The organism is Oleiagrimonas sp. MCCC 1A03011 (assembly GCF_003267965.1).
Lineage (GTDB): Bacteria > Pseudomonadota > Gammaproteobacteria > Xanthomonadales > Rhodanobacteraceae > Oleiagrimonas > Oleiagrimonas citrea.
Map to the genome: position 1 here is coordinate 1 of NZ_MSPY01000003.1, position 55,252 is coordinate 55,252.

52 protein-coding genes and 9 tRNA genes (1 of these 61 cut by a window edge) are annotated in these 55,252 nt (G+C 65.3%); 41 read left to right on the top strand and 20 right to left on the bottom strand.

What is annotated here, in order from left to right; translation table 11 throughout:
• Window positions 1–206: 206 nt before the first annotated feature.
• Genes BTJ49_RS06475 through BTJ49_RS06485 form a run of 3 tightly spaced genes read left to right on the top strand, consistent with a single transcriptional unit; the run spans window position 207 to window position 2,150 of the window.
• Complete coding sequence (locus BTJ49_RS06475) at window positions 207–569, top strand: PadR family transcriptional regulator (protein WP_113064600.1); 363 nt, start codon at window positions 207–209, stop codon at window positions 567–569.
• On the top strand, window positions 569–1,492 hold the full coding sequence (locus BTJ49_RS06480; protein ID WP_113064601.1) for a sensor domain-containing protein: 924 nt from the start codon (window positions 569–571) through the stop codon (window positions 1,490–1,492). Before BTJ49_RS06475 ends, BTJ49_RS06480 begins: the two co-directional genes overlap by 1 nt.
• Before the next feature lie 58 nt (window positions 1,493–1,550).
• Complete coding sequence (locus tag BTJ49_RS06485) at window positions 1,551–2,150, top strand: class I SAM-dependent methyltransferase (RefSeq protein WP_113064602.1); 600 nt, start codon at window positions 1,551–1,553, stop codon at window positions 2,148–2,150.
• Between the two features lie 4 nt (window positions 2,151–2,154).
• Here the strand turns inward: BTJ49_RS06485 and BTJ49_RS06490 are convergent, their stop codons facing one another.
• From BTJ49_RS06490 to BTJ49_RS06505, 4 genes are all read right to left on the bottom strand, one after another.
• On the bottom strand, window positions 2,155–2,601 hold the full coding sequence (locus BTJ49_RS06490) for a hypothetical protein (protein WP_113064603.1): 447 nt from the start codon (window positions 2,599–2,601) through the stop codon (window positions 2,155–2,157).
• Window positions 2,602–2,673: 72 nt separating this feature from the next.
• Window positions 2,674–3,468: a CPBP family intramembrane glutamic endopeptidase gene (locus BTJ49_RS06495; RefSeq protein ID WP_113064604.1), complete on the bottom strand. Its 795-nt coding sequence runs from the start codon at window positions 3,466–3,468 to the stop codon at window positions 2,674–2,676.
• A 43-nt stretch (window positions 3,469–3,511) separates the two neighbouring features.
• On the bottom strand, window positions 3,512–3,910 hold the full coding sequence (locus BTJ49_RS06500) for an MAPEG family protein (RefSeq protein WP_113064605.1): 399 nt from the start codon (window positions 3,908–3,910) through the stop codon (window positions 3,512–3,514).
• A 61-nt stretch (window positions 3,911–3,971) separates the two neighbouring features.
• Window positions 3,972–5,687 carry an APC family permease gene (locus tag BTJ49_RS06505; protein WP_113064606.1) on the bottom strand — a complete coding sequence of 572 codons (1,716 nt, stop codon included), beginning with the start codon at window positions 5,685–5,687 and terminating at the stop codon, window positions 3,972–3,974.
• 198 nt (window positions 5,688–5,885) lie between these two features.
• On the opposite strand from BTJ49_RS06505, the gene BTJ49_RS06510 reads away from it, so the two are divergent.
• The gene (locus tag BTJ49_RS06510) at window positions 5,886–6,743 is read left to right on the top strand and encodes a neutral zinc metallopeptidase (protein WP_113064607.1); all 858 of its coding nucleotides are present in this window, start codon (window positions 5,886–5,888) and stop codon (window positions 6,741–6,743) included.
• Window positions 6,744–6,749: 6 nt separating this feature from the next.
• Here BTJ49_RS06510 and BTJ49_RS06515 read toward each other — a convergent pair whose 3' ends face one another.
• From BTJ49_RS06515 to BTJ49_RS06525, 3 genes are all read right to left on the bottom strand, one after another.
• A complete protein-coding gene (locus BTJ49_RS06515; protein ID WP_168184689.1) occupies window positions 6,750–7,412 on the bottom strand; it encodes a PepSY domain-containing protein in 663 nt (220 codons plus the stop codon).
• 109 nt (window positions 7,413–7,521) lie between these two features.
• A complete protein-coding gene (locus BTJ49_RS06520; RefSeq protein WP_240601758.1) occupies window positions 7,522–8,097 on the bottom strand; it encodes a C40 family peptidase in 576 nt (191 codons plus the stop codon).
• 88 nt (window positions 8,098–8,185) lie between these two features.
• Window positions 8,186–8,494 carry a hypothetical protein gene (locus tag BTJ49_RS06525; RefSeq protein ID WP_113064609.1) on the bottom strand — a complete coding sequence of 103 codons (309 nt, stop codon included), beginning with the start codon at window positions 8,492–8,494 and terminating at the stop codon, window positions 8,186–8,188.
• A 171-nt stretch (window positions 8,495–8,665) separates the two neighbouring features.
• On the opposite strand from BTJ49_RS06525, the gene BTJ49_RS06530 reads away from it, so the two are divergent.
• The 4 genes from BTJ49_RS06530 to gorA are packed head-to-tail and all read left to right on the top strand — an operon-like array spanning window position 8,666 to window position 13,565.
• On the top strand, window positions 8,666–9,406 hold the full coding sequence (locus BTJ49_RS06530) for an ATP-binding cassette domain-containing protein (RefSeq protein WP_113065068.1): 741 nt from the start codon (window positions 8,666–8,668) through the stop codon (window positions 9,404–9,406).
• On the top strand, window positions 9,403–10,896 hold the full coding sequence (locus BTJ49_RS06535; protein WP_113064610.1) for a glycine betaine ABC transporter substrate-binding protein: 1,494 nt from the start codon (window positions 9,403–9,405) through the stop codon (window positions 10,894–10,896). The genes BTJ49_RS06530 and BTJ49_RS06535 overlap by 4 nt, the downstream gene beginning before the upstream one ends.
• A 48-nt stretch (window positions 10,897–10,944) precedes the next feature.
• Entirely contained in the window at window positions 10,945–12,201 is a 1,257-nt protein-coding gene (locus tag BTJ49_RS06540; RefSeq protein WP_113064611.1) for an FAD-dependent oxidoreductase, read from the top strand.
• 23 nt (window positions 12,202–12,224) lie between these two features.
• Window positions 12,225–13,565: a glutathione-disulfide reductase gene (gene gorA, locus BTJ49_RS06545; protein ID WP_113064612.1), complete on the top strand. Its 1,341-nt coding sequence runs from the start codon at window positions 12,225–12,227 to the stop codon at window positions 13,563–13,565.
• Window positions 13,566–13,662: 97 nt separating this feature from the next.
• Here gorA and BTJ49_RS06550 read toward each other — a convergent pair whose 3' ends face one another.
• Window positions 13,663–13,965 carry a hypothetical protein gene (locus tag BTJ49_RS06550; protein WP_146742291.1) on the bottom strand — a complete coding sequence of 101 codons (303 nt, stop codon included), beginning with the start codon at window positions 13,963–13,965 and terminating at the stop codon, window positions 13,663–13,665.
• Between the two features lie 618 nt (window positions 13,966–14,583).
• The gene (locus BTJ49_RS06555) at window positions 14,584–14,886 is read right to left on the bottom strand and encodes a hypothetical protein (RefSeq protein WP_113064614.1); all 303 of its coding nucleotides are present in this window, start codon (window positions 14,884–14,886) and stop codon (window positions 14,584–14,586) included.
• Between the two features lie 176 nt (window positions 14,887–15,062).
• Between BTJ49_RS06555 and hutG the strand changes: the two genes are divergently transcribed.
• The gene (gene hutG / locus BTJ49_RS06560) at window positions 15,063–15,851 is read left to right on the top strand and encodes an N-formylglutamate deformylase (protein ID WP_113064615.1); all 789 of its coding nucleotides are present in this window, start codon (window positions 15,063–15,065) and stop codon (window positions 15,849–15,851) included.
• A gap of 15 nt (window positions 15,852–15,866) precedes the next feature.
• Here hutG and BTJ49_RS06565 read toward each other — a convergent pair whose 3' ends face one another.
• The 7 genes from BTJ49_RS06565 to asnS form a co-directional block, all read right to left on the bottom strand.
• A complete protein-coding gene (locus BTJ49_RS06565) occupies window positions 15,867–16,295 on the bottom strand; it encodes a RidA family protein (RefSeq protein ID WP_113064616.1) in 429 nt (142 codons plus the stop codon).
• Window positions 16,292–16,960, bottom strand: coding sequence for a carbonate dehydratase (can, locus tag BTJ49_RS06570; protein WP_113064617.1), 669 nt, complete (start codon window positions 16,958–16,960; stop codon window positions 16,292–16,294). The genes BTJ49_RS06565 and can overlap by 4 nt, the downstream gene beginning before the upstream one ends.
• 56 nt (window positions 16,961–17,016) lie before the next feature.
• Window positions 17,017–18,480, bottom strand: a complete 1,464-nt coding sequence (locus BTJ49_RS06575; RefSeq protein WP_113064618.1) for an aldehyde dehydrogenase — start codon at window positions 18,478–18,480, stop codon at window positions 17,017–17,019.
• A 135-nt stretch (window positions 18,481–18,615) separates the two neighbouring features.
• Window positions 18,616–19,407: an SDR family oxidoreductase gene (locus tag BTJ49_RS06580; protein ID WP_113064619.1), complete on the bottom strand. Its 792-nt coding sequence runs from the start codon at window positions 19,405–19,407 to the stop codon at window positions 18,616–18,618.
• Window positions 19,408–19,448: 41 nt separating this feature from the next.
• On the bottom strand, window positions 19,449–19,781 hold the full coding sequence (locus BTJ49_RS06585; protein WP_113064620.1) for a hypothetical protein: 333 nt from the start codon (window positions 19,779–19,781) through the stop codon (window positions 19,449–19,451).
• Window positions 19,778–20,560 carry a MalM family protein gene (locus BTJ49_RS06590; protein WP_113064621.1) on the bottom strand — a complete coding sequence of 261 codons (783 nt, stop codon included), beginning with the start codon at window positions 20,558–20,560 and terminating at the stop codon, window positions 19,778–19,780. The genes BTJ49_RS06585 and BTJ49_RS06590 overlap by 4 nt, the downstream gene beginning before the upstream one ends.
• A gap of 9 nt (window positions 20,561–20,569) precedes the next feature.
• Window positions 20,570–21,970 (bottom strand): asparagine--tRNA ligase, encoded by a 1,401-nt coding sequence (gene asnS, locus BTJ49_RS06595; RefSeq protein WP_113064622.1) that lies wholly within the window; start codon window positions 21,968–21,970, stop codon window positions 20,570–20,572.
• Between the two features lie 196 nt (window positions 21,971–22,166).
• On the opposite strand from asnS, the gene BTJ49_RS06600 reads away from it, so the two are divergent.
• The 7 genes from BTJ49_RS06600 (at window position 22,167) to radA (ending at window position 28,102) form a co-directional block, all read left to right on the top strand.
• Entirely contained in the window at window positions 22,167–22,505 is a 339-nt protein-coding gene (locus BTJ49_RS06600; RefSeq protein WP_113064623.1) for an iron-sulfur cluster assembly accessory protein, read from the top strand.
• A gap of 178 nt (window positions 22,506–22,683) precedes the next feature.
• A complete protein-coding gene (gene rpsF, locus BTJ49_RS06605; RefSeq protein WP_113064624.1) occupies window positions 22,684–23,115 on the top strand; it encodes a 30S ribosomal protein S6 in 432 nt (143 codons plus the stop codon).
• 14 nt (window positions 23,116–23,129) lie between these two features.
• A complete protein-coding gene (gene rpsR, locus BTJ49_RS06610) occupies window positions 23,130–23,360 on the top strand; it encodes a 30S ribosomal protein S18 (protein ID WP_043101463.1) in 231 nt (76 codons plus the stop codon).
• Window positions 23,361–23,468: 108 nt separating this feature from the next.
• A complete protein-coding gene (rplI, locus tag BTJ49_RS06615; protein WP_113064625.1) occupies window positions 23,469–23,915 on the top strand; it encodes a 50S ribosomal protein L9 in 447 nt (148 codons plus the stop codon).
• A 176-nt stretch (window positions 23,916–24,091) separates the two neighbouring features.
• Entirely contained in the window at window positions 24,092–25,483 is a 1,392-nt protein-coding gene (locus BTJ49_RS06620) for a replicative DNA helicase (protein ID WP_113064626.1), read from the top strand.
• Window positions 25,484–25,520: 37 nt separating this feature from the next.
• A complete protein-coding gene (alr, locus tag BTJ49_RS06625) occupies window positions 25,521–26,603 on the top strand; it encodes an alanine racemase (RefSeq protein ID WP_113064627.1) in 1,083 nt (360 codons plus the stop codon).
• A gap of 110 nt (window positions 26,604–26,713) precedes the next feature.
• The gene (gene radA, locus BTJ49_RS06630; RefSeq protein ID WP_113064628.1) at window positions 26,714–28,102 is read left to right on the top strand and encodes a DNA repair protein RadA; all 1,389 of its coding nucleotides are present in this window, start codon (window positions 26,714–26,716) and stop codon (window positions 28,100–28,102) included.
• 54 nt (window positions 28,103–28,156) lie between these two features.
• On the opposite strand, the gene ccsA is transcribed toward radA, so the two are convergent.
• Entirely contained in the window at window positions 28,157–28,957 is an 801-nt protein-coding gene (gene ccsA, locus BTJ49_RS06635) for a cytochrome c biogenesis protein CcsA (RefSeq protein ID WP_113064629.1), read from the bottom strand.
• Between the two features lie 183 nt (window positions 28,958–29,140).
• Here ccsA and BTJ49_RS06640 point away from each other — a divergent pair, with 183 nt between their 5' ends.
• Genes BTJ49_RS06640 through BTJ49_RS06650 form a run of 3 tightly spaced genes read left to right on the top strand, consistent with a single transcriptional unit; the run spans window position 29,141 to window position 31,472 of the window.
• Window positions 29,141–29,428 (top strand): autorepressor SdpR family transcription factor, encoded by a 288-nt coding sequence (locus tag BTJ49_RS06640; protein ID WP_113064630.1) that lies wholly within the window; start codon window positions 29,141–29,143, stop codon window positions 29,426–29,428.
• Entirely contained in the window at window positions 29,425–30,075 is a 651-nt protein-coding gene (locus BTJ49_RS06645; RefSeq protein WP_113064631.1) for an SdpI family protein, read from the top strand. The genes BTJ49_RS06640 and BTJ49_RS06645 overlap by 4 nt, the downstream gene beginning before the upstream one ends.
• Before the next feature lie 47 nt (window positions 30,076–30,122).
• Window positions 30,123–31,472: an alpha/beta fold hydrolase gene (locus BTJ49_RS06650; protein ID WP_113064632.1), complete on the top strand. Its 1,350-nt coding sequence runs from the start codon at window positions 30,123–30,125 to the stop codon at window positions 31,470–31,472.
• A gap of 6 nt (window positions 31,473–31,478) precedes the next feature.
• Here the strand turns inward: BTJ49_RS06650 and BTJ49_RS06655 are convergent, their stop codons facing one another.
• A complete protein-coding gene (locus BTJ49_RS06655; RefSeq protein ID WP_113064633.1) occupies window positions 31,479–31,946 on the bottom strand; it encodes an Lrp/AsnC family transcriptional regulator in 468 nt (155 codons plus the stop codon).
• Between the two features lie 97 nt (window positions 31,947–32,043).
• Here BTJ49_RS06655 and BTJ49_RS06660 point away from each other — a divergent pair, with 97 nt between their 5' ends.
• Window positions 32,044–33,228, top strand: coding sequence for a PLP-dependent transferase (locus BTJ49_RS06660; RefSeq protein WP_113064634.1), 1,185 nt, complete (start codon window positions 32,044–32,046; stop codon window positions 33,226–33,228).
• 278 nt (window positions 33,229–33,506) lie between these two features.
• Entirely contained in the window at window positions 33,507–34,886 is a 1,380-nt protein-coding gene (locus tag BTJ49_RS06665) for a cytochrome C (RefSeq protein WP_240601759.1), read from the top strand.
• 79 nt (window positions 34,887–34,965) lie between these two features.
• Here BTJ49_RS06665 and katG read toward each other — a convergent pair whose 3' ends face one another.
• Window positions 34,966–37,125, bottom strand: coding sequence for a catalase/peroxidase HPI (gene katG / locus BTJ49_RS06670; RefSeq protein WP_113064635.1), 2,160 nt, complete (start codon window positions 37,123–37,125; stop codon window positions 34,966–34,968).
• A gap of 298 nt (window positions 37,126–37,423) precedes the next feature.
• Window positions 37,424–40,003: a DNA mismatch repair protein MutS gene (mutS, locus tag BTJ49_RS06675; RefSeq protein ID WP_113064636.1), complete on the bottom strand. Its 2,580-nt coding sequence runs from the start codon at window positions 40,001–40,003 to the stop codon at window positions 37,424–37,426.
• A 160-nt stretch (window positions 40,004–40,163) separates the two neighbouring features.
• Between mutS and BTJ49_RS06680 the strand changes: the two genes are divergently transcribed.
• The 20 genes from BTJ49_RS06680 to BTJ49_RS06775 all read left to right on the top strand — a co-directional run.
• Window positions 40,164–40,664 (top strand): CinA family protein, encoded by a 501-nt coding sequence (locus BTJ49_RS06680; RefSeq protein ID WP_240601760.1) that lies wholly within the window; start codon window positions 40,164–40,166, stop codon window positions 40,662–40,664.
• Between the two features lie 132 nt (window positions 40,665–40,796).
• Window positions 40,797–41,843 (top strand): recombinase RecA, encoded by a 1,047-nt coding sequence (gene recA, locus BTJ49_RS06685; RefSeq protein ID WP_113064637.1) that lies wholly within the window; start codon window positions 40,797–40,799, stop codon window positions 41,841–41,843.
• A 100-nt stretch (window positions 41,844–41,943) separates the two neighbouring features.
• On the top strand, window positions 41,944–42,441 hold the full coding sequence (locus tag BTJ49_RS06690) for a regulatory protein RecX (RefSeq protein ID WP_113064638.1): 498 nt from the start codon (window positions 41,944–41,946) through the stop codon (window positions 42,439–42,441).
• Window positions 42,442–42,504: 63 nt separating this feature from the next.
• Complete coding sequence (gene alaS, locus BTJ49_RS06695) at window positions 42,505–45,141, top strand: alanine--tRNA ligase (RefSeq protein WP_113064639.1); 2,637 nt, start codon at window positions 42,505–42,507, stop codon at window positions 45,139–45,141.
• A 256-nt stretch (window positions 45,142–45,397) separates the two neighbouring features.
• On the top strand, window positions 45,398–45,610 hold the full coding sequence (gene csrA, locus BTJ49_RS06700; RefSeq protein WP_113064640.1) for a carbon storage regulator CsrA: 213 nt from the start codon (window positions 45,398–45,400) through the stop codon (window positions 45,608–45,610).
• A 66-nt stretch (window positions 45,611–45,676) separates the two neighbouring features.
• A tRNA-Ser gene (locus BTJ49_RS06705) sits at window positions 45,677–45,769 on the top strand.
• Window positions 45,770–46,000: 231 nt separating this feature from the next.
• Window positions 46,001–46,077, top strand: a tRNA-Arg gene (locus tag BTJ49_RS06710).
• A gap of 186 nt (window positions 46,078–46,263) precedes the next feature.
• Window positions 46,264–46,340 (top strand) — tRNA-Pro (locus BTJ49_RS06715).
• Window positions 46,341–46,359: 19 nt separating this feature from the next.
• Window positions 46,360–46,436: transfer RNA gene (locus tag BTJ49_RS06720), tRNA-Arg, on the top strand.
• Window positions 46,437–46,458: 22 nt separating this feature from the next.
• A tRNA-His gene (locus tag BTJ49_RS06725) sits at window positions 46,459–46,535 on the top strand.
• A gap of 11 nt (window positions 46,536–46,546) precedes the next feature.
• Window positions 46,547–46,622 (top strand) — tRNA-Lys (locus BTJ49_RS06730).
• Between the two features lie 215 nt (window positions 46,623–46,837).
• Window positions 46,838–46,922, top strand: a tRNA-Leu gene (locus BTJ49_RS06735).
• Between the two features lie 72 nt (window positions 46,923–46,994).
• Entirely contained in the window at window positions 46,995–48,287 is a 1,293-nt protein-coding gene (gene tig / locus BTJ49_RS06740; RefSeq protein WP_113064641.1) for a trigger factor, read from the top strand.
• Between the two features lie 35 nt (window positions 48,288–48,322).
• Window positions 48,323–48,949 (top strand): ATP-dependent Clp endopeptidase proteolytic subunit ClpP, encoded by a 627-nt coding sequence (gene clpP, locus BTJ49_RS06745; protein WP_113064642.1) that lies wholly within the window; start codon window positions 48,323–48,325, stop codon window positions 48,947–48,949.
• A gap of 96 nt (window positions 48,950–49,045) precedes the next feature.
• Window positions 49,046–50,335, top strand: a complete 1,290-nt coding sequence (gene clpX / locus BTJ49_RS06750) for an ATP-dependent Clp protease ATP-binding subunit ClpX (RefSeq protein WP_113064643.1) — start codon at window positions 49,046–49,048, stop codon at window positions 50,333–50,335.
• Window positions 50,336–50,450: 115 nt separating this feature from the next.
• Entirely contained in the window at window positions 50,451–52,964 is a 2,514-nt protein-coding gene (gene lon, locus BTJ49_RS06755) for an endopeptidase La (protein ID WP_113064644.1), read from the top strand.
• Window positions 52,965–53,282: 318 nt separating this feature from the next.
• Entirely contained in the window at window positions 53,283–53,555 is a 273-nt protein-coding gene (locus tag BTJ49_RS06760) for an HU family DNA-binding protein (protein WP_113064645.1), read from the top strand.
• A gap of 10 nt (window positions 53,556–53,565) precedes the next feature.
• Window positions 53,566–53,640: transfer RNA gene (locus tag BTJ49_RS06765), tRNA-Val, on the top strand.
• A 54-nt stretch (window positions 53,641–53,694) separates the two neighbouring features.
• Window positions 53,695–53,771 (top strand) — tRNA-Asp (locus tag BTJ49_RS06770).
• Between the two features lie 80 nt (window positions 53,772–53,851).
• Window positions 53,852–55,252: the 5' portion of a SurA N-terminal domain-containing protein gene (locus tag BTJ49_RS06775; RefSeq protein WP_113064646.1), read on the top strand. The gene runs 510 nt beyond the window's last position; the window shows 1,401 of its 1,911 coding nt (coding positions 1–1,401); it begins with the start codon at window positions 53,852–53,854; its stop codon lies beyond the right edge, outside the window.

The window sequence follows — 55,252 nt, forward strand, 5'->3', positions numbered from 1 at the left end:
GCACCGATCTCCCCGGCAGCGGGGCGACGGGCGCTTATGGTTCTATTGACAGGCGGCGGCGAAATGGTGACACCATTGTTTGTACAACGCGCACAAACATTGGTGTCATGCCCACACGACAGGGTGAGAAACCCATGACTTCCGGCCGATAGACTATTCACAACTTCAACCTATACTGAAATTGTGTTTATAGAGAAATCCGCACCATGACCGACGCCAGCGCGCACGTGCAGAAGAAGTTCGAGAAGGAGCTGGCTTCCGGCACCGTCTCGCTGGTGCTGCTGGCCGTGCTGGCGCAGGCGGGGGAGCCGATGTACGGCTATCAGATCGCCAAGCGCCTGGAGGACAGCGGTGGCGTGCTGGGCGGCAAGCAGAGCACGCTGTATCCAGTGTTGCGGAATCTGGATGCCGCGGGGCTGCTGCAGAGCCGCATCGAGCCCTCGGTCAGCGGACCGCCGCGTCGTTACTACCGCATCACGGAGACCGGGCGAGCGGTGCTCGCCGCGTGGACCGCCACCTGGCGCGACACTCGCGATTCGGTCGATGCCGTTCTTGGAGGAACTTCCTGATGAATGCCCCTGTGCCACGCACCATCGCCGAATATCTGAAGCAGTTGCGCGCCGCACTGCGCGGCGCCGATCCCGCGATGATCCAGGACGCGCTGTACGACGCCGAGGAGCATCTGCGCGCCGAACTGGCCGAACGCGGCGACGGCGACGAAGTGGCGATGCTGGCCGAAGTGGTCGGCAGCTACGGCGCACCCGAAGAGGTGGCGGAGATCTACCGCGATCAGGAGGTCACTGTGCAGCGCGCCCTGCGCACGCCCCGGACGCCGCCGCGTCGCAGCCTGATCGGCCGCTTCTTCGGTGTCGCCGCCGATCCGCATACCTACGGCGCGCTGTTCTACATGGTGCTGGCGATGGCGACCGGCATCTTCTACTTCACCTGGGTCATGGCCGGCGCAGGCATGTCCATCGGCTTCTCCATCCTGATCATCGGCATTCCGTTCCTGGTGCTGTTCATCGGCACGGTGCGCGCGCTGTCGCTGGTGGAGGGACGCATCGTCGAGACCATGCTCGGCGTACGCATGCCGAGGCGTCCGGCCTATGCGGATCGCAGTCTGCCGTGGCTCAAGCGCATCGGCGCGATGTTCACCGATCCGCGGACTTGGTCCGCGTTGCTGTACATGCTGCTGATGCTGCCGCTGGGTGTGGCCTACTTCGTCATCGTGGTGACCGGCATCTGCCTGTCGGTGTCGCTGGCAGTGGCGCCGTGGATCGCCTTGTTCGTGCCGCATGCGGAGATCGGCAGCATCTACGTCGACGGTCATGCGTGGCCGCCGCACGCATGGCACGTGTGGATGGTCCCGGTGATCAGCGTGATCGGCATCCTGCTGCTGTTTACGGTGATGCACCTGGCGCGCGGCATCGGCCATCTGCATGGCCACCTGGCCAAGCATCTGCTGGTGCGCTGCCGCGAATCGGACGCCTGAGCGCGCGGATTGGCGCTTGCCGGTACACTGGCGCGTTTCCGAACCCACGGGACGCGCCATGACCGGCAAGCAGTACGACCGCGCCTATTTCGACAAGTGGTACCGCGATCCGCGACACGCAGGCGTGCCGCCCGCGGTGCTCAAGCGCAAGGTCGCGCTGGCGCTGGCGCAGGCGGAGTTCTATCTCGGTCGTCCCGTGCGCAACGTGCTCGATGTCGGCTGCGGCGAGGGTCCGTGGCGCGCCGTGCTGCGTCGCATGCGCCCCGGCATCGATTATCGCGGTCTCGACCCCAGTCCCTACGCGGTGCAGCGCTACGGGCGCAGCCGCCGCATAGGTCTGGCGAGTTTCGGTCAGTTGGCCGAGCTGCGCTTCGAGGAACCGTTCGACCTGATCGTCTGTGCCGATGTGCTGCATTACATGCCGGCGGCCGAAGTGCGTCGCGGCCTGTCCGGTTTCGCCGAGTTGCTGCGCGGCATGGCGTTCATCGAGGTGTACGCCAAGGGCGACGCCATCGAAGGTGACCAGGAGAACTTCGTCGCCCGCAGCGCGGCCTGGTATCGCCGCGCCTTTGCCGAGGCCGGACTGACGCCATGCGGTTCGCATGGCTATCTGGGGCCGGAGTTGGCCGGCACCGCCACGGCGCTGGAACGACTGTAGACGCCTACAGTTTGGACTGTGCCGGGTAGCGGATATTTTCGATGCCGGCGTAGTGATAGCGCCGCGCGTAGATCGGATGCAGCCGTTCGATCAGCGCATGTGCACGGTCGATGCGGTCCTGGTCCGGCGTGTAGACGAACAGGAAAGCGCCGCCGCGCTGTGCCAGTTTGCGGTCGTCCTGCAGGTAGCCGGTCTCGGTGCCGACGAGGTCGGCCAGTTGCGCGCGGAGGCGGTCGAACCAATTGGCGTCGTCCATGGATTCGAGTCGGTCCGCGACGAAGGGGCCGGAGGCCGTGGCGACGTCGTCTTCGGCGAAGCCGTCCTCGAGAAAACGCTGTCGCGCCCGCTCGGCGTGCGTGTCGACCTCGAATGCGGCCATGGTGTAGTGAAGCGGGTAGAACAGGCCGAACGACGAGTCGCTGTCCTTGAAGAAATCCCAGTGCTGTTTCATGGCGCGTACCCCACCAGTGGTTTCGCACCGTTCCAGTCTAGGCGCTCATGCTGAACCCACGCTGGCGTCGTCTCAGTGGTGGCCGGCGGCGATCAGCATGACCATGGCCAGCAGATTGTTGCCCGCGTGCACGGCCACGGCGCTGTAGACCGATCCGGTCTTCAGCCGGCGCCAGCAGCACACCAGGCCGACCAGACCCAGCGCCAGCAGCCCTTGTGGCTTCCAGCCGAGGTCGGGCAGGTGGATGGCGGCGAACAGGCTGGCGTCGATGCCCACCGCCAGCGCGACCGGCATGTGCCGCATCAGGGCCGGCAGCAGGATGCCGCGGAACAGGATTTCCTCCGCCAGCGGCACCACGCTGACCACGATCAGCCCCAGGCCGACCTTCATGGGCAGCGAGGTCTGCTGCATCAGTTGGCTGATGTCCTGGCCGACCGGGTGACCGCGCGACAGCAGGTAGGTCAGCATGCCACCGACGATGGCCGTGCCGAGTCCGAGCAGCACCTGCATGCTGAATTGCGCCGCCGGGATCGGCCGCACGGCGAGACCGCCGGCACCGGGTATGCGCCAGGAGCTGCGGTAGCCCTTGCGGAACACGAACACCGAGAGCAGACACGACAGCGGCAGAATGATCAGCAGCAGCATCGTGCGCACGTTCGGGTCGTGCAGGGCGATTTTCGGATCGTGCACGCCGGTCGTGGCGATCTGCACGATCATGAAGACCATGCCGACCACGAAGCCGACGCCGGCCTGGATCAGGAAGTAGAGCGCGATGGCGCCCAGCGCCATGCGCAGGCGGGGCGCTCGCGGTGCGGGTGGGGTCGGCGGTGACTCCACCGCGGGCAGTTCGATCGAGTGATCTTCCATGTCGGGTGCTCCGTGACGGGGTGTGTCGTGCCCGGAAACGGGGTCAGGACAGCACCCACATGGCGCGCAGCACCGCGATCAATCCCCAGGCCGCCAGCACGACCGTCACCAGCAATCCGATGGTGAAGGGCGCGTGGCGTCGCACGGCGTCACGAAGATAGGCCGCGGCATACCAGCTTCGCGCCACCCACCAGATCAGGCCGAGGATGCCGGCGATGCCCGGATTGCCGTAGTGAGCGGCCAGCCACAGCGAAGGCAGGAACATCACGCTGGCCTCCAGCGTGTTCATCTGCACGCGCCAGGCCCGCTCGAAGTCGGGATGGCCGCTGATGGCCGGCGCCTTGACCCCGTGCTTGCCGCGCGCCTGACCGACCTTGAATGCAGTGAACAGCAGCAGGAATACGGTGAGCGCGGTGACCAGTTCGGGAAGCAGCGTGAGCATGGCAGTCCTTGTTCGATGACGTGAGCAGGATGACCCCGCATCCTACACGGTGAATGGGAGCTCAGGGACTCGGCTCGCCGAGTTGTTCGGTTTTCTCGGGCACCGGTTCGCGCAGGTGTTCCTCGACGCGTTCGGTGGGCAGACGCATCGACGTCGCGATCCCCATGATGAGCAGCGAGAACACCGCCACCACCAGGATGGCCCAGCCGAAGCCGATGAGTCCGAGATTGCCCGCATGCTTGTTCAGCGCCGGGTATTCCCCGAGCCAGCTGATCAGTGCCAGTCCGGCCAGCCACACCGGCACCCAGGCGCCGGACGCCAGTTCCAGGCGCGGCGTGTTGCCGCGACTGCGCCATTCGTGCAGCAGCAGCACGACGTAGCCGATCAGCACCGCGATCATCAATTTCCACACGATGTCCCAGCCCGACCAGTAGACGATCAGGTTGGACGACAGGAAGCCGAGAAAGGCCAGGATGTGCACGGCGGGGAGGCGGAACGGCCGTCGCTGTGCCGGCAGCTGGCGACGCATGGCGACCAGTGCCAACGGGCCGGAGCCGAACGACAGCACCGTGGCCGAGGTGACGAAGCCGACCAGTTTCTGCCAGCCGGGGAAGGGCAGCAGGAAGATCATGCCGGCGACGAAGGTGACGATCACGCTCACCCACGGCACACCGCGCTGGCTGACCTTGGCCAGTGCCGCCGGCGCGTTGCCGTTGCGGCCCATGGCGTAGGAGATGCGCGCGGTCACGGTGGTGTAGATCAGTCCGGTGTCGGCGGGGGAGATGAAGGCGTCGATGTACAGCAGCACGGCCAGCCAGGTCAGGCCCATGACCGTGGCCATCGCCGCCAGCGGACCGTAGGTCGCGGCGATGTGGTCCAGGCCGCCGCTGAAGCTGGTACCGATGTGCGCCCAGCCGTTGGCCAGCGCGCCCGGCGGCAGCGCGCCGATGAAGGCGATCTGCAGCGCGACGTAGATGACGCCGGTGATCAGCACCGAGCCGATGATGGCGATGGGCACATTGCGCTGCGGATTGTGCGTTTCGCCAGCCAGTTCCACGCCCTGGCGGAAGCCGAGGTACGAGAACACGATGCCGGCGGTGGCGATGGAGGCGAACACGCCGCTCCAGCCGAACGGCATGAAGCCGCCGGCGTCGCTGTGGTCCTGCGCGCCGCCGGCGAAGTTGGCGCCGTCGAACGAGGTCATTAGGAAGGCGACGATCACCACTACGATGATGACGAGCTTCCACCACACCATGGCGTTGTTGAGACGCGCGAACCAGCGGATGCCGACCACGTTGATCAGACTGAACAGCGCCAGCATCGCGACCGCGACTGCGAAGCCCGCGCCGGTCAGCACCGGCACGCCGTCCTGCAGGTGCTGCAGCCAGGGCAGGTAGTTGGTCGAGTACTGCAGCGCGGCCAGGACTTCGATGGACGTGGTCGAGGCGACCGCCAGCCAGGTGATCCAGCCCAGCGTATAGCTGGCGAAGGAGCCGAAGGCGAAGTGCGGAAAGCGCACCACGCCGCCGGAGACCGGAAACATCGTGCCCAGTTCGGCGTAGCACAGGCCGATCAGGATGATCATCACGCCGCCGATGCCCCAGGCCAGGATCGAGGCTGGGCCGGCGATCTGCGCTGCGCTCAGCGCACCGAACAGCCAGCCGGAACCGATGATCGAACCCACGGCGGTGAACAGCAGGCCGATGATACCGATGTCGCGCCGCAGGCGGTGGTCGTCGGTCGCGTTGGGGTCCACCGTGGTGGTCGCGTCGTTCATGCGTCTCCTCCCGTCGAGATCAGGCAAGGAGTGTCCGCGGCCTTCGCAGCCGTGTCGTGCGCGACCGTCGGGCGCGGGACACAACAGCCTCCGACTATGGACCGGATGTCCGGCGCGTACAAGCGAAGCCCGCACGCTGGCATGCCACAGGCAATCGAGCTACGGTGCGCAGACAATCCGGCGTAGTGGGGTGGCGGCATGCTCTGGCGCAAGGGTCGACGCAGCGACAACGTGGTGCGCTCCACTGGGGGCGGACGCGGGCTTCGAGGGCGGCCGATGAGCATCGGCGGACTGATCGTCATGCTGATTCTGGGCTGGATCTTCTTCAAGGATCCGACCGCCCTGCTCGGCGATGGCGGCACGTCGCAGAGCGGCGCCGATGCGCCGCAGACGAGCGCGCCGGCCGACGACACGCAGACCGAATTCGTGCAGCGCGTGCTGGGCAGCACCGAGGATGTCTGGAGCGGCGTCTTCCAGGGCCTGGGCGGGCGTTATCAACCGCCGCGTCTGGTGCTGTTCCGTGGCAGCGTGCGGACGGCGTGCGGTGCCGCATCGTCCGCGGTCGGGCCGTTCTACTGTCCCGGGGATCGTCAGGTGTACCTGGACGTGGGCTTCTTCGATCAGATGGGTTCGCAACTCAACGCTTCCACCGCGGACTTCGCCCGCGCCTACGTCATCGCGCACGAGGTCGGGCATCACGTGCAGAACCTGCTCGGCGTCATGCGCAAGGTAGACCAGGCGCGGGCGCGCGGTGCGGCGATGCAGGGCGCGGAAGGGTTGTCGGTGCGGCAGGAGTTGCAGGCCGATTGCTTCGCTGGCGTCTGGGCGAATCGTGCACAGCGGCAGCTGCAGTGGCTGCAGCCGGGCGACATTGAAGCCGCGCTGGACGCGGCCAGCCATATCGGCGACGACACGTTGCAGCGGCGCGCGCGCGGACGCGTGGTGCCCGACTCCTTCACTCATGGAACCTCCGCGCAGCGCGTGCGCTGGTTCCGGACCGGCTTTGCTGCGGGCGACATCGCGCGCTGCAACACCTTCGCCGCAACGATGCTGTAGACGGAATCAGTTCACGCCATCGCTGGATGACGGGCGCGGACCGACGAAGCCGCCGCTGCGTCGCGAACCTTCCGCGCTGTCTCCGGTGGTCAGACCGTCCCAGGCCTGCAGCACCTCGCCGCTGCTTGCGTCGACGGTTCCCGTGGGGCGCTGCGGATGATCGTCCGTGGTGACGAAGAAAGACACCTCGTACACCAGTCTGGGCGTTTCGCCGCGCGGATCGATGATCAGCTGCTGCCGAACGTTCTGCAGCTCCGCACCGGCGTCGAGGTCCTGGTGCCGACGCAGCGATTCGATGGCCTGCTGCGGAGTGATCTTCGCCTCGGGATTCGCGAGGCGTTCGGACAGGTGTCGCTCCAGGTCCCCGCGCACGCTGACGATGCGGCCCTCGGCGTCGCGTTCGACCACTACGCCGCGGTCGCGCACGGGAATGCCGTAGTAGGTCTGTTGCATGCGCTGCATCGTGGTGCCCTGCGCGGATGCGAGCGGTGCGCTCTGGGCGACCAGACCGCCATCCGCGCCGAGTCCGAGATGCTGGGCCAGTTGGTGATCGTCGAGCGGGCCCAGCGCCGTCAGCGCGACGTGTTCGGACGGCGCCGCGCAGCCGGGCGTGACCATGGCGGTGCCGAGCAGGACGGACCAGATGGCGGAGCGGGACATGCGTGTCATGCGTGGATCCTCCATGGCGTGCGGCAATCATGCGTGCATGATCGGGACGTGTCCCATGGTGGGCGCGCGGTCGTCGCGGCGCAAGCGTGATGTGCCGCAGGATCGTGAATCAGTCGAGCACGCGGCGCGCGAAGGCGAAGTGGCGGCTCCAGTACGGGTTGTCCAGGTTGTCCAGACGCACCGTGCCGCCGCTGTTCGGCGCGTGCACGAAGCGACCCTTGCCGACATAGATCGCCACATGGCTGATGCGATGCATGCTGGTGCGGAAAAACAGCAGGTCGCCCGTGGCCAGTCGGTTCGTGCGCTTGATCTTGGGCGCAGACATCCGCGACATCTCGCGCGAGGTGCGCGGCAGTTTCAGTCCGGCCGATGTGCGGAACACGTAATCGACCAGCCCGCTGCAGTCGAATCCGCTGTCCGGCGTGTTGCCGCCCCAACGGTAGGGTGTGCCGACCAGACCGATGGCATGGAACAGCACGTCCTCGGCCTGCCGTTCGGGTGGTTGCTCCGGAATGCCGGTCGCGACCGGCGCAGTTGCGTGGACGGCAGGCGTGCGATGCGGCGCGCTGGCGCAGGCGGCGAGCAGCATCAGCGCACCGACGCCCGCTGCGCGCGCGACGTACATGGAAAGGCGGTTGCGCGGCGATGCGGGCACGATCAGGACCGGGGCGGAACGTGTGGGCATGAAAAACCCCCGAAGCGGTGTGCTTCGAGGGTATCAAATCAAGGGCTTGCGTCAAAGACTTAAAGTCTTGCGCAAGAGTGGGGCCGTTTCAGCTCGCCATCTTGCCAACCAGCGTCAGTTTGGGACGCTCCGGGGCACTCGTGCGCGCGGCGGATTCCTTGGCGGCCTGGCAGTCGCGGATGATTTCGGTCTCGAACACGGCGGCGCGATGGCGCGCGGCGTCGCCGATCTCGCGCGGCATGCGCGCCTGGTCCAGCAACTGGCACAGGATCTCGCGCTGGCTAGCGTCGAAACGGGGGTCCTGGTTGGCTTCGTCGAGCACCGTGGCCAGAACGCCCAGCCAGCCGCTGTCGGGAGCGCGCAGAGCAAGCAGGATTTCCGGGGTGGACATGTGCATGGCGAAAACTCCGAGGGGAACGCGTGGAGTCATGCAGGAACAATGCCAAGTGGTGGCGCAATATCGGCAAAAAGCCGGCATGCACGGTGATGATGGCCGGGTATCATGCCGGACATGGAGGCGACACCGACCGAACAGGGGCAAGCCGGCACGCAGGCGTCTTCGACGCCGATGTTCGAGCTGGATCGGGTCCAGAAGAGCTATCCCGGCGTCGTGGCGCTGGAGGATCTGTCGCTGCGTTTCGCTCGCGGTCGGGTCTGTGCCTTGATCGGCAGCAGCGGTAGCGGCAAGTCCACCGTACTGCGTCTTCTGACCGGTTTGGTGCGACCCGATCGTGGCGAGGTGAGGGTCGATGGCAAGCCCCTGACTTCGGCGTCGTTGCAGTCGGCTCGACTGCGTCTGGGCTACGTCATTCAGGAAGGCGGCCTGTTCCCGCATCTCACCGCGCAAGGCAATCTGGCGCTGCAGCCGCGTTACCTGGGCTGGACGCAGACGCGCATCGCGGGGCGGTGCGCCGAGCTGGCGGAGTTGGTGCGTCTGCCAGTGTCCGCGATGCAGCGCTATCCCGCTGAGCTTTCCGGCGGACAGCGCCAGCGCGTGGCGTTGATGCGTGCGTTGATGACAGACCCGCCGGCGCTGCTTCTGGACGAACCGCTGGGTGCGCTCGACCCCATCGTGCGGCACGAGCTGCAGTCGCAGTTGCGGACGATTTTCGAGACGCTCGACAAGACCGTGATTCTGGTCACGCATGATGTGGCCGAGGCGGCGTGGCTGGCCTCGCGTCTGGTGCTGATGCATGACGGACGCATCGTGCAGGACGGAACGTTGGCCGACCTGCAGCGCGATCCGGCGAGCGCGTACGTGCGGCGCTTTCTCGACAGTGCCCGGCGTCTTCCCGAGGCTTCGGCATGATGCGCCGGTTCATCGCGGCGATGGGGCTGGCGCTGCTGGCCGTCGGTCTGGCACGGGCGGCGAATCCACAGCCGGTTCGCATCGGCTCCAAGGCATTCACCGAATCAGTGGTGCTGGGCGAGGTGGCGCGTCTGTCGCTGCGCGAGCACGGTCTATCGGCACGGCATCGCCGCGGCCTGGGCGGTACGCGCATCCTCTGGCGTGCGCTGCGCGAAGGCGACATCGACGCCTATCCCGAATACACCGGCACGCTGGTGCAGGAGTTGCTGCCGGGGATGCCCGCCAACGCCGGCATCCCTGCGCTGCGCAAGCGTCTGCGCGGACTGGGCATCGGCATCACCGATTCGCTGGGGTTCCAGGATCGCTACGCGCTCGGCATGTCGTCCGCTCGGGCTTCCGCGCTGGGCATCGCCACGATTTCCGATCTGCGCGCGCATCCGCGGCTGCAGTTCGGATTCTCCAACGAATTCATGGATCGCGACGACGGCTGGAAAGGGTTGCGTCGTGCCTACGGTCTGCCGCAGACGCAGGTGCGCGGCATGGACCATGATCTTGCCTATCGTGCATTGACCCGCGGCGCGATCGATCTCACGGACGTCTATACGACGGACGCCGAGATTCCTTATTACCACCTGCGCGTGCTACGCGATGATCGTCACTACTTTCCGCCCTATCAGGCGGTGTTTCTGTACCGCCTCGATCTGGCCCGGCGAGCGCCCGGTGCGATCGAGGTGCTGCGGCAACTGGCAGGCTGCATTGACGTGCAGGCGATGCAGCGCATGAATGCCGCCGTGAAACTGCATGGGCGCAGCGAGACGCAGACGGCTGCCGCGTTTCTCGATCTCGAAGCACCGGTGGTTTCGCAGGGTGTCGCGGCGCGGATCTTCCAGCGGACCCGCGAGCATCTGGTTCTGGTCGGCATCTCGCTGGGACTGGCCCTGCTTCTGGCGGTGCCGCTGGGTGTGCTGGCCGCGCGCTGGCGCCGGCTGGGACACGCGGTGATGGCCTTGACTGGCGTGCTGCAGACAGTTCCATCGCTGGCCATGTTCGTCTTCATGATCCCGCTGTTCGGCATCGGTGCCGGGCCGGCGATCGCGGCGCTGTTCCTGTACAGCCTGCTGCCGATCGTCCGCAATACGCATGCCGGCCTGGTCGGTATCGAACCGTCGCTGCTGGAATCGGCAGCGGTGATGGGGTTGCCCGCGCGGGTGCGTCTGCTGCGGATCGAGCTGCCGCTGGCGCTGCGTTCGATCCTGGCCGGCGTCAAGATCGCCGCGGTCATCAATGTCGGCACCGCGACGCTGGGTGCGCTGATCGGCGCGGGCGGCTACGGGCAGCCGATCCTCACTGGCATCCGTCTCGACGATCTTGGTCTGATTCTGCAGGGCGCGGTGCCGGCGGCGGTGCTGGCCTTGCTGGTGCAGGGACTGTTCGAAGGCCTGGAACGCGGGCTGACGCCGCGCGGTCTTCGCCGGGTCGTGCCGGGCTAGCCATTCGGCCAGCGCGTACCGGTCGTCAAGCATGGTTAGAATGAAGCCATGGCAGCGCAGCGTAGTGATGTCCTGGTCCTCGGGGGTGGCGTGATCGGCCTGGCCTGTGCGCTGCGCCTGTTGCAGGCCGGTGCGACAGTGCGCATCGTCGAGCAGGGCACGGTCGGCGGCGGTGCTTCGCACGGCAACTGCGGCACGCTCACGCCCAGCCATGCAATCCCGCTTCTAACCCCAGGGGCTTTGCGCCGCGCTTTCGCGCAGATGGCGCAGCGTGATGCGCCGTTGCATATCCATCCGCGTCCGGAACTGGCGCGCTTCCTGTGGCTGGCGCGTCTGGCGCGGCAGGGGCGCCGTGCACGCGCAGAGGAGGCGGCCGCGGCTCGCGCCACGTTGCTGCGCAGCTCGATGGAGCTGACGCAGTCGTGGATCGATGAGATGTCGCTGGCCTGCGAATTCAGCGCACGCGGGACGCTGTACGTCTATCGCGATGCGCAGGCGTTTCGCGCAGCAAGCGGTCACGCGCAATGGCTGGAGCGTCTCGGTATCGAGGCGAGAGCCTGCGACGACGACGAACTCCAGGCCATGGAGCCTGCTCTGAAGCCCGGCATGGCCGGTGCGTACTTCCATCCCGACGATGCACATCTGCGCCCGGAGGCGTTCGTTGCCGAACTGGCGCGGCGGGTGCGCGAGCTGGGCGGCGTGATTGAGGAAAGCGCACGCATCGAGCGCGTGCACGCGAACGGTCGCCAGGTCGAGGCCGTTCGCACGCATCGAGGGGTATATGCCGGTGAGCGCATGGTCATGGCGCTCGGCGCATGGTCGCCGCAGGTCGGCCGCATGTTCGGCATGCGCCTGCCGATGCAGCCGGGGAAGGGCTATTCGCTGACCTGGAGTCGCCCGTCGCGCGCGCCCTCGCGGCCGTTGATGCTGAGCGAGAAGGGGGTGTGCGCAGTTGCATGGTCGTCCGGATTCCGGCTTGGCGGAACCATGGAATTCAGTGGCTACGATACCCAGCTGAACGAGTCGCGGATCAAGGCGATCCGCCGCGCGGCCGACGCGTATCTGCACGAGACCTCCGGTCCGGTGCTGCAGGAAATGTGGTGGGGGTGGCGGCCGATGAGTGTCGATCAGCTGCCGATCATCGGCGAGAGCCGGCGCTGGTCGAATCTGATCTTCGCCACTGCGCACGGCATGCTCGGCATGAGCATGGCGGCGGGGACGGCGGAGATCGTCACGGCGCTGTGCCGCGGCGTCGCGCCGGACATCGACATCCGCGCCTTCCGACCGGCGCGGTTCCGGCTTTGAGCGGGGGCGACGCAGGAACGAGCATGCGCACCTTCGACTACATCGTGCTCGGCGCCGGTTCGGGCGGACTGGCATCCGCCTTTCGCGCCGCTCGACACGGCGCGCGGGTCGCGCTGCTGGAGCCGGGCTCGCTCGGCGGCACATGCGTGAACCTCGGCTGCGTGCCGAAGAAAGCCATGTGGTACGCCGCTCAGGCGGCCGAGGATGTGCAGCGTGCTCGCGAGTTCGGTTTCGACATCGCGCCCGGCGCACTCGACTGGGGTCACTTCGTCGCGCGTCGACAGGCTTACATCGAACGGATCCACGCCGTGTACCGGGATCGTATCCGCGAGGCCGGCATCGAACTCATCGCGACCCGGGGGCATCTGCGTGCCGCGGACCGGGTGGATGCGCAGGGCGAAACGCTGTGCGCGCCCCATGTGCTGATCGCCACCGGTGGTCGGCCGCGCCGGCTGGCCACGCCGGGTTTCGCATCGGGCATGGTGTCCGACGATTTCTTCGCGCTGCGTGAATGCCCGCACAGCGTGGCGGTGATTGGCGGGGGATACGTCGGTTGTGAACTGGCCGGTGTGCTGCATGCGCTGGGAGCCCACGTGGATCTGTATGCGCGATCGGTTCTGCTCAGCCATTTCGATCACGAATTGAGCGATGCCCTGGCCGACTCCATGCGCGCGCAGGGTATCGGGGTGCATCTGCATGCAGGTATCCCCGATGTGCGTCGCGAAGGTGGCGCGTTGCATCTCGACCAGATCGAATCGGGTGAGGCGGCGCCGTACGAACAGGTGCTGTGGGCGCTGGGCCGCGTCCCCAACAGTGACGACATCGGCCTGGGTACCGTGCCGCTGGCGCTGGACGCGGAAGGACACATCCGCACCGACGAGCAGCAGAACACGAGTGTCCCGGGAGTGTATGCGGTCGGCGATGTCACCGGCCGCATGGCGTTGACGCCGGTTGCTGTCGCCGCGGGTCGTCGGCTTTCGGATCGCCTGTTCGGCGCGGACCCGGAGGCGCATCTCGATTACCGCAACATTCCCAGCGTGGTGTTCGCGCATCCCCCGCTGGGGGCAGTCGGCGACACCGAGCAGCAGGCTCGGTCACGGTACGGCGATGCGGTGCGCGTGTATCGGTCGCGTTTCACGCCGATGGTGTCCGCGTTGTCCGATCACCCGCAGCGAAGCCTGATGAAGCTGGTGTGCGTCGGCGAAGAGGAACGCGTGGTCGGCGTGCATCTTTTCGGCCCCGGTAGCGACGAGATGCTGCAAGGGTTCGCGGTGGCCGTGAAGATGGGCGCGCGGAAAGCCGACCTGGACGCCACGGTGGCGATTCATCCGACGTCGGCCGAAGAGCTGGTTCTGCTCGGTTGAGTCTCACGCCCGCGCGTCGCGACCGGACGCGCTTGGAGAAAACGAAAGGTCATCGTTCATCGGTCTTGCGCCGAGAGTCGCCCGGCAGCGACTCGATTCACGCGACCTTTCCGGACGGAAGGAATTCCTTGCTGATGAGACCGAGCCGTGCGGAGCGTTTGATCGCCGAGTCCGGCTTCTGCGTCTTCTGCGTGGTGTTGTCGAGGGATTCGGCGCAGCCGTAGCAGCTGGCCGGCTGATTCTGTTCGCAGTACGCAGATGTGTTGCCGGCAGTCATGCAGGCGTCGTAGGTGCCCGGGCATGTCGAGCAGGAGCGTGCCGCGGCGGCATGTCTCGCGATCATCGACAGCGAACCGATCAGCACGATGGCGGCGAGAGCTAGAAATACATTCCGTTTCATGACTTCTTCTCCAAGCTGGCCGCTCCTTTACTGGAGCGCGTTCAGGGAATCACGCGATGCGGTTCGTGCATGGGTGGTACGGATTACATTTCGAGCGTGGATGTCCCGTTTTCGGCATGTACGCGTTCGGCGACTTCACCCGACGCGCGGCGTGGACGCCGGTCGCCGACAGACGGCGATCCGGAACGTGTTCCGACTACCGTACCATTTCGTGCGAGGTGTTGGCGCGTCCTCCGTTCGACTGCGCGGAACGGCCGGCGCGAGGGTGCGGCTATGCGACGCGTGCACTGATCATGCTCCACGGCGAAAGTGTTTGCATGATCGCCTCTCCACTGCACGGCGCTGGAGAAGCGAGTGCAACCAGAAACGCGTGGTTGACATGCAGCCGGTCGCTTTCAGCGGCCACGAGATAGAGCGGCGCTTCGTGGCGACGAAGAAGGTCGTGCACAAGGCGGAGTCGGGCGTCTCGATGGCGGCTCATCCGATTTCAGCGGAAGAATGGGATCTGCTTGATGGAGCCGTGCGCGCCTATTCAAAGCACACGCTCGGTGTTCGCAAAGAAAACGCAAGGCAGCCGTTAGACTGCCTTGAGCGAAGGTCTTCAGGCGGTAGCTCGGATCAGATCATCTTCCCAACTTGCAGGAATTCCTTGCCGACGAGTCCGAGCAGCGCGGACTTACGTGATGCTTCGTCTGGCTTTTGCATCTTCTGCGTAGTGTTGTTGAAGAACACGCCGCAGCCGTAACAGCCGGCCGGTTGTGTCTGTTCGCAGTAGGTCGGCGTGTTGCCGGCGGCGATGCAGGAATCGTAGATATCCTGGCACGTCGAGCAGGGCAGGGCCGCGACGGCCTGCTTGGCAGCCATCGACAGCGATCCGATCAGTACGATGGTGGCGAGAGAAAGAAATACATTCCGTTTCATGACGTCTTCTCCTTGGTTGCCGCTCCTTCACTGGAGCATTCCCAGCACATCATGCGATGTGATCGGTGAGATGTGATGCAGGACACGTTTTGTACTACTGGCGACTCGCAGTCCGGAAGGTTCGGGTGCTTCGCCGACTCGACAATGCAAGCCGGAAACGCCGGTACAATGCGCCCATGTCGACCTACACACTGCATCAGGGCAGCGCACCGCTGCTTGTCAGCCTGCCGCACGACGGCAGCCGGATTCCCGATTCGATCGCCGCGCGGATGACGCCGGCGGCGCAGCGCTCGCCGGACACGGATTGGCACGTGGGGCAACTGTACGCGTTCGCGCGCGAACTGGGGGCGAGCATCCTGCAGCCGCACCACTCGCGTTATGTGGTCGACCTCAATCGACCCGCGGATGGCCATGCGCTGTATCCCGGACAGAGCGAGACCGGCCTGGTGCCGACCATCATGTTCGACGGCGAGCCGATCTACCGGGACGGCGAAGCGCCGGACGCCGAGGAAGTGGCGGCGCGGGTGGAGACCTACTGGCGCCCGTATCATCGGGCGTTGCAGGAGGAACTCGCGCGCCTGAAGGCGCAGCATGGTCGGGTGGTGCTGTGGGAAGGGCACTCCATCCGCGCGGTGGTGCCGATGCTGTTCTCGGGGCGGCTGCCCGATTTCAATCTCGGCACCAACGCCGGAGAGAGTTGCCGGCCCGATCTGTGCGCGGCGCTGGACGACGTGCTGGGCGGTCAGAATGCCTACACGCATGTGGTCGACGGACGTTTCAAGGGTGGCTACATCACCCGCCATTACGGATCGCCCAGTGAGGGCGTCGACGCCGTGCAGCTGGAGCTGGCGCAGAGCAACTACATGGACGAAGCGAGCTTCGAATACCTCCCCGAGCGCGCCGAACGCGTGCAGGGAATCATCCGCAGTCTGCTGCAGACCTGTCTGGACGACGCCGGCGCCTGATGCGCCGGCCGAGGGTCAGGGCGTAGCGCGGCCGGGTGCCGCGATGCACTTCAGTTCGATCGCGATGGGCGTTGGCAGTGCGTCGATGCCCAGCGTGGTGCGGCAGGCATCGACCCCCTCGAAGTACTCGGCGTAGAGGCGGTTGTAGGCGGCGAAGTCGCGTGCCATGTCGGTCAGGAACACGGTCACGTCGACCAGGTCCTCCCAGCGCGCCCCGCTGGCTTCCAGTACCGCGCGCACGTTGGCGAAGACCTGCTTGCACTGCGCCTCGATGTCGTAGGCGATCAGTTTGCCATCGGCATCGTATTCATTGCCGGGAATGGCGTTGTCGTCCGGGCGTCGGGGGCCGACGCCGGACAGAAAAAGCAGATCGCCCACGCGACGCGCGTGCGGGTAGGCGCCGACGGGCGGCGGCGCGGTGCCGGTGCGGATGATATCGCTCATGCGTCCTGCTGCGCCCAGCGGGTCTGCAGGGTATCGAGCGCCTGCTTGTAGGAGGTCTCCATAGTCTCGAGGCTGGAGACGTCCAGGCCGAGGTCGTTGATATGCCCGTCGGAAAGCCCGTATACCCAGGCATGTACGCGCAGCGGCTGGCCGCGGGCCCAGGCTTCTTGCACGATAGTGGTGGCGCACACGTGCATGGCCTGCTCGATGGCGTTGAGTTCGCACAGGCGGTCGTGACGCTGCTCAAAGCTGAGCTCGTCGCCGAGCGCGTGGATGTGGTGGTTGGCGACGTCCTCGACGTGCCGCAGCCAGTTGTCGATCAGGCCCAGACGCTGTTTCTTGAGCACCGCGCCGACGCCGCCGCAGGCGTAGTGACCGACCACCAGAATGTGTTCGACTTTCAGCACCTCGACCGCGAACTGGATCACCGACAGCGCATTGAGATCGGTGTGCACGATGACATTGGCGACATTGCGATGGACGAAGATCTCGCCGGGCGGCAGGTCGACAATCTGCGTGGCGGGCACGCGCGAATCCGAACAGCCGACCCAGAGGAACTTCGGTGCCTGCTGCTTCGAGAGCTGCTCGAAGAAATGCGGGTCTTCAGCCTGGATGCGCTCGGCCCATTGCTGGTTGTTGGCGAGCAGTTCCTTGATGCGTGGCATGTTTTGGGCGCTCCTGATGGGAATGTTTCAGTCGTGAAGAAGAAGTGGGCGGGCCGTTACGGTGTGTGCGGCGTCGCGATGCAGACGTTCTTGGCCTCGGTGAAGAAGCGCAGCGCCTCGACGCCGCCTTCCCGGCCGACGCCGGATTGCTTGACGCCGCCGAACGGCGTGCGCAGATCGCGCAGCATCCAGCAGTTGATCCAGACGATGCCGAACTCGAGGGCGGCGGCCATACGCTGGGCGCGATCGATGTCGCGCGTCCACAGCGAGGCGGCCAGGCCGTAGTCGGTGCCGTTGGCGATGGCCAGCGCGTCGGCCTCGTCCTCGAACGGGATCAGCGTGACGACCGGGCCGAAGATCTCTTCCTGGTTGGTCGCGCAGTCGGCGGGCAGGCCTTCGATCACGGTGGGGGCGATGAACCAGCCTTCCGAGCAGCGTCCCGACGGGCGCACCGCCTCGCCGCCGCAGAGGATCGCGCCGCCTTCCTCGCGCGCACGCTCGATGCAGGCCGAGACCTTGTCGAAGTGCGCTTGGGAGACCAGTGCGCCGAGGTCGCTCGCAGGATCTTCCGGGTCGCCGGTGCGCAAGGCTTCGACACGTTCCAGGTAGCGCGTGCGGAAGTCTTCATAAATCGAGCGCTGTACCAGCAGGCGCGAGCCGCACAGGCAGATCTCGCCCTGGTTGGCGAAGCCCGAGCGCACGATGGTGTCGAGGTTGGCGTCGGACAGGTCGGCGTCGGCGAACACGATGGCGGGATTCTTGCCGCCCATCTCCAGCGACACTTTCTTGAACTGTGCGGCGGTTGCCGCGGCGATGGCCGCGCCGGTGCGGGTGGAACCGGTGAACGAGACCGCCTTTACCTTCGGGTGCGCGACCAGCGGCGCGCCGACGGCCGGACCCTCGCCGTGGACGATGTTGAGCACGCCGGCGGGCAGGCCGGCTTCCAGCGCGACTTCGGCCAGCATTGTCGCCGTACACGGAGTGATCTCGGATGGCTTGGCCACCACCGCATTGCCGCAGGCCAGGGCCGGGGCGATTTTCCAGGTGAACAGATACAGCGGAAGGTTCCACGGACTGATGCAGGCCACCACGCCGAGCGGTTGGCGCAGGGTGACGTTGATCGCCTGGCCGGGCATGGCGTGGGAAGTGCCGTCCCAGGTTTCGACGGCCGATGCGAAGAAGCGCAGGTTCGCCACGGCACGCGGAATGTCGACATGTCGGGCCAGCTTCACGGGTTTGCCGCTGTCGCGCGATTCGGCGGCGGCGAAGGCATCCACGCGCTGCTCGACGAGGTCGGCCATGCGCCGCAGCAGCGCCGCACGCTCGCCGGTCGGGCGGTGCCCCCAGTCTGCGGCCGCGGCGGTCGCGGCGGCCACGGCGCGTTCGACATCGGCCGCGTCACCGTCGGCGCAGCGCGCGTAGACGCGGCCAGTGGCCGGTTCATGCACGTCGCGCCAGCGGCCGCTCGCGGCCTCGACCAGGCGGCCGTCGATCAGGTGCGGGAAGCTCGGCGTATCCATGCCGCGAAGCTTAGCGACCTTTGGTCGCAGCGTCAGCGTTGACAATGCGGGCAGGTGAACATCGGCCGGCCGCTGAGCTCGCTGCGCATGATCGGCGTAGCGCAGCGCGCGGCAGGGCTGGCCGGCACGGTTGGCTCAGGACAGGCTGCGCGTGCGCCCACCGTCGACCGCGATGCACACGCCGTTGACGTACGCGGCAGCCGGCGTGCACAGGAAGGCCGCGACGGCTGCGACTTCCTCCGGCTTGCCGAAACGGCCGGCCGGCACCAGCGCACGCATGTTCGCGGCGACCGTGTCCTCGCTGACGTTCTGCGCCTTGGCGCGGCCGGCGATAAGGCTTTCCAGGCGACCGGTCTCGGTGAAGCCGGGCAGCACGCTGTTGACGGTGATGCCGTCGGCGGCCAGTTCACCGGCCAGGGTCTTGGCCCAGCTGGCCACGGCGGCGCGCACGGTGTTGGACACGCCCAGGTTCGGAATCGGTTCCTTCACCGAGGTCGAGATGATGTTGACGAGGCGTCCGTAGCCGGCTTCGCGCATGCCGGGGAGCACGGCCTGAAGCAGGACCTGCCCGGCCAGGACATGCTGCCCGAAGGCGCTTTCGAAGGCATCGGGCGTCGCCTGGTTCGCCGGGCCCGCCGCGGGTCCGCCGGAGTTGTGGATCAGGATCTGAACGGGGTGCGCCGCCACGTGTGCTTCGAGCACGGCGGCCAGCTGCGCACGGTCGCTCATGTCGGCGATCAGTGCATGGTGATGCTGTGTCGCATGCGTGCGCGGCAGGGTTTCCGCCAAGGTCCGCAGGACGTCCTCGGAACGCGCCAGCACGGTGACATCCGCGCCCAGCGCGGCCAGCTCCATGGCGGTGGCGCGGCCGATGCCCTTGGATGCGCCGCATACCAGCGCGTGGCGGCCGTTGAGTTCCAACTTCATGCGTATCTCCTGACGGGCCGGAACCGGGTTCCCGGCGGAATTCAGTGCGCGGTGGTGGCCTGGATGACCAGCACGCCGATCCAGCATGGCCAGGCCAGCCAGGGCGCATAGCGCCAGATACGGTGCCAGCGGGTCAGTTCGGCGTCCTCGAACAGTTCGGGCACGTTGCTGCGCAGGACCTGCTGCAGCCGCGCCCAGGTGCGCACGCGGCTGGGGCGTCCTTCGTCGGGGCAGGCGATGATGCGCCACTTGTCGGCGTAGCGCTCGCGCATGATGCGGACGAAGCGCCACTGCGCATACAGGTGCATGGCGAAGCCGACCGCGCCCGCGACCAACAGCAACAGGTACAGCACGCTGAGAAAGGTGGAGTTCACGGCGTCGTGTCCTTGGACGAGGGCAGGATCAGCGAGCGTAGCGTGGAGAGCGCTCCGGACGAAGTCTTGGGGTCGGGCTTGGAGCAGATGGCCTCGGATGCGGCCTTGGCATAGCGCGGCGTCATCACGCCGACGTACAGCGGGCCGGTGGGGCCGTGCGCGATCTGGAAACTGCCGGTCGCGGCCATCTTCACCGGCGAGTCCGCGGAGAAAGCGGTCGGCGACTGTTCCCAGTAGGTGCTGCCGTCGAGTTGCTGTCCCGAGCTGTAGATCACCAGGTAGCGCGCATGCGGACTGTCCACGGTGAGGCTGCCCAGCGCGCCGGTGGTGGACTGGCTCCAGCCGATGTATTCGCACTGATCCACATCCAGGGTCTGCATCGGCCGGTAATCGGCGTCCAGCAGCACCGCGGACGGCGCGAACAGATAGCTCGAATGCAGCCAGCGGCCGGTCATTTCCGATTTCAGCACGACCTTGTACGGCAGGCTGTGTTTCTCCGGCAGCTTGAAGGTCAGGAAATAGCTGCGCGTGCCGTTGAAATCGGCCACGGGCAGATTCGACTCGATGTCGAACCGCTTCGGTTTCGCCGGCAGCTCGCGGTGGAACGAGAACTGCGAAAAGCGCGTGCAGCACGGATCGGCCTTCTGCAGGGCCGCCATCGCCGCGTCACGGGTACCCGGGCGCGGCGTGTCGTCCTTGGTCGGAGTGTGCGAGACGCAGGCGCACAGACCCAGGAACAGGGACGGGAGCAGAAATGGAAGCGGGCGTCGGAACGGCATGGCGGACGGTCAGAATTCGGCGCTTCCTGCGACTCGGGGATAGGGGATCGCATCGCGGATGTTGGCGATGCCGCAGATGTAGCAGAGCAGCCGCTCGAAGCCGAGGCCGAAGCCGGCGTGCGGCACGGTGCCGTAGCGGCGAAGGTCACGGTACCAGTCGTAGGTTTCGGGGTCGAGACCGAACTGCTGCATGCGCGCGTCGAGCTGTTCGAGGCGCTCTTCGCGCTGTGCGCCGCCGATGATCTCGCCGATGCCGGGAGCCAGCACGTCCATCGCGGCGACGGTCTTGCCGTCGTCGTTGAGGCGCATGTAGAAGGCTTTGATTTCCTCCGGGTAGTTCATCACCACGACCGGACGGCCGACGTGCTCCTCGACCAGGTAGCGCTCGTGCTCGGTCTGCAAGTCCACGCCCCAGGCGACCGGGAACTCGAACTTCTTGCCGGACTTCTTCAGGATCTCGATGGCGTCGGTGTACTCGATGCGTTCGAACGGCGCGTCGACGAACGCCTCCAGGCGCGTGATGGCTTCCGGGTGCACGCGCTGGGCGAAGAACGCCATGTCGTCGGCGCGCTCTTCCAGCACGGTGCGGAAGATGGCTTTCAGGAATGCCTCGGCCAGGTCGGCGTTGTCGTTGAGGTCGGCGAAGGCGATCTCCGGCTCGACCATCCAGAACTCGGCCAGGTGGCGCGCGGTGTTGGAGTTCTCGGCGCGGAAGGTCGGGCCGAAGGTGTAGACCTTGCTCATGGCCAGGCAGTAGGCCTCGACATTGAGCTGGCCGGATACGGTCAGGAACGCCTCGCGGCCGAAGAAGTCCTTGCGGAAATCGATCTTGCCGTCGTCGTCGCGCGGCAGGTTGGCCAGATCCAGCGTCGACAGGCGGAACATGTCGCCCGCGCCCTCGGCGTCAGACGTGGTGATGATCGGCGTGTTGATCCAGTAGAAACCCTGCTCGGTCAGGAAGCGATGGATCGCCATCATCACCGTATGGCGCATGCGCGTGACGGCGCCGAACAGATTGGTGCGCGGGCGCAGGTGGGCGACTTCGCGCAGGAATTCCATCGAATGCTGCTTGGGCTGGATCGGGTAGGTCTCGGGATCATCGACGAAACCCACCACCTCGACCTTCGTGGCCTGGATCTCGAAGCCCTGGCCCTTGCCTTGCGAGATGACCAGGGTGCCGGTGACGATCACGCTGGCGCCGGAGGTCAGGTGCAGGACTTCATCCTGGTAATTGCCCAGATCGGCCGGCACCACGGCCTGGATCGGCGCGAAGCAGGAGCCGTCGCTGATGTTTATGAACGAGAGTCCGGCTTTGGAGTCGCGCCGGGTGCGTACCCAGCCGCGGACCGTGACTTCGCTGCCTTCACCGGGCGTGCCGGCGAGAGCCTGCTTGACGCTGACCACCGTCATATCGATTGAAACTCCAGCTGGGACGCCGCATATCGGCGTCGAGAACAAGGCCGTCCATGATAGTCGACCTGCGGGTACGGTCGCGAGTCCGGCAACAAGCCCATCGGTCATAAGTGGCCGAGCGGGATTCGACGCTCCGTTGGGTTCCGGGTGGCTGGGCGCGTACACTAGTAGACAGATTTCCGAGCACCGTCCCATGAATATCCAGATCACCGACAACGCACGTGAACGCATGAAGAGCTATCTGGCCGGCCATCCACAGGCCAGCGGCGTACGTTTCGGCGTGCGCCGCACGGGTTGTTCGGGCTTCGGCTACGTGATCGAGTTGGCTGGGGAATCCCACGACGGCGACCAGGTGGTCGAGGTCGATGGTGTGCCGCTGGTGATCGACGCCAAGAGCCGGCCGCTGGTCGACGGCACTGTGATCGACTTCCAGCGTCAGGGGCTGAACACCAGCTTCGTGTTCCACAACCCCAACGCCACCGGCGAGTGCGGGTGCGGCGAAAGTTTCACGGTCGATCCGCAGGGCGACTGAACGCGGACGTGATCCGCCGCGTCCCCGCGGATCAATAGCTTGCGCGCCCGTTCCGGGCATCCTACAATTCCGCTTCTGTCCAGGGCAGATTCGCTCTGGATGGAACCTTGCCTCACCGCTTAGGCGGGAGGCTGCCTGCCTCGCGCATGCCGCGAGGAGACATCCACAAGGAGACAACATGCGTCATTACGAAGTCGTGTTCCTGGTCCATCCGGACCAGAGCGAGCAGGTGCCGGCCATGGTCGAGCGCTACAAAGCGCTGATCGAAGAGCAGGGCGGCAAGATCCACCGTCTCGAGGACTGGGGCCGTCGTCAGCTGGCCTATAGCATCGAGAACCTGGCCAAGGCCCACTACGTGCTCATGAACATCGAGTGCGGCCAGGAAGTCCTGAACGAGCTGGAGTCGGGCTTCCGCTTCAACGATGCGGTTATCCGTCACCTGGTCATCAAGCGTCCCGACGCCGACACCGAGCAGTCGCCGATCCTGAAGAGCAAGGAGAAGGAAGACGCCAAGTCCAGCAGCCGCCGTCGCGACGATGACGACAGCGACAGCAAGGGCGACGACAAGTCGGATTCCGATAACGACAACGATCGCGACAGCGACGACTGAGCCGGGAGAGAGCCATGTCCAAGTTTTTCCGCCGCCGCAAGTTCTGCCGCTTCACCGCCGAAGGCGTGAAGGAGATCGATTACAAGGATCTCAACACCCTGCGTCAGTACATCACCGAGACCGGCAAGATCGTGCCGAGCCGCATCACCGGCACCAAGGCGCGTTATCAGCGTCAGCTGGCCACTGCGGTCAAGCGCGCGCGTTTCCTGGCGCTGCTGCCGTACACCGACAGCCACGACGCCTGAGCAACGTGCACCGCGCGCCGTCCGTTCGAGCGGGCGGCGCGTTTTTCATTCGGACAACCGTCCAGGGCTGCGTCGCCTCAACGGCGCTAACGAATCGAGAGTCATCCCATGGAACTGATCCTGCTTGAGAAAGTGAAGAACCTCGGCAACCTTGGCGACAAGGTCACCGTGAAGCCGGGCTACGGCCGCAACTACCTGCTGCCGCAGGGCAAGGCCGTGCCGGCCAATGCCGAGAACCTGGCCGAGTTCGAGAAGCGTCGCGCCGAGTACGAAGCCAAGGCCAAGTCGCTGCTGGACGGCGCCGAGGGCCGCAAGGCCAAGCTCGACGGCGTCGAGCTGACCATCTCCGCCAACGCCAGCCCCGAGGGCAAGCTGTACGGCTCCGTCGGTCCGCGCGAGATCGCCGAGGCGCTGGAAGCCAAGGGCCTGGAAGCCGACAAGGGTGAGATCGTGCAGCCGGAAGGCGCGATCCGCGTCACCGGCGAGTACGAAGCCCACATCGTGCTGCACGCCGACGTGCAGGCCACGATCAAGGTGGTCGTCAGCGGCGAATAACCGCTCACGCCATCGTGGATGCGGACGGGCGCCCTCGTGGCGCCCGTTCTGTTTTGGGTCGCGCGTCGCCCATACACGCTTTTCCACAGAAGATCACAACTTATCCACAGACTTATTGTCTCGACATCTGCGACAGTGATTCGCATGATGAGATGTCGTCCGACAGGGATTCGAAAATGCCCATGCTGCCCGAACGCAACGAATCGCCTTCTATCGAAACCTTGCGCGTGCCGCCGCACTCGATCGATGCCGAGCAGGCGGTGCTGGGTGGACTGATGCTGTCGCCGGAGGCGTTCGACCGTGTCGCCGACCGGCTCGTCGAGGACGATTTCTACCGCAGGGACCATCGCCTGATCTGGCGCGCGATCACGGGGCTGGCCGACCGCGGCATGCCGTTCGACGCGGTGACCCTGGGCGACTGGTTCGAGGCCAACGAGCTGACCGAGATGATCGGCAGTCCGGGCTATCTGGTCGAGCTGGCCAACAGCACGCCGAGCGCCGCCAACATCACCGCCTACGCCGACATCGTGCGCGAGAAGTCGGTGCTGCGGCAGCTGATCGACGCCGGTACCACCATCACCGAGGACGGCTACCGGCCGGAAGGGCGCAGCACGCAGGAAGTGCTGGAGGCGGCCGAGCAGAAAGTGTTCCACATCGCCGAGGCCGGCGCGCGCGGGCGCAAGAGCACCGTGCCGATGCGCGAGGCGGTCAAGGACGCCTTCCGTGTCCTGACCGAGCGCTATCAGAACCGCGGTCAGCTGACCGGTCTGCCGACTGGCTTCAACGATCTCGACGATCGCACCGCGGGCCTGCAGCCGTCCGATCTCATCATCGTCGCGGCGCGTCCGTCGATGGGCAAGACCGCGTTCTCGGTCAACATCGCCGAGCACGCGGCGATCCGCAGCAAGAAGCCGGTCGTGGTGTTCTCGATGGAAATGTCGGCCTCGCAGCTGGCCTTCCGCCTGATCTCCTCGGTCGGTCGCATCCATCAGCAGAACCTGCGCAGCGGCGACCTGGCCGAGGAGGACTGGCCGCGTGTCACCTCCGCCATCACCATGCTTTCGGACGCCAAGATCTTCATCGACGACACGCCCGCGCTGTCGCCGGTGGAGCTGCGTTCGCGCGCGCGCCGTTTGCAGCGCGAGCACGGCAGTCTGGGTCTGATCGTGATCGATTACCTGCAGCTGATGCAGGTGCCCGGAAACAAGGAGAATCGCGCCACGGAAATTTCAGAAATTTCGCGTGGACTGAAGGCCCTGGCCAAGGAGCTCAGTGTTCCCGTGATCGCGCTGTCCCAGCTCAATCGTTCCCTCGAACAGCGTTCGGACAAGCGGCCGATGATGTCGGACTTGCGCGAATCGGGCGCCATCGAGCAGGACGCCGACGTGATCCTGTTCATCTACCGCGACGAGTACTACAACCCGGAATCGCCGGACAAGGGCAAGGCCGAGATCATCATCGGCAAGCAGCGTAACGGTCCGACCGGCACGGTGAAGCTGACCTTCCTGGGCCAGTACACCAAGTTCGAGAACTTCGCGCCGGAGAGCTACGAGGGCGCGTTCGAGTAACGCCGCTGCTCGCGTACATGCCGTAACTTCCGCATCCATGAGCCGTCTCGCCACCGCCACCATCCATCTCGGCGCGCTGCGCCATAATCTCGCTTGCGTGCGCGAGCAGGCTGCCGGCGCGCGGGTGATGGCCGTGATCAAGGCCGATGCCTACGGACACGGACTGGAGCGCGTGGCACGCGCGCTGAGCGATGCGGATGCGTTCGGCGTGGCCGCCATCGCCGACGGGCTGCGCTTGCGTGCGGCGGGACATCGGCAGCGCATCGTGGTGCTGTCCGGGCCGGACAGCCCAGCCGATCTGGCCGAGATGCGGCGGCTGAATCTGGACGCGGTGATCCATCATGACAGCCAGCTGGCGTGGCTGGCCGCCGATGCCGATCCGCGACCGCTACGCGTCTGGCTGAAGGTCGATTCGGGCATGCATCGACTGGGTTTTCCCGCCGCGCGTGTCGCGCAGGTGCACGCGCAGCTGGCGGCGATGTCCAACGTCGACGACGAAATCGTGCTGATGACGCACTTCGCCGCGTCCGACGAATTCGAGAATCCGCTGACGCACGCGCAGATCGAACAGTTCGAGCAGGCCGTCGCCGGGTTGCCCGGGCCGCGTGCGCTGTCCAATTCCGCCGGCGTGCTGGGCTGGCCTGGCGCGCGTGGCGACTGGGTGCGCGTAGGCGGGCTGCTGTACGGGCTTTCGGTGGTCGAGGGCAAGACCGGCGCCGACTTCGGCTATCGTCCGGCGATGACCCTGCGCACACGGCTGATTGCCGTGAACGAGCTGAAGAAGGGCGAGCGCGTCGGCTACGCCGCGACCTGGGCCGCGCCCGAGGACATGCGCATTGGCGTGGCCGCCATCGGCTACGGTGACGGCTACCCGCGCAGCGCCGGCTCCGGAACGCCGGTGCGCATCCGCGGCGTGGACAGCGCCATTGTCGGTCGCGTGTCGATGGACCTGATCACGCTGGATCTGCGTGACGTGCCCGATGCCGAAGTCGGCGATGAGGTGACGTTGTGGAGCGCGAATCTTCCAGCCGAGCGTATTGCGGCGGCGGCGGGAAGCATCAGCTATGAGCTGACCTGCGGCATGACCCGACGCGTATTGTTCGTCGAAGACGACGCCTGATCGCAGTCGCTGCGTATCGCCTGCTGCGACGTACTCGCGCTATCGTGCCGCAGGTCCGCGCGGGAACCCTGTTCCGTCCGCGCCGTTTCAGAGCATTCACGAGGATATCCATGGCCAAGGCCAAGACCGCCTACGTCTGCGGCGACTGCGGCGCCGAATACACCAAGTGGCAGGGCCAGTGCGTGGCTTGTGGCGCCTGGAACACGCTGAGCGAATTCGTGGTGCAGCCGGCTTCGGCGGGCCAGAAGGAAAGCGTGGGCGCGCGTCGCGACGGCTATGCCGGCGCCAACACCGAGGCGGCCAAAGTGATGCCGCTGACCGAGGTCGCCGCCGAGGTCGAGTCGCGCACCCTGACCGGCATCGGCGAACTGGATCGCGTGCTGGGCGGCGGCCTGGTCGACGGCTCGGTGGTACTGATCGGCGGCGATCCCGGTATCGGCAAGTCTACGCTGCTCCTGCAGATGCTGGGCACGATCGGCGCGAAGCTGCCGGGCGTGTACGTCACCGGCGAGGAATCGCTGGGGCAGGTGGCCTCGCGCGCACAGCGGCTCGGCCTGTCGCTGGAACCGCTGCAGGCGCTGGCCGAGACCGGCATCGAGCGTATTCTCGACCAGGTCCAGCACAGCAAGCCGCGCGTGCTCATCATCGATTCGATCCAGACCATCTGGACCGACCTGCTGACCGCCGCGCCGGGCTCGGTCAGCCAGGTGCGCGAGTCGGCGGCCAAGCTGACGCGATTCGCCAAGCAGACCGGCACCAGCGTGCTCCTGGTCGGCCACGTGACCAAGGAGGGCGGTATTGCCGGCCCACGCGTGCTCGAGCACATGGTCGACGCGGTGCTGTATTTCGAGGGCGAGTCAGGCAGCCGCTTCCGCGTGCTGCGTGCGTTCAAGAACCGCTTCGGCGCGGTCAACGAGCTGGGCGTGTTCGCGATGTCCGACAAGGGCCTGCGCGAGGTGCCGAATCCGTCGGCGATCTTCCTGTCCGCACATGCCTCGCCGACGCCGGGCAGTGCGATCATGGTCACGCGCGAAGGCACGCGGCCGTTGCTGGTGGAAGTCCAGGCGTTGGTCGATCAGTCCTCGCTGGGCAATCCGCGACGTGTGGCACTGGGCCTGGAGCAGAATCGTCTGGCGATGCTGCTGGCGGTGCTGCACAGGCATGGCGGCGTCGCGGCCTACGACCAGGACGTGTTCGTCAACGTGGTCGGCGGCATTCGTGTGCAGGAGACGGCGGCCGATCTGCCGGTGCTGCTGGCCGTGCGCTCGTCGCTGCGCGACCGACCGCTGCCGGACAAGACCGTCGCCTTCGGTGAGGTCGGGCTGTCGGGCGAGATCCGCCCGGTGCCGAACGGCGAGGAACGGTTGAAGGAAGCGGCGCACCACGGTTTTCTGCGTGCCATCGTGCCCAAGGCGAACTTGCCCAAGAAGAAGCAAATCGGCGACATGCAGATCATCGGTGTGGAGCGCCTGTCCGAAGCCCTCGACGCGGCGGGCTGAGCCGTGAGGGGCCCTCCGCGAGCGGTTTCGGTATCGGCGTGATACAGCTGGCGGTCAGGTCAGCGGACGATGCAGGATCAGCTCGAGTACGAACTTCGTGCCGAAGAACGCCAGCATCAGCACGGCCATGCCGATCAGGGTCAGGTTGACCGCCCGCATGCCGCGCCAGCCGAACTTCCAGCGTCCCCAGAGCAGGGCGCCGAACACCAGCCAGGCGATGATCGACAGCACGGTCTTCTGCACCAGGTGCTGGCCGAACAGGTTGTGCACGAACACGATGCCGGTGAACAGGGTCAGCGTCAGCAGGGTGAAGCCGGCGTGGATCAGGCGGAACAGCAGGGTTTCGGTCAGCGTCAGCGGCGGCAGCGCGCGCAGCCAGTGACCGAACTGACTGCGTCGCAGGGCGTGCTCCTGCACGGCCAGCAGGATCGCCAGGACAGCGGCGATGGACAGTACGCCGAAGGCGAGCAGGGCGACGGTGACGTGCAGCTTGATCTGCCAGTCCATCGGCATCGGCCGCGTGGGCGGAGCAAGGAACACGTCGACAGCCAGCAGCAGTGCACTCAGCGGAAACACGATCACACCGAGTCCGGCGACCGGGCGCGAGAGATTGACCAGCAGCGTCAGCGCCGACACCACCCAGGCCACCAGCGACAGCGCGGCGAAGAAATGCAGATCCAGCGCGCCGCGATGGATGCCCAGCAACACGGCGGCATGCGCCAGCACGGCCAGCACCGCCATGCTCATGGCGGCGCGAGTCAGGGGCTTGCCCGTACTCAGCAGCGGCCGCGCCAGGGCGGCGGCGGCCCCGAGATACAGGACGATGGCGAGCAGCGCGGAAATGGTCTTCAACATGACGCGCAAGTGTCGCACAGCGATTCGGTCCCGTGAATGGCTTGCAGGCGGCGGCCGTGCAGGTGTCGTGGTTTGCGTCGTCGTCGGACGCGCTGCGCGGGTGATGACGGGTCGTTCCCGGAGGCACTTGCAATATTTAGATATTTGTCTAATTATCTAGATGTATTCGACGAGCGCTCTTCCATGAAACAGCAGGAAGTCTTCAAGGCCATGGCCGATCCGACACGACGCGCGATCCTGAAGCGCCTGCAGGATGGCGCGCTGACGGCTGGTGAGATCGGCGAGACCTTCGACATCACGGCGGCCTCGCTCTCGCATCATTTCGCTGTACTCAAGCGCGCCGATCTGGTGCGCACCGAGCGGCGTGGTCAGTTCATCGTCTATTCGCTCAACAGCACCGTGTTCGAGGATCTCGCGCGGATGCTTTTCGACCTGTTCCCCGGGCGGGGGCGGTCCGGAGACCAGTCATGAAATTCCATCGCAGTGTGTGGGTCACGGTGTCCTTCCTGATTATCGGTGCCGTTGCGGCCTGGTGGCTGTGGCCGGAGCTGCCGGCGCGTGTGCCGTCGCACTGGAACGCCGCGGGCGAGGTTGACCGAACCATGCCGCGCCTGTGGGCAGCGCTGTTCCCGATACTGACCGTGGCCGGGTTCGCGGCGCTGAGCTGGCTGCTGGCGTTCATTTCACCGAACCGCTACCGCGTCGGCGCCTTTGCCTCGGTCTATTTCGGCCTGATGTTGGCGATCCAGGGGTTCGTGCTGGTGCTGGGCATCTGCATGCTGCTGTTCGGCGCGGGCTACCCGCTGCCGATGCCGAAAGTCGCGGTGCTGGGCCTTGGAGCGTTGTTCACGATCCTGGGCAACTACATGGGCAAACTGCGGCGCAACTTCTTCATCGGCATTCGCACACCATGGACCATCGCCAGCGAAGCGACGTGGGAGCGCACGCATCGATTGGGCGGCAAGCTGTTCGTGCTGGCCGGCTTGACGATGCTGGTGGGGACGCTGTTCGGCATGCCGTTCCCGCTCGCGATGGGGGTGCTCCTGGTCGCCGGACTCTTTCCGGCGCTGTATTCCTACGTGATCTACCGGCGCGTTGAGGGACCGCCGCACGACTGACGCGATGCTGCGGCTCGCGACGTCCTCCATTTCCAGGGAGTCTTTTGATGAAACGTCTTGCCTTTCTGGCGGCCTGTCTTGTCGCCTTGCCGTCCTTCGCCCAGTCCGTTCCGAATTGCATGCAGCGCTCGCAGCAACTGCTGGATGCGCTGAAGGCGCACAACTACGCGGCAGCCACCAAGCACTTCGATGCGCAGGTGGCTGCGGTGGTTACGCCCGATCGTCTCGAGCAGGTGTGGGCGCGCGGGCTGCCGATGCGCTTCGGCGACTACGACGCCCTCGCCAAGGGGCAGAAGCCGAAGCGGCAGCCCGACGGGGTGATCGTGACACCATTGCACTTCGCGCGCGGTTGGTTCCACATGCGCGTGACCTGCAATACGAAGGGCGCGATCTCCGGGTTCCGGTTCCTGCCGGGGCGGACCGCACGTCCGGGCGAGGCGGAACATGCCGGACCGAAGGCCGCGCATGGCGACTGGGGCACGAGCACGCCGATCGAGGTGACGTCGCCGTGGGGACCACTACCGGGGTTGCTGACGCTGCCCAAGGGGAAGGGGCCGTTCCCGGCGGTGGTGCTGGTCGGCGGTTCGGGACCGCACGACTACGATGAGACGATCGGCCCGAACAAGCCGTTCCGCGACATCGCGCGCGGACTGGCCGCGCATGGCATCGCCTCGTTGCGCTACGACAAGCGGACCTACGCCTTTCCGCAGCGCAGCGAGCGCGACATGCGCATGACCATCGACGAGGAGGTCACGGACGATGCGATCACGGCGGCGCATCAGCTGGCTTCCCACGCGAACATCGATTCGCGCCGCGTGTTTCTGGTCGGGCACAGTCTGGGTGCGATGCTGGCGCCGCGCATTGGTCGACGCGATCCGTCGCTGGCCGGTCTGGTCCTGTTGGCCGCGCCGGCGCGTTCGCTTCTTACGGTTATTGGTGAGCAAACGCGTGAACTCGGTCCGGGGCGCGGGCTGTCGCCGCAGCGCATCGCGAAGGCCGAGGCCGCACGCCGCGACGAACGCAAGTTGCTGGCCAGCGCCGATCCTGCGCATCCGCCGAAGGGGCGCTATCTGCATGCGCCGCAGAGCTACTGGATGAGTCTGCGCGACTACGACCAGGTCGCGGTGGCGCGCTCGTTGCACATGCCGATGCTGTTCTTGCAGGGCAAGGCGGACTTCCAGGTATCGCCCACGCACGACTTCGCACGCTGGAAGCAGGTGTTCGCCAACGATCCGGCCGTGCATTTCCAGGCCTATCCGGGGCTCAGTCATCTGTTCATGCACGCCGGCAAGACGCGCACGGTGGCCGATTACATGAAGCCCAGGCACGTGGCGCCGAAGGTGATCGACGACATGGCGGCCTGGATCCTGAAGCAGCCGCTTCGGACGGCGCATTGAGCATGCTTAGTCGCGCGGCGGCGCTGGCAGCCGTGCGTTGCGCTGGAAGCTGAAGATCAGGTTGGTCTCGATGTGCGCGACTTCCTTGCGCGTGGTGAAGGCGTCCAGGGCGAAATCGCGCAGGCGCTGGCTGTCGCGCACCGCCACGTGCACCAGGAAGTCGTTGCCGCCGGCCACGTGCCAGAAGCTGAGTACCTCCGGCAGCGTCTTCAAGTACGTGTCGAACGCGGCGACGTCGGTGCGCGCATGGCGTTCCAGGCGCACGCTGATCATCGCCTGCAGGCCGATGCCCAGCGCCTGCGGGTCGATTTCGGCGTGATAGCCCTGGATCATGCCGCTCTCGCGCAGGCGGCGCACGCGCTCCAGGGCGGTCGACGGCGCGACGCCGACTTTCTCGGCCAGCGTCTTGTTGGGCAGCCGAGCGTTCTTTCGCAGTGCGTCGAGAAGGGCGTAATCGATTCGATCGAGTTGCATGTTTCGCACCACTTGCGAAATTAAATTCGGTTCATGGGTATATCGAGCTTTTTTGATTCTAGCATGGGGTCTTATTTTCGAACTTGAGGCCCTGGCCATGTCGCATCCCGAAACCCTCGGCGTCCACGCCGGCCGCGAAGACTTCGCCGAACTGGGTGTGCACGCACCGCCGCTGGATCTGTCGACGACCTATCCGGTGCGCGATCTCGGCGTCGGCACGGCCAGCTTCGACGCGCTGGTCGGCGGGCAGGCTAGCGCCGAGAACCCGATCTATGCGCGTCTGCACAATCCGACCGTGGCCCGCTTCGAGCAGGCGCTGGCGCAGTTGGAGGGCACCACCGACGCAGTCGCCTTCGGTTCGGGCATGGCTGCGCTGTCGGCATGTCTGCTGGCCGCCGGTCAGCGCGGCAAGCACGTGCTGGCGGTGCGTCCGGTGTACGGCACCAGCGATCATCTGCTCGATTCCGGTCTGCTTGGCATTCCGGTGCGCTGGGTGAAACCGGACGAGATCGCCGGCGCCGTCGACGCGGACACCGCGCTGGTGATGATCGAGACGCCGGCCAACCCGACGCTCGAATTGATCGACATCGCCGCCGTGGTGAAGGCTGCGGGCGACGTGCCCGTGCTGGTCGACTCGACCTTCGCCACGCCGGTGCTGCAGCAGCCGGCGAAGCTGGGCGCGCGCCTGGTCATGCATAGTGCGACCAAGTTCCTCGGCGGCCACGGCGACGTCATCGCCGGCGTAGTGGCCTGCGACGACGACTGGGCGAAATCGCTGCGCCAGGTGCGCGCGGCGACCGGCGGTCTGCTGCATCCGCTCGGCGCCTACCTGCTGCATCGTGGCCTGCCGACGCTGGCGCTGCGCGTGGAGAAGGCGCAGGCCAATGCTGTAGAGATCGCGAAGCGCCTGCAGGCCCATCCGCTGGTGGCGAGTATCAGCTATCCCGGCCTGCGTGAAGACGTCAATGCGCGACTGGTCGGCACGCAGATGCGCGGACCCGGAAGCCTGATGGCGTTCGAGGTGCATGGTGGCCACGCGGCGGCGGCGCAGGTGATGGCGGCAGTGCGGCTGGCGACGCCGGCAGTGAGTCTGGGGTCGGTGGACACGCTGATCCAGCATCCGGCGGGTCTGACGCACCGCACTCTGGATGCCGGTACGCAGGAGGATTGCGGTATCACGCCGGGGATGCTGCGCCTGTCGGTCGGCATCGAGCACGTCGAGGACATCTGGAGCGACCTCGAAAGCGCTCTGGAAGCGTCCGTGGGCGCGAAGGTGGCTTGATCCAGGACGGGCGGTGCCCCGCCCGCAAGGTATTTCGGCACGATGATGGGCCGCTTTGATCTCGATCAAGGCGGCCTATGTCTTTTTGTCTATCCTGAAAGTCGTATTGCAGCACATCGTTATTCATGTAGCGCGTGCCGCAATCCCGCCCCGTGAGGACGCCGTGGTCACCTTCCGCGTCTGCGTGCATATCGTCACGGGCAACGTTGCAGCAGCGGGTACACGCGGAAGTCGGGACGCGAACCACAAGCCATCGCGTCTTTTCGGGGAGTCGAAAAATGAATAGGCAAGCAGCAAGGGAGTGCCGGCCACGCGGTATCCGTTTTCTGGGCTGGTTGATTCTGCCCATGGTCTGGGTGCTGCTGCATGCCGGCCCCGCGTTGGCGGTGCCGTCCTACGCGCGTCAGACACATCTGCCCTGTTCTTCCTGCCATGTCGGTGCGTTCGGTCCCGAGCTGACGCCGTTCGGGCGCGAGTTCAAGCTCAATGGTTACACCATGAAAGTGGGCAACGACGCCAAGATTCCGCTATCGGCGATGATGGTCGAGTCCTTCCTGCACACCGGGCAGGTGCAGGATCCCGCCGATCTGGGCAAGCCCTTCAAGGGGAACAACAACTTCTCGCTGGATCAGGCTTCGGTATTCCTCGCCGGACGCATCAGCAAGCACGCGGGCGTGTTCGCGCAGGCGACGTATTCCGAGGTGGGCGGTCTGCTGGGTTGGGACAACGTGGACGTGCGTTACGCGCGGCCCTACAGCCACGGCAAGCACAATGGGGTATGGGGCATTTCGATCAACAACAATCCCACAGTCAGCGACGTGTTCAACAGTGCGCCGGCGTGGATGTTTCCCTACATGAGCTCGGATCTGGCGCCGGGCGCGCCGGCCGCGCCGATCATTCTGGACGGCATCGGCGGGCAGTCCATCGGTGCCACGGGTTACACCCAGATTGATGGCAAGTGGTATCTGGAGGCGGGCGGTTACCGGTCGCTGTCGGTGGCATGGACGAACAAGGTCAATGCCGGCTACGACGGCAAGCTTTCCGGCTTCGCCCCGTATGCGCGCCTGACCTACACGAAGGCGGTTCCGAACGGTGATTTCACGCTTGGTGGCTTCCTGTTCGACGTCAATCGCGGCGCCGTGGGCGAGGACGTGAACGGGCACGCGATCCCGCTGCCCGGTCCGACGGACGACTATCGCGATCTCGGTCTCTCGGGCGATTACGAGTATTACCGCGGCGACAACATCTTCACGGCCAACGCCCTGTACGTGCACGAGCGGCAGACGCTGAACAGCACGTTCCTCGATGGCGGTTCCACGCACCTGCGCAACACACTCGACTCGTTCAACCTCAAGGGCAGCTACTGGTACCAGAACACCTACGGCGTGAGCCTGGCGCAGTTCGTCTACGACGGCAGCAACGACCTGGCCTTGTATGGCAACAATGGCTCGCCCAACACCGAGGGAGGCATCGTCGAGGTCGATTACAACCCGTTCGGCAAGTCCGATTCGTGGAAGCAGCCGTACGTCAATGTCCGCGTCGGTCTGCAGTACACCTGGTATACGAAGTTCAGCGGCCTGGTGCACAACATCGATGGCGCGGGGCGTAATGCCAGCGGCAACGATGCGACCTATCTCTACCTGTGGCTCGCACTCTGAGCGCCATCGCGACACGGCGTGAAACGAAAACGGCAGACCTCGAGGTCTGCCGTTTTCGTTCAGCAGCAGGGAAGGGGATTCAGGCCAGATCGAAGCGATCCAGGTTCATCACCTTGGTCCAGGCCGCGACGAAGTCCTGCACGAATTTCCCGGTCGCATCCGTGCTGGCATAGACCTCGGCCAGGGAGCGCAGGATCGAGTTCGAGCCGAACACCAGGTCGGCGCGTGTGCCGGTGTACTTCACTTTGCCGGTGGCCCGGTCCTTGCCCTCGTAGACGTCGCCGTTGCGGGTCCACTCGGTGGACATGTCGAGCAGGTGGACGAAGAAGTCGTTGCTCAGCACGCCCGGACGGTCGGTAAACACGCCGTGTTGGCTATCGTCGTAATTCGCGCCCAGTACGCGCAGGCCACCGACCAGCACGGTCATCTCCGGCGCGGTCAGGGTGAGCAACTGGGCCTTGTCGACCAGCAGGCGCTCGGCGTCGATGGCCGACTTGGCCTTCTCGTAGTTGCGGAAACCATCGGCGAACGGTTCGAGGTAGGTGAACGACTCGACATCGGTCTGCTCGATGCCCGCGTCCACGCGACCCGGCGCGAACGGCACCTCGATATCCAGGCCGGCCGCCTTGGCCGCCATCTCGATGCCCACGCCGCCGGCCAGCACGATCACGTCGGCCAGCGAAGCCTTGCCCGAGGTCTTCTGGATCTCTTCCAGCTTCGGCAGCGCCTCGATGGCCTTCTTGTTGACCGCCCAGTCCTTCTGCGGAGCCAGCCGGATGCGCGCGCCGTTGGCGCCGCCGCGCTTGTCGCCGCCGCGGAAGGTCGAGGCCGAGGCCCAGGCAATCGACACTAGTTGCGACACGCTCAGGCCGGAGGCGGCGATCTTCGCCTTCAGGTCGGCGATATCGGCCGCGGTCGGGTTATGCCTGGCTGCGGGCAGCGGGTCCTGCCACAGCATGTCCTCGGCCGGGACTTCCGGACCCAGATAGCGCGACTTCGGACCGAGGTCGCGATGGGTCAGCTTGAACCAGGCGCGGGCATAGGCTTCGGCGAAGGCGTCCGGGTCGTCGCGGAAGCGGCGCGAGATTTTCTCGTAGGCGGGATCGAAGCGCAGCGACAGGTCGGTGGTCAGCATGGTCGGTTTGCGCTTGGGCGAATCCGGCGTCGGCCCCGGAATGATCGCGTCGGCACCCTTGGCCACCCACTGCTGCGCGCCGGCCGGACTCTTCTCCAGCTCCCACTCGAAGTCGAACAGGAATTTGAAGAAGTCGTTGCTCCACTTCACCGGCGTGCTGGTCCAGGTCACTTCCAGGCCGGAGGTGATCGCGTCCTTGCCGACGCCGCTGGCGTGCTTGTTGTGCCAGCCGAAGCCCTGCGCCTCGAGTGGGGCAGCTTCCGGTTCGGTGCCGACGTTATCAGCCGAGGCGGCGCCGTGGGTCTTGCCCAGGGTGTGGCCGCCGGCGATCAGGGCGACGGTTTCCTCGTCATCCATCGCCATGCGCTTGAAGGTCTCGCGGATGTCGTGCGCGGCAGCGACCGGGTCGGGGTTGCCGTCCGGGCCTTCGGGATTGACGTAGATCAGGCCCATCTGCACGGCGGCCAGCGGGTTGTCGAGATCGCGCTCGCCCGGCTTGCTGCTGGCGTAGCGGCTGTTCGGCGTGTCGCTGGTGGCCAGCCATTCGGTCTCGTCGCCCCACGACACGTCCTTGTCCGGTTCCCACACGTCCTCGCGGCCCGCGGCGAAGCCGAAGGTCTTGAAGCCGGTGGATTCCAGCGCGACGTTGCCGGCGAGCACGATCAGATCGGCCCAGGAAATCTTCTGTCCGTACTTTTGCTTGATCGGCCACAGCAGACGGCGCGCCTTGTCCAGGCTGACGTTGTCGGGCCAGGAATTGAGCGGCGCGAAACGCTGCTGGCCGCGCCCGGCGCCGCCGCGGCCGTCACCGATGCGGTAGGTGCCGGCGCTGTGCCAGGCCATGCGGATCATCAGTCCGGCATAGCTGCCGAAGTCGGCCGGCCACCAGTCCTTGGAGTCGGTCATCATGGCCAGCAGGTCCTTCTTCAGCGCGGCGTAGTCCAGTTTCTTGAACTGTTCGCGGTAGCTGAAGGCGCCGTCGAGCGGGTTGGACTTCTCCGAGTGCTGGCTGAGCAGTTCGAGACGCAGTTGCTTGGGCCACCAATCCTTGTTGGTGGTGCCGGTGGTGGCGGGGTGGAACGGACACTTCGATTCGGCGGACATGGCTTCTCTCCTTGGGTGCGGATGGATCGACCGTTTTCGGACTTGCCCGTGCGTCGGAAACGTCCGTCGCGCGGCACCTGCAGGCTCATCGTGTCGAGATGGAGTGCGGCGGCGCGAGTACGGCGATCCTGGTCGGCGTGCGGGCTACTTGAGTCAATTTACGCCTGCGCAGCGATCAGTAGAATTCGATTGTTCCAATGCAATCCATAGCTTCTGGCTATGATCGTTGCGAAGCTGCAGCCGATCCATCACAGCATGCCAGAGGCTCCGTGACGCTACGCTGTCCGTGGTGTGACGCTCAGCCCAGTTGCTTCAGGCGATACAGCGCTTCGAGCGCTTCGCGGGGGCTGAGGGCGTCGGGGTCGAGTTCGGCCACGGCGCGGTCCACGGCCGAGGGCGCGGGCGGAGCGAATAGTCCCATCTGCGGTGAGGCCTCGCTCGATGCACGAGGCGGCGGTGCGGAAGACGCGACGTGCATGCCCTGTTCCAGCTGCTCCAGCGTGCGCCGCGCATCGGCAATCACCATCTTGGGCAGGCCGGCCAGAGCGGCGACCTGCAGACCGAAGCTGCGGTTGGCCGGACCTTCCTTCACCGCGTGCATGAACACCAGTTGCTCGCCGTACTCGACGGCGTCCAGGTGCACGTTGACCACGCCGTCGATCTCGCCGGCCAGTTCAGTCAACTCGAAGTAGTGCGTGGCGAACAGGCTGAAGGCGCGATTGTGCGCGGCCAGGTGCACGGCCGCTGCACGGGCCAGGGCCAGGCCGTCGTAGGTGGACGTGCCGCGGCCCACCTCGTCCATCAGCACCAGGCTCTGTGCGGTGGCGTTGTGCAGGATGCTGGCGGTCTCGCTCATTTCCACCATGAACGTGGACTGGCCGCGCGACAGGTCGTCGCCGGCGCCGATGCGCGTGAAGATGCGGTCAATGGGGCCGATGCGCGCCGCGCTGGCCGGCACGTAGCTGCCGATGTGCGCGAGCAGCGCGATCAGCGCGTTCTGGCGCATATAGGTGGACTTGCCGCCCATGTTCGGGCCGGTGATGACCAGCATGCGACGGGCGTCGTCGAAGGCCAGATCGTTGGGCTCGAACGGTTCGTCGCGCACGCGCTCGACCACGGGATGTCGGCCGGCTTCGATGTGGATGCCGGGTGCGTCGTCGAGCACCGGCGCGCACCAGTTCAGCGTCTCGGCACGTTCGGACAGGTCGGCCAGCACGTCCAGTTCGGCGATGGCTTCGGCGGCGTCGCGCAGGCGCACGAGGTCGGTGGCCAGGGTGTCGAGCAGTTCCTCGTACAGCGCACGTTCGCGCATCAGGCTGCGCTCGCGGGCGGACAGCACCTTGTCCTCGAAGGTCTTGAGCTCCTCGGTGATGTAGCGCTCGGCGTTCTTGGTGGTCTGGCGGCGCGTGTAGTGGGTGGGTGCCTTGTCCGACTGCGCCTTGCTGATCTCGATGTAGTAGCCGTGCACGCGGTTGTAGCCGATCTTCAGCGTGGCGATGCCGGTAGCGGCCTTCTCGCGCTGTTCCAGATCGACCAGGAACTGATCGGCGTGTTCGGAGAGTTGGCGCAGTTCGTCGAGTTCGGCGTCGAAGCCGTCGGCGATGACGCCGCCGTCGCGGGTCAGCACCGGAGGACGCTCGACGATCGCGCGCTGCAGCAGTGTGCAGGTGTCGGCGTGGTCGCCGATACGTTCGACCAGTTCGTGCAGCAGCGGACTGTCCAGATCGGCCAGCTTCTCGCGCAGCGAAGGGGCGGCAGCAAGGCCGTCGCGTAGCGTGGACAGGTCGCGTGGTCGCGCCGAGCGCAGCGCGACGCGGGCGAGGATGCGTTCGAGGTCGCCGATGGCGCGCAAGTCCTCGCGCAGCGGTTCGACGCGGCGTTCGTCGAGCAGCGCGCCGATGGCCTGGTGGCGCTTGCGCAACGGTTCACGTCCACGCAGCGGGCGGTGCAGCCAGCGCCGCAGCAGGCGCGCGCCCATTGGCGTCACCGTTTCGTCGAGCACGCCGAGCAAGGTGTGCTCGCGACGGCCTTCGGGATGCGTGTCCAGTTCCAGATTGCGGCGCGTGGCGGCATCCATGGCGATGGTCTCGCCGGCGTTCTCGGCGGCCAGGCCGGTCAGGTGCGGCAGTGCGCTCTTCTGGGTTTCCTCGACGTAGGCCAGCAGGCAGCCGGCCGCGCCGATGGCGCGGTCCAGATTGTCGATGCCGAAGCCGGACAGATCGCGCGTGCCGAAGAAGCGGTTCAGCTCGCGGCGTGCGCTGTCGCTGTCGAAGTGCCAAGGCGGCCGCTTGCGCAAGCCGGGCAGGGCGCTCACGCGGACATCCCAGCGCACGTCCTCGCTGACCAGGGTCTCGGCTGGAGCCAGCCGCGCCAGCTCCGCGCCCAGCGCCTCGGCGTCGGCGACCTCGGTGAGCAGGAAGCGGCCGGCGGTCAGGTCGACCCAGGCCAGGCCGTAGCCCTGCTTGTCGGCGTGGATGGCCAGCAGCAGGTTGTCGCGTCGCTGCTCCAGCAACGCCTCGTCGGTCACGGTGCCGGGCGTGACGATGCGCACCACCTTGCGCTCGACCGGTCCCTTGCTCTTGGCCGGATCGCCGACCTGCTCGCAGATCGCCACCGACTCGCCCAGCTTGATCAGGCGCGCCAGGTAGTTCTCCACCGCGTGATACGGCACGCCGGCCATCGGGATCGGTTCGCCCGCGGACTGGCCGCGCTGGGTCAGGGTGATGTCGAGCAGACGCGCGGCCTTGCGCGCATCGTCGTAGAACAGCTCGTAGAAATCGCCCATGCGAAAGAACAGCAGCACGTCCGGGTGCTCGGCCTTGGCCGACAGGTACTGGCGCATCAACGGGGTATGGCCGGCGAGGTCGTCTTTGTTCATGCAGCGGGCGGCGTTCGGTGAATCGGAGGAGTCGTCCAGTCTACCCGCGACCGGACCTTGCCTGCATGCCCTGATGTGTTTTCCGTGCCGGGTCGGGTGGCGGTACGATCTGGGTTCGGCTGCACGTGGACGATGCGGCTTTCCCGATTCGGAGTGCACAGTGAACATCCCTTGCGAAGCCGATCTGCAGCAGCGCGCCCGCGCCGTGGCGGACGACCTGATGGCGGCCAATCTCATGCTGGTCAGCGCCGAATCGTGCAGCGGCGGCTGGATCGCCAAGATCCTGACCGATCTGCCGGGCAGTTCGGCCTGGTTCGAGTGCGGTGTCGTGGCCTATAGCTACGAGGCCAAGGAGGCACTGCTCGGCGTCAATCCGCGCACGCTGGAGGCGACCGGTGCGGTCAGCGAGGAGACGGTGCTGGAGATGGTCGCCGGTGCGCTGGCGCATCTGGGGGCGGGTGTCGCGGTGGCGGTCACCGGCATCGCCGGACCCAGTGGCGGCACCGAGGACAAGCCCGTCGGCACCGTATGGATCGGCTGGAAGCGGCGAGGCGGCTATGCGCGCGCCGAGCTGTTCCATTTCGAGGGCGACCGAGACGCCGTGCGGCGGCAGACCGTGGCGGCGGCGCTCGACGGCGTGCGGCAAACCCTGACCGCCTGAGTCGGACCGTTCCGGCACGCGCCGCGATCCGTCTGTGGGATACTGGACGAGTCGGCTGCGCTGCCTGTCGCAGCCACTGAGATACACGGCCGGCAAGCTGTCGGCAACCAACACCGTACCGAGGTACCGAAGATGGATGACAACAAGCGTCGCGCGCTTTCCTCCGCGCTGAGCCAGATCGAGAAGCAGTTCGGCAAGGGCGCGGTCATGCGCATGGGCGACCACACCCAGGTCGCCATCGAGACCGTGTCCACCGGTTCGCTGGGATTGGATATCGCGCTCGGCGTCGGCGGTCTGCCGCGTGGACGCGTGGTCGAGATCTACGGTCCGGAATCGTCGGGCAAGACCACGCTGACCCTGCAGGCCATCGCGCAGTGCCAGAAGGCCGGTGGCACCGCCGCCTTCGTCGATGCCGAGCATGCGCTCGATCCGAGCTATGCCGAGAAGCTGGGTGTCAACGTCGACGACCTGCTGGTGTCGCAGCCGGACACCGGCGAGCAGGCGCTGGAGATCGCCGACATGCTGGTGCGCTCGGGTGCCGTGGACATGGTGGTGGTCGATTCGGTCGCCGCGCTGACGCCGAAAGCCGAGATCGAGGGCGAGATGGGCGACTCCCACGTCGGCCTGCACGCACGTCTGATGAGCCAGGCGCTGCGCAAGCTCACCTCCAACATCAAGAAGACCAACTGCCTGGTCATCTTCATCAACCAGATCCGCATGAAGATCGGCGTGATGTTCGGCAGCCCCGAGACCACCACCGGCGGCAACGCGCTGAAGTTCTACGCCTCGGTGCGCCTGGACATCCGCCGCATCGGCGCAGTGAAGAAGGGCGACGAGGTGATCGGCTCGCAGACCCGCGTGAAGGTGGTCAAGAACAAGGTCGCGCCGCCGTTCCGCAAGACCGAGTTCGAGATTCTCTACGGCGAGGGCACTTCGCGCGAGGGCGAGATCATCGAGATGGGCGTGGAGCAGAACCTGATCGACAAGGCCGGTGCCTGGTACAGCTACAAGGGCGACCGCATCGGTCAGGGCAAGGAGAACGTGCGTCAGTACCTCAAGGATCATCCCGAGATGGCCAACGAGGTCGACGCCGAGCTGCGTGCCCGTCTGCTGGTTCCCGCAGGCGGCAAGCCCGCGGCGGACGATGCGAAGGAAGATTCGGTGGCCGAAGAGGCCTGAGCCGTCTCGGTTGCACCGTGCGGCCCGGACATGCCGGGCATGAGAACATCGAAGCCGCCGGCAATCCGTTTGCCGGCGGCTTCGATCATCTGGAGGGCGCATGCCGCTGGGGCGCAGGAAAAAAACCGACAAACCCAGACGAAGTGCTTACGACAAGGCGCTGGCGCTGCTGGCACGCCGCGAGCAGTCGCGCCATGAGCTGCAGGAACGTCTGCTGCGCGACGGTTATGCACGCGATGAGGCGCGAGAGGCGCTCGACCACCTGGCCGAGGACGGCTACCAGGACGATGCGCGCTTTGCCGAGATGATGGTGCGCTCCCGCATTCTCAACGGTTACGGTCCGCGTCGCATTCGTGCGGAGCTTCGCACCCACCGGATCGGCGACGCACAGGTCGAGCGGCAACTGGCCGAGGCCGAGGTCGACTGGCTCGCCTCGGCGCGTACTCAGCTGCACCGCCGCTATGGCGAATCCCCGGTATCCGACTACGCCGAACGGGCCAAGCGCGCGCAGTTCCTCTTGCGTCGCGGCTTCGACGCCGCCACAGTAAACAGCGTTACCCGTGCCGATGTGGACGATGCTGTCGACAGCGAGGATTGATGCGATCCCCGCCGCAGGCGTCGCTTCGGCGTATACCCTTCATGAATTTCACACCGTAAGTGCATGAAAACAGCAGAGATACGCGCGCGATTCCTCGATTTCTTCCGTGACCGCGGCCACACCATCGTGCCGTCGGCCCCGCTGGTGCCGGGCAACGACCCGACCCTGATGTTCACCAATTCGGGGATGGTCCAGTTCAAGAACGTGTTCCTCGGCAGCGAGAAGCCGGGCTACGTGCGCGCTGCCGACGTGCAGCGCTGCCTGCGCGCGGGCGGGAAGCACAACGACCTGGATGCGGTCGGCTACACCGCGCGCCACCACACCTTCTTCGAGATGCTCGGCAACTGGTCGTTCGGTGATTATTTCAAGCGCGAGGCCATCGCTTGGTCATGGGAGCTGCTGACGCAGGTCTTCGGCCTGCCGGCGGACAAGCTGACGGTCACCGTCTACCAGACCGACGACGAGGCCTTCGACATCTGGAAGGACGAAATCGGCGTGCCGGCCGAGCGCATCATCCGCATCGGCGACAACAAGGGCGCGCCGTACGCTTCGGATAATTTCTGGCAGATGGCCGACACCGGGCCGTGCGGTCCGTCCAGCGAGATCTTCTACGACCACGGTCCGCATATTCCCGGCGGTCCGCCCGGTTCGCCGGACGAGGACGGCGACCGCTTCATCGAGATCTGGAATCTCGTGTTCATGCAGTTCGACCGTCAGCCGGACGGCTCCCTGCAGCCGCTGCCGGCACCGTGCGTAGACACCGGCATGGGTCTGGAGCGCCTGGCCGCGATTCTGCAGGGTGTGCACTCGAACTACGAGATTGACCTGTTCCAGCGCCTGATCGCGGCCGCCGCGAAGCTGACCGGCACTGAGGATCTGGAGAACAAGTCGCTGCGCGTGATCGCCGATCACATTCGCGCCTGTTCGTTCCTGATCGTCGATGGCGTTACGCCGTCCAATGAGGGGCGTGGCTATGTGCTGCGTCGGATCATCCGCCGCGCGCTGCGGCATGGCTGGATGCTGGGCGCCAAGGACGAGTTCTTCTGGAAGATGGTCGCGCCGCTGGTCGCCGAGATGGGCGAGCCGTATCCGGAGCTGGCCAAGGCGCAGGACGCTGTCGAGAAGACGCTGCGGCAGGAGGAACAGCGCTTTGGCGAGACGCTGGAGCAGGGCATGAAATTGTTCGAGGACGTAGTGGCGCTCGGCGGCGACAAGATCATCGCCGGCGAGGACGCCTTCCGCCTCTACGACACCTACGGTTTCCCGGTGGACCTCACGGCCGACATCGCTCGCGAGCGCGGTATGGAAGTGGACATGGCGGGCTTCGAGCGCGCGATGGAGGCACAGCGTGAGCGTGCGCGTGCCGCCAGCCGCTTCGAATCCAAGGCGCAACTGCCGGCCGAACTGGTCAGCCGGCTCGTCGCCACCGAGTTCCTGGGCTACGAGACCCTGACGGTAGCCGATGCCCGTGTCGTCGCCATCGTGCGCGACGGGCAGAGCATCGAGCAGCTGGCGGATGGCGAGGAGGGCACGATCCTTCTGGATCGCACGCCGTTCTACGCCGAGTCCGGTGGCCAGGTGGGTGATGCCGGCGCGTTGCACAGCGCTGGCGGCGCATTCGACGTGCGCGACACGCAGAAGCTGGCCGGCGCCTATCACGGCCATGTGGGCCGCTGGAACGGCTCGCAGGCGCTCGCCGTCGGCGCGCAGTTGCACGGAGAAGTCGATGCCGCCCGGCGTCAGGCCATCGTGCTCAATCATTCGGCGACGCATCTGCTGCACGCCGCGTTGCGCAAGGTGCTCGGCGAGCACGTCACCCAGAAGGGGTCGTTGGTGGCGCCGGATCGCCTGCGCTTCGATTTCTCGCACGACCGGTCGGTCACGACGGAGCAACTGCAGGAAATCGAGTCGCTGGTCAATGCCGAGATCCGCCGCAACGAAGCAGCCGATATCCGTCACATGGGCTACCAGGAAGCCATTGACTTCGGTGCCATGGCGCTGTTCGGCGAGAAGTACGGCGACGAGGTGCGCGTACTGAAGATGGGCGATTTCTCGACCGAGCTGTGCGGCGGCACGCACGTATCGCGCACTGGCGACATCGGGTTGTTCAAGATCGTGTCCGAATCCGGCGTGGCGGCTGGCGTGCGGCGCATTGAAGCTCTAACTGGTGAAGGGGCCGAGGCGCATGTGCGCGAGCAAGAGGAGCGCCTCATCCGTCTGGCAGGGAAGTTGGGTGCCAGTGTTGGCGATGCCTACGAGATGTTGAGCAAAGTACTCGAGCACACGCGCAAGCTCGAACGCGAACTGGAGGCCGTCAAGGCACGCGCCGCTTCCGCGGCCTCCGCCGACCTGGCGTCCAGCGCGCACGACGTGAATGGCATCAAGCTGGTTGCAGCGCGTCTGCCCGGGCTGGACAGCAAAGCGTTGCGCGACGGTCTGGATCGTCTCAAGCAGCAGCTCGGCGATTGCGTCGTGCTGTTGGCGAGTGCGAAGGACGGTAAGGCGACCCTGGTCGGCGGCGTGCATGGCGCGGCGCTGGGTCGCGTCAAGGCGGGCGCGATGATTTCGCATGTCGCCGGACAGATCGACGGCAAGGGCGGCGGGCGTCCTGACATGGCGCAGGGCGGCGGGGTCGACTCGCCGGCGCTGGATGCCGCGCTGGAGGCTTTGCCGCAGTGGCTCGAGGCGCAACTCGGCTGAGAATGCGCGTGCCAGTCAAACATGCTGTCATAGCAGTAATTGCACGGAACTTGCGCGGCGGCTAGTATCGGTCGACCATCGGCCCCTGTTGAGGTCTGGTGGGAGCCGAAACGGTGGATTTCCGCCGTTCACGGAGCCGTATGTACAGGGGAGGGCCGTGACGATCGCGGATCGTCGCGATCGACCCGCGCAATCAGGGGTGAGGTGCGCGGTTCATGTTGGATCACGGCCCTTAAGGAGCCAGGAGTAACGAACTATGCTGATATTGACCCGACGAGTCGGGGAAACCTTGATGATCGGTGACGAGGTGACGGTTACCGTTCTCGGTGTGAAGGGAAACCAGGTGCGCATCGGTATCAATGCGCCCAAGCATGTTTCCGTGCATCGCGAGGAAATCTACCAGCGGATCCAGCGTGAGCAGGATCAGGCGGGTGCCCCCGGAGTCCCCCCGAGCGAGGAAAATGACTGACAAGGGTTTACGAAAGTATTCGCTTGCAGTTATCCTAGCCGGCTTCCGGTTGACGGAAATTTCAACGGAGAGATGCCCGAGTGGCTGAAGGGGCTCCCCTGCTAAGGGAGTAGAGGGTTAATCACCTTCTCGAGGGTTCGAATCCCTCTCTCTCCGCCAGTTTTGCCCAGGGTTCGCATGGCGAATCCTCCCGTTGCGATACGGGATTGCCTTGGTTGACTTGGCTGGATGGACATCCATCCGTCCAACGTTGTCGTCTCGCATCCGCGCGATTCGATAAATTTTCGACCAAAGTGAAATTAGCTGTTGACGAGCGGGGCCGGTTTGAGAATAATGCCGCGCTTCGCACAGACACCCGCAGCGCATCGCGGGTGTCGCAAAACTTGATAAGCGCCCGTAGCTCAGCTGGATAGAGTACCTGGCTACGAACCAGGCGGTCGGGAGTTCGAATCTCTCCGGGCGCGCCATTCAAGAAAGGGCAGTGTGTGATGCGGGTTGGTCTCGCACTGTCCAGGACGGCAATTGGGTTTGCCGACCGACGGGACAAATCAGAACCGCAGAGATTCGCTCCGCGCTCTGGATCGGATTGACTGCACTTTGGTGCCCCCGTACCATGCCGAGGCTCCGCAAGCCGCAGGGCCTGGGACGGGATACGGGGTATAGCTCAGCCTGGTAGAGCGTTGCGTTTGGGACGCAAAAGTCGGGGGTTCGAATCCCTCTACCCCGACCAGAGTATCCGGACGCGTCAGGCGCCTGTAGCTCAACCGGATAGAGCATCGGCCTTCTAAGCCGACGGTTACAGGTTCGAGTCCTGTCGGGCGCGCCAAATTGTGGTCGTTCGAACTGTGGTGGGCGTAGCTCAGCTGGTTAGAGTCCCGGATTGTGATTCCGGATGTCGTGGGTTCGAGTCCCATCGTCCACCCCACTTTTTACAATGGGCCGTTAGCTCAATTGGTAGAGCAGTTGACTCTTAATCAATTGGTTGTAGGTTCGAGTCCTACACGGCCCACCATCTTCAAGCGGCTTGCAGCGATGCGAGCCGCTTTTTTTTTGTACCGGGGGTTGGGTGTATGTGTGCCGCGTGCCAGTGCTGGCATGGTGTGCACACGCTTTCTCTTGTGCGAAGGGTTCGCGACACCTTAAAATCCCCGTTTCGTGTACGGGAATCGTCGACTTGAGCTCGATGGCGGAACGAAAGCCGCAACGCGGCTCGGGCCGGTCGGCAGGGCGAAAGTGGCGGAATTGGTAGACGCACCAGATTTAGGTTCTGGCGGGGCAACCCTTGCGAGTTCGAGTCTCGCCTTTCGCACCATTCCCATTTCATTCCAACGGGTGGCACTGATGCCGCCAAGGCTTCCGTGTCAGGCGGGTTTCAGGAGAGGTCATGCAAGTTTCGGTTGAGAACGTCGGCAAGCTCGAGCGCAAGTTGACGGTGAAGATCCCGGCGGATCGACTGGAGAACAGGGTCAGCGAGCGGCTTGCCGAAATGGGGCGCACCGTGCGCCTGAAGGGCTTCCGTCCAGGCAAGGTGCCGAGCAACGTGATCAAGCAGCGTTTCGGCGCGCAGGTCCGCGGCGAAGTGCTGTCCGACTTGATCGGAAGCAGCCTCGGTGAAGCGTTCGAGCAGGAGAAGCTGCGCCCGGTCGCTCAGCCGTCGGTCGACACCACCGGCGAGGCCGAGGACGGACACATTTCGTACACAGCGACCTTCGAGATCATGCCCGAGCTGCCCGAAGTCGATGTGTCCAGCATCGAGTTGGAGAAGCCGACGGCGGAAGTGACCGACGCCGACGTGGATTCGATGATCGAGACGTTGCGTCTGCAGCGTCGCAGCTTTGATCCGGTCGAGCGTGCCTCCGAGGCCGGCGATTTCGTGATGTTCGACTACGACGCGCAGGCGGACGATTACCGCTTCCCCGAGGAAGGTCAGGAGCGCGCCGGCAGCGTGATCGGTGGCGGTACCCTGTTCGAGGCCCTGGATGAGGCGCTGACTGGCCACAAGGCCGGCGAGAGCTTCACCAAGGACATCGCCTTCCCGGAAGATTTCGGCAATGCGCAGCTGGCCGGCAAGACCGCGACGGTCAATCTCAGCATCGCCAAGGTGCAGGCGCCGAACCTGCCCGAGATCGACGACGCCTTCGCCAAGGCCTTCGGCATCGCCGATGGCACCGTCGAGACCCTGCGCAAGGAAGTCCGCGCGAACCTCGATCGTGAGCTGAAGGCTGCGCTGGCCGGTCGCCTGAAGAACCAGGTCGCCGAGAAGCTCGCCGAGATGCACGACGACATCGACGTGCCCAAGGTGATGATCGATGGCGAGGCCAGCGGCATGGTGCGCAGCCAGTTGCCGGAAGGCCAGGAGCCGACTGCGGAAATGCTCGCCGCCGCCGAGCCGATGGCGCGCAAGCGCGTGATCGCCGCGCTGCTGCTGGGCGAGATCGCTCGCCGCGAGGAGATCAAGGTCGACCACAAGCGCGTGGCCGAGACCCTGAGCGCGATCGCCTCGACTTACGAGGAGCCCGAGCGCGTGGTTGAACTCTACAGCGGTGACCCCCAGCTCATGCAGGGCCTGCACAACCGTGTCCTGGAAGACCAGGTGGCGGCGTGGGTGGCGGAGAACGCCAAGACCACCGAGAAGGAGCTCAGCTTCGACGAGGTGATGAAGCCGCAGCGCGGTTGATCGCAGACCGCGCCGTATCGACTGGGAGAACATCCGTGGACCCGATCCAGAATCTCAACCTCGTGCCGATGGTGGTCGAGCAGACCTCGCGCGGCGAGCGTTCGTACGACATCTACTCGCGCCTGCTGAAGGAGCGCGTGGTGTTCCTGGTCGGCCCGGTCGAGGACAACGTGGCCAACCTGATCGTGGCCCAGCTGCTGTTCCTGGAGTCGGAAAATCCGGACAAGGACATCAGCCTGTACATCAACAGCCCCGGCGGTTCGGTGACCGCCGGGCTGGCGATCTACGACACGATGCAGTTCATCAAGCCCAACGTCAGCACCATCTGCGTCGGTCAGGCGGCCAGCATGGGCGCGCTGCTGCTGACTGCCGGTGCGGCCGGCAAGCGATATTCGCTGCCGCATTCGCGCATCATGATCCATCAGCCCTGGGCCGGTGGCATTTCCGGGCAGGCCACGGACATCGAAATTCACGCCCGCGAAATCCTGACCATGCGCGAGCGTCTGAACGACATTCTTTCCAAGCATACCGGCAAGCCGGTGGACGACATCGCGCGCGATACCGAGCGCGACCGCTTCATGAGCAGCGCCGAGGCCAGCGAATACGGCCTGATCGACTCCGTGATCGATCAACGCGCGCTGGATGCGGCCAAGTCGTCCTGATGCAGCCTGCGATCAAGGCACGCGCGCCTGCGTTGCAGGGGCGCGGGGCTATGCTATTCTCGGCTCGCGGCCGGAAACATATCGGGAATCAAGAGCATGAGTGACGATCGGCAGGGCCGTTCCAGCGACAGTGGCAAGATCCTCTACTGTTCGTTCTGCGGCAAGAGCCAGCACGAAGTTCGCAAGCTGATCGCAGGACCGTCGGTGTACATCTGCGACGAGTGCGTGGAGCTGTGCAACGACATCATCCGCGAGGAGCTGGAAGAGAAGGCGTCCAGCGGGCGCACCCACCTGCCCAAGCCCCGCGAGATCATGGAAACCCTCGATCAGTATGTGATCGGGCAGGACCGCGCCAAGCGCGCCCTGTCGGTGGCGGTGTACAACCACTACAAGCGCATGGAGTCGCGTCAGAAGGACGACGACGTCGAGCTGTCCAAGTCGAACATCCTCCTGATCGGTCCGACCGGCTCGGGCAAGACGCTGCTGGCCGAGACGCTGGCGCGTCTGCTCAACGTGCCGTTCACCATCGCCGACGCCACCACGCTGACCGAAGCCGGTTACGTGGGCGAGGATGTCGAGAACATCATCCAGAAACTGCTGCAGAAGTGCGACTACGATGTCGACAAGGCGCAGTCGGGCATCGTCTACATCGACGAGATCGACAAGATTTCGCGCAAGAGCGACAACCCGTCCATCACCCGCGACGTGTCGGGCGAGGGCGTGCAGCAGGCGCTGCTGAAGCTGATCGAGGGCACGCTGGCCTCGGTGCCGCCGCAGGGCGGCCGCAAGCATCCGCAGCAGGAATTCCTGCAGGTCGACACCAAGAACATCCTGTTCATCTGCGGTGGCGCGTTCGCCGGACTGGAGAAGGTGATCCAGCAGCGCTCGGAGACCACCGGTATCGGCTTCTCCGCCGAGGTGCGCAGCAAGGAACGCAACGACAACATCGGCAAGGTGCTGTCCGGCGTCGAACCGGAAGACTTGGTGCGTTTCGGCCTGATTCCGGAATTCGTCGGACGTCTGCCGGTGATCGCCACGCTGGAAGAGCTGGACGAGGACGCCCTGGTGCAGATCCTGGTCGAGCCGAAGAACGCCGTCACCAAGCAGTTCCGCAAGCTGTTCGAGATGGAGGACGTCGAGCTGGAGTTCCGGCCCGAGGCGCTCAAGGCCATTGCCCGCAAGGCGCTCAAGCGCAAGACCGGCGCGCGCGGCCTGCGTACCATCATCGAGCAGGTGCTGCTGGACACGATGTTCGAGCTTCCGTCGCTGGAACACGTCAGCAAGGTGGTGGTCGACGATGCCGTCATCGAGGGGCAGGCCGAACCCTATCTGATCTACCGCGGCAATCTGCAGCAGTCCGCGGAAGGCACCAGCGGCGCGGCCTGACGCAGCGCATGATCCGCTCGCAGGCCTTGAGAAGAGGCGTGACGGACTCCACTTGACCCTTATGAGACCCGAGTTCAGGCTCGGGTCGTGCATATACGTGTCCAGGAAATCATTCATGACGCAAGTAGCCCAGTCCTCCACTGAACAGACGCTCGCATCCGTACCGGTTCTGCCGTTGCGCGACGTGGTGGTCTATCCGCACATGGTGATTCCGCTCTTCGTGGGGCGGGAGAAATCCATGCGCGCGCTGGAAGCGGCGATGGACGGCGAACGGCAGATCCTGCTGGTGGCGCAGACCGGCGCGGACATCGACGATCCGGTGCCCGGTGACCTGTACACCATCGGCACCGTGGCCAACGTCCTGCAGTTGTTGCGTCTGCCCGACGGCACCGTCAAGGTGCTGGTCGAAGGCCAGTCGCGCGTGGTCGTGGACGATTACCAGGATGCCGATGATCTGCTGCGTGCGAACGCGCATGTGATCGAGTCGATCTACGATCAAGGCGAGCGCGAACTCGAAGTGGTTTCGCGCACGCTGGTTTCGCTGTTCGAGCAGCTGGTCAAGCAGAGCCGCAAACTGCCGCCGGAGGTGCTGTCGACACTGTCGGGTATCGACGATCCGTCGCGTCTGGCCGATACCATCGCCGCGCACCTGTCCGTGCGCATTGCCGACAAGCAGAAAGTGCTCGAGACCATCGAGGTCGGCACGCGCCTGGAGCAGCTGGTCGGACTCGTCGATGGCGAGATGGATCTGCAGCAGGTCGAGAAGCGCATTCGCGGCCGCATCAAGTCGCAGATGGAGAAGAGCCAGCGCGAGTACTACCTCAACGAGCAGATGAAGGCCATCCAGAAGGAGCTTGGCGAGAGCGAGGACGGCACCAACGAAGTCGAGGCGCTGCAGAAGAAGATCGACGCCGCCGGCATGCCCAAGGAAGTGCTGGCCAAGGCCAAGCAGGAGCTGAACAAGCTCAAGCAGATGTCGCCGATGTCGGCCGAGGCCACGGTGGTGCGCAACTACCTCGACTGGCTGGTCGGTGTGCCCTGGAAGAAGCGTTCCAAGGTGCGCAAGGACCTGCAACTGGCCAAGGAAGTGCTCGACGCCGATCACTTCGGTCTCGAAGAGGTCAAGGAGCGCATCCTCGAATACCTGGCCGTACAGCAGCGCGTGAACAACATGAAGGGTCCGATCCTGTGCCTGGTCGGCCCGCCGGGTGTGGGCAAGACCTCGCTGGGCAAGTCCATCGCCAAGGCCACCAACCGCAAGTTCGTGCGCAACAGTCTGGGTGGCGTGCGCGACGAGGCCGAGATCCGCGGTCACCGCCGCACCTACATCGGCTCGATGCCGGGGCGCATCGTGCAGAACCTCAGCAAGATCGGCACGCGCAATCCGCTGTACGTGCTCGACGAGATCGACAAGATGTCGATGGACTTCCGCGGCGATCCGTCCTCGGCGTTGCTGGAAGTGCTCGATCCCGAGCAGAATAACGCTTTCAACGATCACTATCTCGAGGTCGACGTCGACCTGTCCGAGGTCATGTGGATCGCCACGGCCAACTCGCTGAACATCCCCGGTCCGCTGCTGGACCGCATGGAGGTCATCCGCATCCCCGGCTACACCGAGGACGAGAAGATCGCCATCGCACGGCGCTATCTGCTGCCCAAGCAGCTCAAGGCCAATGGTCTGAAGGACGACGAATTGAGCGTGTCCGACAACGCGCTGCGCGACATCGTGCGTTACTACACGCGCGAGTCGGGCGTGCGCAATCTCGAGCGCGAGATCTCGCGGATCTGCCGCAAGGTGGTGAAGACGCTCTCCCTCGAGGACGCGGCCAAGAAGGGCGGCAAGGACAACAAGAAGAAGGCCAAAGCCGCTTCGGATGCGGTATCCAAGGCCAAGCGCAAGGGCATCAAGATCGATTCGCGCAACCTGGACAAGTATCTCGGCGTGCGCCGCTTCGATTTCGGTCGCAAGGAACAGCAGAACGAAGTCGGCCTCGTGACCGGCCTGGCCTGGACCCAGGTTGGCGGCGATCTGCTGAGTATCGAGGCGTCGGTGGTGCCCGGCAAGGGCAAACTGGTGCATACCGGTCAGCTCGGCGACGTGATGAAGGAGTCGATCCAGGCGGCGTTGTCGGTGGTGCGCGCACGTTCCGAAGTGCTTGGCATCGATCCGGATTTCCACAGCCAGAACGACATCCACGTGCATGTGCCCGAAGGCGCGACCCCGAAGGACGGTCCCAGCGCAGGCATCGCCATGTGCACGGCGCTGGTGTCGGTGCTGACCAAGGTGCCGGTGCGCGCCGAGGTGGCCATGACCGGCGAGATCACGCTGCGCGGTCGCGTCCTGCCTATCGGCGGACTGAAGGAGAAGTTGCTGGCGGCGCATCGCGGCGGTATCACCACGGTCATCATTCCCGAGGAGAACCGCAAGGATCTGGCCGATATTCCGGACAACATCACCAGCTCGCTCGACATTCATCCGGTGCGCTGGATCGACGAAGTGCTCGATCTCGCCCTGGAACGGCCGCTCGGCCCGAAGGCCAAGTCCGGGTCCGGCAAGGAAAAAGAAGGCACGGCGGTGAAATCTTCGAAGAAGCCGTCGGGACGTTCCGCCCCTTCGCGCACGCATTGATTCATCGTTTTTGGACGAAGTCGATCTGCGGTCGAATGCATTCGCCCGGCGATACTTCGCCGGGCATTTTTCTCCCCTAGCTACAGCGGTTTGTCAAGAACACCAAGAATCGGCTGAAACCCTTGTCCCGACTTGTATTGCGGACCCTATGGGGCACTGGTATAAAGACCGTATCGCGGCGTTGTCGTTACCTCGACCAGCGTTGCGTGTTCAGGGTCTGCAGGTTGGTATCGGGGGAGACCAGAACCCACTTTTCGTGTTGGCCGGCTGCTGCGTTGTTGGCAGGGCCTGTCAATAACTTGACCAAGGAGTAAATCAATGAATAAAGGCGACCTCATCAATTCTCTGGCCGAAGAAGCCGAGCTGAGCAAGGCCGACGCCACCCGTGCCGTTGACGCCTTCACCGAAGTCGTGAAGAAGGCCCTCAAGAAGGGTGACACGGTTTCTCTGGTCGGTTTCGGCACGTTCTCCGTGCGCAAGCGCGCCGCACGTACCGGTCGCAACCCGCGTACCAACGAAGTCATCAAGATCAAGGCTTCGAAGGTTCCGGGCTTCAAGGCTGGCAAGGGCCTCAAGGACGCTCTAAACTAAGACGTTTGTCGGGTGCTTAGCTCAGCGGTAGAGCGTCTCCTTTACACGGAGAGGGTCGGGGGTTCGATCCCCTCAGCACCCACCAGTGTTTCGCGAGATGACGACCTGCCTCGAGCGACACACTGACGTCCCGGTTCGCGGAGTGGTAGTTCAGTTGGTTAGAATGCTGGCCTGTCACGCCGGAGGTCGCGGGTTCGAGTCCCGTCCACTCCGCCACTTGTCGATCAAGGGCGCCTGCGAGGCGCCCTTGATTTTTCCGTCTGTCGAGACACGGCCCTGACCAGCGGTACAGATCCATGCTGCAGAACCTGCGCGAAAAACTTCACGGATGGCCCGCCATCATTCTGTTCGGGGCGCTGGCCCTGTTGCTGGCGAGTTTCGGATTGATCGGTTATGTGAGCCAGCAGGCCGACACCTTCGTCGCCAAGGTCGGCAAGCACGAGATCTCACAGCGCGACTACCAGGACCGCATGAACGCCCTGCGCCGTCAGGCCACGGCGACCCAGGGGGCGAATTTCGATCCCTCCTACTTCGACAAGCCCGAAGTGAAACAGCAGGTGCTGGAGGCTCTCATCAAGCAGCAACTGCTGCTGCAGGCCAATGACGAACTCGGCTTGAAGGTGACCAACGCACAGTTGCGCGACGAGATCGCCAACGATCCCAATTTCCAGGTGGACGGCAAATTCAACGCCGACACCTACACGGCTATCCTGAACAACAACGGCATGACGCCGCAGATGTATCAGGATCGCGTACGCTCCTCCCTGGCGACGAGCCTGCTGCCCAACGCGATCACCCATTCGGAGGTGATCACCAGCGCCGACGTCGATCGCTACGTGAGCCTGCAGACCCAAAAGCGTGATCTGCGCTATGTCGTTCTGCCGCGTCCCGCTTTGACCGACAGCACGGTCAGCGACAAGGAGATCGCGGACTGGTACGCGAAGCACAAGTCCGATTTCATGACCAAGGAGAAGGTCTCGGTCAATTACATCGAATTGAGCACGGATGACGTCAAGGCCGACAGCACGCCGGACGAAGATGCGTTGCGTCAGCGCTACGAGCGTGAGAAGAATCGATACCAGGAACCCGAACAGCGTCTGGTTTCCCACATTCTCGTCAGTGTGCCCAAGAACGCCACGCCTGCGCAGCAGAAGGCCGCGCTGGCCAAGGCCGATTCCATCTACAAACAGGCGGAATCGGGCGTCGACTTCGCCAAGTTGGCGAAGAAGTATTCCGACGATCTGGGTTCCAAGAGCGATGGCGGCAGCCTGGGCTGGATCGAGCGCGGCGTGACCAACAAGGCCTTCGAAGACGCCTTGTTCTCCATGAAGAAAGGGCAGATCTCCAAGCCCGTGCTGTCGCCCGAGGGCTATCACATCATCGATCTTCGCGGCGTCCGGGCTGGCAAGGTGAAGCCGTTCAGCGAAGTGCGTGATCAGCTCGCGAAGGAAATGGAGCAGGGCGATCTGGAGCGCAAGTACAGCGAGCTTGCCGGCAAGCTGACCGACAAGGTCTATGCCGATCCCAGTTCGTTGACGCCGGTGGCGCAGGAGCTGGGGCTGAAGGTCCAGCATACCGATCTGTTCACGCGTGAAGGCACCAAGCAAGGCATCGCCTCGAATCCGAAGGTGGTCAAGGCCGCGTTCTCCGATCAGGTGCTGGTGCAGGGCAATACCTCCGATGCGATCGACTTGGGA

Bases quoted from the DNA above. Each gene is read 5' to 3' on its own strand.
- alr (WP_113064627.1), top strand. From the start codon at position 25,521: ATGAGCCGTCTCGCCACCGCCACCATCCATCTCGGCGCGCTGCGCCAT.
- BTJ49_RS06550 (WP_146742291.1), bottom strand. From the start codon at position 13,965: ATGAAACGGAATGTATTTCTAGCTCTCGCCGCCATCGTGCTGATCGGT.
- BTJ49_RS06620 (WP_113064626.1), top strand. From the start codon at position 24,092: ATGCCCATGCTGCCCGAACGCAACGAATCGCCTTCTATCGAAACCTTG.
- recA (WP_113064637.1), top strand. From the start codon at position 40,797: ATGGATGACAACAAGCGTCGCGCGCTTTCCTCCGCGCTGAGCCAGATC.
- BTJ49_RS06510 (WP_113064607.1), top strand. From the start codon at position 5,886: ATGCTCTGGCGCAAGGGTCGACGCAGCGACAACGTGGTGCGCTCCACT.
- BTJ49_RS06490 (WP_113064603.1), bottom strand. From the start codon at position 2,601: ATGAAACAGCACTGGGATTTCTTCAAGGACAGCGACTCGTCGTTCGGC.
- BTJ49_RS06655 (WP_113064633.1), bottom strand. From the start codon at position 31,946: ATGCAACTCGATCGAATCGATTACGCCCTTCTCGACGCACTGCGAAAG.
- rplI (WP_113064625.1), top strand. From the start codon at position 23,469: ATGGAACTGATCCTGCTTGAGAAAGTGAAGAACCTCGGCAACCTTGGC.
- BTJ49_RS06500 (WP_113064605.1), bottom strand. From the start codon at position 3,910: ATGCTCACGCTGCTTCCCGAACTGGTCACCGCGCTCACCGTATTCCTG.
- BTJ49_RS06535 (WP_113064610.1), top strand. From the start codon at position 9,403: ATGATGCGCCGGTTCATCGCGGCGATGGGGCTGGCGCTGCTGGCCGTC.
- asnS (WP_113064622.1), bottom strand. From the start codon at position 21,970: ATGACGGTGGTCAGCGTCAAGCAGGCTCTCGCCGGCACGCCCGGTGAA.
- BTJ49_RS06475 (WP_113064600.1), top strand. From the start codon at position 207: ATGACCGACGCCAGCGCGCACGTGCAGAAGAAGTTCGAGAAGGAGCTG.
- BTJ49_RS06505 (WP_113064606.1), bottom strand. From the start codon at position 5,687: ATGAACGACGCGACCACCACGGTGGACCCCAACGCGACCGACGACCAC.
- lon (WP_113064644.1), top strand. From the start codon at position 50,451: ATGACGCAAGTAGCCCAGTCCTCCACTGAACAGACGCTCGCATCCGTA.
- gorA (WP_113064612.1), top strand. From the start codon at position 12,225: ATGCGCACCTTCGACTACATCGTGCTCGGCGCCGGTTCGGGCGGACTG.
- BTJ49_RS06495 (WP_113064604.1), bottom strand. From the start codon at position 3,468: ATGGAAGATCACTCGATCGAACTGCCCGCGGTGGAGTCACCGCCGACC.
- BTJ49_RS06690 (WP_113064638.1), top strand. From the start codon at position 41,944: ATGCCGCTGGGGCGCAGGAAAAAAACCGACAAACCCAGACGAAGTGCT.
- BTJ49_RS06665 (WP_240601759.1), top strand. From the start codon at position 33,507: ATGAATAGGCAAGCAGCAAGGGAGTGCCGGCCACGCGGTATCCGTTTT.
- BTJ49_RS06645 (WP_113064631.1), top strand. From the start codon at position 29,425: ATGAAATTCCATCGCAGTGTGTGGGTCACGGTGTCCTTCCTGATTATC.
- rpsF (WP_113064624.1), top strand. From the start codon at position 22,684: ATGCGTCATTACGAAGTCGTGTTCCTGGTCCATCCGGACCAGAGCGAG.
- clpX (WP_113064643.1), top strand. From the start codon at position 49,046: ATGAGTGACGATCGGCAGGGCCGTTCCAGCGACAGTGGCAAGATCCTC.
- can (WP_113064617.1), bottom strand. From the start codon at position 16,960: ATGCCACGCATCAAGGAACTGCTCGCCAACAACCAGCAATGGGCCGAG.
- mutS (WP_113064636.1), bottom strand. From the start codon at position 40,003: ATGAACAAAGACGACCTCGCCGGCCATACCCCGTTGATGCGCCAGTAC.
- ccsA (WP_113064629.1), bottom strand. From the start codon at position 28,957: ATGTTGAAGACCATTTCCGCGCTGCTCGCCATCGTCCTGTATCTCGGG.
- BTJ49_RS06650 (WP_113064632.1), top strand. From the start codon at position 30,123: ATGAAACGTCTTGCCTTTCTGGCGGCCTGTCTTGTCGCCTTGCCGTCC.
- BTJ49_RS06515 (WP_168184689.1), bottom strand. From the start codon at position 7,412: ATGACACGCATGTCCCGCTCCGCCATCTGGTCCGTCCTGCTCGGCACC.
- BTJ49_RS06525 (WP_113064609.1), bottom strand. From the start codon at position 8,494: ATGCACATGTCCACCCCGGAAATCCTGCTTGCTCTGCGCGCTCCCGAC.
- BTJ49_RS06575 (WP_113064618.1), bottom strand. From the start codon at position 18,480: ATGGATACGCCGAGCTTCCCGCACCTGATCGACGGCCGCCTGGTCGAG.
- BTJ49_RS06540 (WP_113064611.1), top strand. From the start codon at position 10,945: ATGGCAGCGCAGCGTAGTGATGTCCTGGTCCTCGGGGGTGGCGTGATC.
- BTJ49_RS06660 (WP_113064634.1), top strand. From the start codon at position 32,044: ATGTCGCATCCCGAAACCCTCGGCGTCCACGCCGGCCGCGAAGACTTC.
- BTJ49_RS06580 (WP_113064619.1), bottom strand. From the start codon at position 19,407: ATGAAGTTGGAACTCAACGGCCGCCACGCGCTGGTATGCGGCGCATCC.
- BTJ49_RS06480 (WP_113064601.1), top strand. From the start codon at position 569: ATGAATGCCCCTGTGCCACGCACCATCGCCGAATATCTGAAGCAGTTG.
- BTJ49_RS06530 (WP_113065068.1), top strand. From the start codon at position 8,666: ATGTTCGAGCTGGATCGGGTCCAGAAGAGCTATCCCGGCGTCGTGGCG.
- BTJ49_RS06590 (WP_113064621.1), bottom strand. From the start codon at position 20,560: ATGCCGTTCCGACGCCCGCTTCCATTTCTGCTCCCGTCCCTGTTCCTG.
- BTJ49_RS06760 (WP_113064645.1), top strand. From the start codon at position 53,283: ATGAATAAAGGCGACCTCATCAATTCTCTGGCCGAAGAAGCCGAGCTG.
- BTJ49_RS06485 (WP_113064602.1), top strand. From the start codon at position 1,551: ATGACCGGCAAGCAGTACGACCGCGCCTATTTCGACAAGTGGTACCGC.
- BTJ49_RS06640 (WP_113064630.1), top strand. From the start codon at position 29,141: ATGAAACAGCAGGAAGTCTTCAAGGCCATGGCCGATCCGACACGACGC.
- BTJ49_RS06520 (WP_240601758.1), bottom strand. From the start codon at position 8,097: ATGCCCACACGTTCCGCCCCGGTCCTGATCGTGCCCGCATCGCCGCGC.
- hutG (WP_113064615.1), top strand. From the start codon at position 15,063: ATGTCGACCTACACACTGCATCAGGGCAGCGCACCGCTGCTTGTCAGC.
- BTJ49_RS06565 (WP_113064616.1), bottom strand. From the start codon at position 16,295: ATGAGCGATATCATCCGCACCGGCACCGCGCCGCCGCCCGTCGGCGCC.
- BTJ49_RS06600 (WP_113064623.1), top strand. From the start codon at position 22,167: ATGAATATCCAGATCACCGACAACGCACGTGAACGCATGAAGAGCTAT.
- rpsR (WP_043101463.1), top strand. From the start codon at position 23,130: ATGTCCAAGTTTTTCCGCCGCCGCAAGTTCTGCCGCTTCACCGCCGAA.
- csrA (WP_113064640.1), top strand. From the start codon at position 45,398: ATGCTGATATTGACCCGACGAGTCGGGGAAACCTTGATGATCGGTGAC.
- katG (WP_113064635.1), bottom strand. From the start codon at position 37,125: ATGTCCGCCGAATCGAAGTGTCCGTTCCACCCCGCCACCACCGGCACC.
- BTJ49_RS06555 (WP_113064614.1), bottom strand. From the start codon at position 14,886: ATGAAACGGAATGTATTTCTTTCTCTCGCCACCATCGTACTGATCGGA.
- radA (WP_113064628.1), top strand. From the start codon at position 26,714: ATGGCCAAGGCCAAGACCGCCTACGTCTGCGGCGACTGCGGCGCCGAA.
- tig (WP_113064641.1), top strand. From the start codon at position 46,995: ATGCAAGTTTCGGTTGAGAACGTCGGCAAGCTCGAGCGCAAGTTGACG.
- alaS (WP_113064639.1), top strand. From the start codon at position 42,505: ATGAAAACAGCAGAGATACGCGCGCGATTCCTCGATTTCTTCCGTGAC.